The sequence below is a fragment of the Stagnihabitans sp. genome, from assembly GCF_964946895.1.
Map to the genome: position 1 here is coordinate 1 of NZ_CBBQHX010000012.1, position 56,137 is coordinate 56,137.

52 protein-coding genes and 1 tRNA gene are annotated in these 56,137 nt (G+C 61.6%); 36 read left to right on the forward strand and 17 right to left on the reverse strand.

Annotated features, from left to right (window positions below; translation table 11 throughout):
• Positions 1-67 precede the first annotated feature (67 nt).
• Positions 68-144 (forward strand) — tRNA-Met (locus AC1Y2B_RS09660).
• Between the two features lie 309 nt (positions 145-453).
• On the opposite strand, the gene AC1Y2B_RS09665 is transcribed toward AC1Y2B_RS09660, so the two are convergent.
• Positions 454-1,026, reverse strand: coding sequence for a hypothetical protein (locus AC1Y2B_RS09665; RefSeq protein ID WP_482252874.1), 573 nt, complete (start codon positions 1,024-1,026; stop codon positions 454-456).
• Between the two features lie 55 nt (positions 1,027-1,081).
• On the opposite strand from AC1Y2B_RS09665, the gene AC1Y2B_RS09670 reads away from it, so the two are divergent.
• The 3 genes from AC1Y2B_RS09670 to AC1Y2B_RS09680 all read left to right on the forward strand — a co-directional run bounded on the left by AC1Y2B_RS09670 (position 1,082) and on the right by AC1Y2B_RS09680 (position 3,351).
• Complete coding sequence (locus AC1Y2B_RS09670) at positions 1,082-1,621, forward strand: Crp/Fnr family transcriptional regulator (RefSeq protein ID WP_482252875.1); 540 nt, start codon at positions 1,082-1,084, stop codon at positions 1,619-1,621.
• A gap of 153 nt (positions 1,622-1,774) precedes the next feature.
• Entirely contained in the window at positions 1,775-2,035 is a 261-nt protein-coding gene (locus AC1Y2B_RS09675; RefSeq protein WP_482252876.1) for a metal-sensing transcriptional repressor, read from the forward strand.
• Positions 1,957-3,351 (forward strand): cation diffusion facilitator family transporter, encoded by a 1,395-nt coding sequence (locus tag AC1Y2B_RS09680; protein WP_482252877.1) that lies wholly within the window; start codon positions 1,957-1,959, stop codon positions 3,349-3,351. Before AC1Y2B_RS09675 ends, AC1Y2B_RS09680 begins: the two co-directional genes overlap by 79 nt.
• Before the next feature lie 401 nt (positions 3,352-3,752).
• Here AC1Y2B_RS09680 and AC1Y2B_RS09685 read toward each other — a convergent pair whose 3' ends face one another.
• Complete coding sequence (locus tag AC1Y2B_RS09685; protein ID WP_482252985.1) at positions 3,753-5,201, reverse strand: multicopper oxidase family protein; 1,449 nt, start codon at positions 5,199-5,201, stop codon at positions 3,753-3,755.
• Positions 5,202-5,244: 43 nt separating this feature from the next.
• Between AC1Y2B_RS09685 and AC1Y2B_RS09690 the strand changes: the two genes are divergently transcribed.
• The 5 genes from AC1Y2B_RS09690 to AC1Y2B_RS09710 all read left to right on the forward strand — a co-directional run bounded on the left by AC1Y2B_RS09690 (position 5,245) and on the right by AC1Y2B_RS09710 (position 12,197).
• Complete coding sequence (locus AC1Y2B_RS09690) at positions 5,245-7,008, forward strand: efflux RND transporter permease subunit (protein ID WP_482252878.1); 1,764 nt, start codon at positions 5,245-5,247, stop codon at positions 7,006-7,008.
• An 18-nt stretch (positions 7,009-7,026) separates the two neighbouring features.
• Positions 7,027-7,824: an SDR family NAD(P)-dependent oxidoreductase gene (locus tag AC1Y2B_RS09695; RefSeq protein WP_482252879.1), complete on the forward strand. Its 798-nt coding sequence runs from the start codon at positions 7,027-7,029 to the stop codon at positions 7,822-7,824.
• Between the two features lie 480 nt (positions 7,825-8,304).
• Positions 8,305-9,753 (forward strand): aldehyde dehydrogenase family protein, encoded by a 1,449-nt coding sequence (locus tag AC1Y2B_RS09700; protein WP_482252880.1) that lies wholly within the window; start codon positions 8,305-8,307, stop codon positions 9,751-9,753.
• A 563-nt stretch (positions 9,754-10,316) separates the two neighbouring features.
• Positions 10,317-11,318 carry a sugar ABC transporter substrate-binding protein gene (locus AC1Y2B_RS09705; protein ID WP_482252881.1) on the forward strand — a complete coding sequence of 334 codons (1,002 nt, stop codon included), beginning with the start codon at positions 10,317-10,319 and terminating at the stop codon, positions 11,316-11,318.
• A 102-nt stretch (positions 11,319-11,420) separates the two neighbouring features.
• Complete coding sequence (locus tag AC1Y2B_RS09710; protein WP_482252882.1) at positions 11,421-12,197, forward strand: glucose 1-dehydrogenase; 777 nt, start codon at positions 11,421-11,423, stop codon at positions 12,195-12,197.
• A gap of 3 nt (positions 12,198-12,200) precedes the next feature.
• On the opposite strand, the gene AC1Y2B_RS09715 is transcribed toward AC1Y2B_RS09710, so the two are convergent.
• The gene (locus AC1Y2B_RS09715; protein WP_482252883.1) at positions 12,201-13,583 is read right to left on the reverse strand and encodes an MmgE/PrpD family protein; all 1,383 of its coding nucleotides are present in this window, start codon (positions 13,581-13,583) and stop codon (positions 12,201-12,203) included.
• Between the two features lie 199 nt (positions 13,584-13,782).
• On the opposite strand from AC1Y2B_RS09715, the gene AC1Y2B_RS09720 reads away from it, so the two are divergent.
• The 3 genes from AC1Y2B_RS09720 (at position 13,783) to AC1Y2B_RS09730 (ending at position 17,148) form a co-directional block, all read left to right on the forward strand.
• Positions 13,783-14,697 carry an NAD(P)-dependent oxidoreductase gene (locus AC1Y2B_RS09720; RefSeq protein ID WP_482252884.1) on the forward strand — a complete coding sequence of 305 codons (915 nt, stop codon included), beginning with the start codon at positions 13,783-13,785 and terminating at the stop codon, positions 14,695-14,697.
• A gap of 11 nt (positions 14,698-14,708) precedes the next feature.
• Entirely contained in the window at positions 14,709-16,163 is a 1,455-nt protein-coding gene (locus tag AC1Y2B_RS09725) for an NAD-dependent succinate-semialdehyde dehydrogenase (RefSeq protein WP_482252885.1), read from the forward strand.
• A 61-nt stretch (positions 16,164-16,224) separates the two neighbouring features.
• Positions 16,225-17,148, forward strand: a complete 924-nt coding sequence (locus AC1Y2B_RS09730) for a LysR family transcriptional regulator (protein ID WP_482252886.1) — start codon at positions 16,225-16,227, stop codon at positions 17,146-17,148.
• A 36-nt stretch (positions 17,149-17,184) separates the two neighbouring features.
• Here AC1Y2B_RS09730 and AC1Y2B_RS09735 read toward each other — a convergent pair whose 3' ends face one another.
• Entirely contained in the window at positions 17,185-18,024 is an 840-nt protein-coding gene (locus tag AC1Y2B_RS09735; protein WP_482252887.1) for a cupin domain-containing protein, read from the reverse strand.
• A gap of 177 nt (positions 18,025-18,201) precedes the next feature.
• Here AC1Y2B_RS09735 and AC1Y2B_RS09740 point away from each other — a divergent pair, with 177 nt between their 5' ends.
• The 7 genes from AC1Y2B_RS09740 to AC1Y2B_RS09770 all read left to right on the forward strand — a co-directional run bounded on the left by AC1Y2B_RS09740 (position 18,202) and on the right by AC1Y2B_RS09770 (position 24,376).
• Positions 18,202-18,993, forward strand: coding sequence for an HpcH/HpaI aldolase family protein (locus AC1Y2B_RS09740; protein WP_482252888.1), 792 nt, complete (start codon positions 18,202-18,204; stop codon positions 18,991-18,993).
• A gap of 16 nt (positions 18,994-19,009) precedes the next feature.
• The gene (locus tag AC1Y2B_RS09745) at positions 19,010-19,813 is read left to right on the forward strand and encodes an SDR family NAD(P)-dependent oxidoreductase (protein ID WP_482252889.1); all 804 of its coding nucleotides are present in this window, start codon (positions 19,010-19,012) and stop codon (positions 19,811-19,813) included.
• Positions 19,814-19,895: 82 nt separating this feature from the next.
• Positions 19,896-20,774, forward strand: coding sequence for an L-threonate dehydrogenase (ltnD, locus tag AC1Y2B_RS09750; RefSeq protein WP_482252890.1), 879 nt, complete (start codon positions 19,896-19,898; stop codon positions 20,772-20,774).
• A 1-nt stretch (position 20,775) separates the two neighbouring features.
• On the forward strand, positions 20,776-22,029 hold the full coding sequence (otnK, locus tag AC1Y2B_RS09755; RefSeq protein ID WP_482252891.1) for a 3-oxo-tetronate kinase: 1,254 nt from the start codon (positions 20,776-20,778) through the stop codon (positions 22,027-22,029).
• Entirely contained in the window at positions 22,026-22,673 is a 648-nt protein-coding gene (gene otnC, locus AC1Y2B_RS09760; protein ID WP_482252892.1) for a 3-oxo-tetronate 4-phosphate decarboxylase, read from the forward strand. Before otnK ends, otnC begins: the two co-directional genes overlap by 4 nt.
• Positions 22,670-23,428, forward strand: a complete 759-nt coding sequence (locus AC1Y2B_RS09765; RefSeq protein ID WP_482252893.1) for a hydroxypyruvate isomerase family protein — start codon at positions 22,670-22,672, stop codon at positions 23,426-23,428. Before otnC ends, AC1Y2B_RS09765 begins: the two co-directional genes overlap by 4 nt.
• Positions 23,429-23,446: 18 nt before the next feature.
• The gene (locus AC1Y2B_RS09770) at positions 23,447-24,376 is read left to right on the forward strand and encodes an NAD(P)-dependent oxidoreductase (RefSeq protein ID WP_482252894.1); all 930 of its coding nucleotides are present in this window, start codon (positions 23,447-23,449) and stop codon (positions 24,374-24,376) included.
• 116 nt (positions 24,377-24,492) lie between these two features.
• Here AC1Y2B_RS09770 and AC1Y2B_RS09775 read toward each other — a convergent pair whose 3' ends face one another.
• Positions 24,493-25,659 (reverse strand): MFS transporter, encoded by a 1,167-nt coding sequence (locus AC1Y2B_RS09775; protein WP_482252895.1) that lies wholly within the window; start codon positions 25,657-25,659, stop codon positions 24,493-24,495.
• Positions 25,660-25,853: 194 nt separating this feature from the next.
• Between AC1Y2B_RS09775 and AC1Y2B_RS09780 the strand changes: the two genes are divergently transcribed.
• The 3 genes from AC1Y2B_RS09780 (at position 25,854) to AC1Y2B_RS09790 (ending at position 29,173) form a co-directional block, all read left to right on the forward strand.
• Positions 25,854-27,059: an MFS transporter gene (locus AC1Y2B_RS09780; RefSeq protein ID WP_482252896.1), complete on the forward strand. Its 1,206-nt coding sequence runs from the start codon at positions 25,854-25,856 to the stop codon at positions 27,057-27,059.
• Positions 27,056-27,460, forward strand: coding sequence for a (R)-mandelonitrile lyase (locus AC1Y2B_RS09785; RefSeq protein ID WP_482252897.1), 405 nt, complete (start codon positions 27,056-27,058; stop codon positions 27,458-27,460). Before AC1Y2B_RS09780 ends, AC1Y2B_RS09785 begins: the two co-directional genes overlap by 4 nt.
• Before the next feature lie 99 nt (positions 27,461-27,559).
• Positions 27,560-29,173, forward strand: coding sequence for a GMC family oxidoreductase (locus AC1Y2B_RS09790; RefSeq protein WP_482252898.1), 1,614 nt, complete (start codon positions 27,560-27,562; stop codon positions 29,171-29,173).
• Between the two features lie 3 nt (positions 29,174-29,176).
• Here the strand turns inward: AC1Y2B_RS09790 and AC1Y2B_RS09795 are convergent, their stop codons facing one another.
• Both AC1Y2B_RS09795 and AC1Y2B_RS09800 read right to left on the reverse strand, forming a co-directional pair.
• Complete coding sequence (locus AC1Y2B_RS09795) at positions 29,177-30,193, reverse strand: zinc-dependent alcohol dehydrogenase family protein (RefSeq protein WP_482252899.1); 1,017 nt, start codon at positions 30,191-30,193, stop codon at positions 29,177-29,179.
• A 21-nt stretch (positions 30,194-30,214) separates the two neighbouring features.
• A complete protein-coding gene (locus AC1Y2B_RS09800) occupies positions 30,215-30,565 on the reverse strand; it encodes a cyclophilin-like fold protein (RefSeq protein ID WP_482252900.1) in 351 nt (116 codons plus the stop codon).
• Positions 30,566-30,670: 105 nt separating this feature from the next.
• On the opposite strand from AC1Y2B_RS09800, the gene AC1Y2B_RS09805 reads away from it, so the two are divergent.
• The 7 genes from AC1Y2B_RS09805 to AC1Y2B_RS09835 all read left to right on the forward strand — a co-directional run bounded on the left by AC1Y2B_RS09805 (position 30,671) and on the right by AC1Y2B_RS09835 (position 36,837).
• A complete protein-coding gene (locus tag AC1Y2B_RS09805; RefSeq protein ID WP_482252901.1) occupies positions 30,671-31,561 on the forward strand; it encodes a LysR family transcriptional regulator in 891 nt (296 codons plus the stop codon).
• 213 nt (positions 31,562-31,774) lie between these two features.
• A complete protein-coding gene (locus tag AC1Y2B_RS09810; protein ID WP_482252902.1) occupies positions 31,775-32,518 on the forward strand; it encodes an SDR family oxidoreductase in 744 nt (247 codons plus the stop codon).
• A gap of 26 nt (positions 32,519-32,544) precedes the next feature.
• Positions 32,545-33,381 carry an SMP-30/gluconolactonase/LRE family protein gene (locus AC1Y2B_RS09815; RefSeq protein WP_482252903.1) on the forward strand — a complete coding sequence of 279 codons (837 nt, stop codon included), beginning with the start codon at positions 32,545-32,547 and terminating at the stop codon, positions 33,379-33,381.
• 103 nt (positions 33,382-33,484) lie between these two features.
• Positions 33,485-34,471 (forward strand): Ldh family oxidoreductase, encoded by a 987-nt coding sequence (locus AC1Y2B_RS09820; RefSeq protein ID WP_482252904.1) that lies wholly within the window; start codon positions 33,485-33,487, stop codon positions 34,469-34,471.
• A 1-nt stretch (position 34,472) separates the two neighbouring features.
• Positions 34,473-35,258, forward strand: coding sequence for an SDR family NAD(P)-dependent oxidoreductase (locus AC1Y2B_RS09825; RefSeq protein ID WP_482252905.1), 786 nt, complete (start codon positions 34,473-34,475; stop codon positions 35,256-35,258).
• 10 nt (positions 35,259-35,268) lie between these two features.
• Positions 35,269-35,571: a YciI family protein gene (locus AC1Y2B_RS09830; RefSeq protein WP_482252906.1), complete on the forward strand. Its 303-nt coding sequence runs from the start codon at positions 35,269-35,271 to the stop codon at positions 35,569-35,571.
• Positions 35,572-36,837, forward strand: coding sequence for an NAD(P)-binding domain-containing protein (locus AC1Y2B_RS09835; RefSeq protein WP_482252907.1), 1,266 nt, complete (start codon positions 35,572-35,574; stop codon positions 36,835-36,837).
• Here AC1Y2B_RS09835 and AC1Y2B_RS09840 read toward each other — a convergent pair.
• A complete protein-coding gene (locus AC1Y2B_RS09840; protein ID WP_482252908.1) occupies positions 36,834-37,640 on the reverse strand; it encodes an aspartate/glutamate racemase family protein in 807 nt (268 codons plus the stop codon). The genes AC1Y2B_RS09835 and AC1Y2B_RS09840 overlap by 4 nt on opposite strands.
• 163 nt (positions 37,641-37,803) lie before the next feature.
• On the opposite strand from AC1Y2B_RS09840, the gene AC1Y2B_RS09845 reads away from it, so the two are divergent.
• From AC1Y2B_RS09845 to AC1Y2B_RS09860, 4 genes are all read left to right on the forward strand, one after another.
• On the forward strand, positions 37,804-39,564 hold the full coding sequence (locus tag AC1Y2B_RS09845; RefSeq protein ID WP_482252909.1) for a flavin-containing monooxygenase: 1,761 nt from the start codon (positions 37,804-37,806) through the stop codon (positions 39,562-39,564).
• Between the two features lie 66 nt (positions 39,565-39,630).
• Positions 39,631-40,458 carry an SDR family NAD(P)-dependent oxidoreductase gene (locus tag AC1Y2B_RS09850; RefSeq protein ID WP_482252910.1) on the forward strand — a complete coding sequence of 276 codons (828 nt, stop codon included), beginning with the start codon at positions 39,631-39,633 and terminating at the stop codon, positions 40,456-40,458.
• 10 nt (positions 40,459-40,468) lie between these two features.
• Positions 40,469-41,341, forward strand: a complete 873-nt coding sequence (locus AC1Y2B_RS09855; RefSeq protein WP_482252911.1) for a beta-keto acid cleavage family enzyme — start codon at positions 40,469-40,471, stop codon at positions 41,339-41,341.
• Positions 41,341-41,886, forward strand: coding sequence for a carboxymuconolactone decarboxylase family protein (locus tag AC1Y2B_RS09860; RefSeq protein ID WP_482252912.1), 546 nt, complete (start codon positions 41,341-41,343; stop codon positions 41,884-41,886). Before AC1Y2B_RS09855 ends, AC1Y2B_RS09860 begins: the two co-directional genes overlap by 1 nt.
• Here AC1Y2B_RS09860 and AC1Y2B_RS09865 read toward each other — a convergent pair.
• Together AC1Y2B_RS09865 and AC1Y2B_RS09870 are read right to left on the reverse strand one after the other, a co-directional pair.
• A complete protein-coding gene (locus tag AC1Y2B_RS09865) occupies positions 41,880-42,779 on the reverse strand; it encodes a LysR family transcriptional regulator (protein ID WP_482252913.1) in 900 nt (299 codons plus the stop codon). The genes AC1Y2B_RS09860 and AC1Y2B_RS09865 overlap by 7 nt on opposite strands.
• Positions 42,780-42,866: 87 nt before the next feature.
• A complete protein-coding gene (locus tag AC1Y2B_RS09870; RefSeq protein WP_482252914.1) occupies positions 42,867-43,934 on the reverse strand; it encodes an amidohydrolase family protein in 1,068 nt (355 codons plus the stop codon).
• Between the two features lie 435 nt (positions 43,935-44,369).
• On the opposite strand from AC1Y2B_RS09870, the gene AC1Y2B_RS09875 reads away from it, so the two are divergent.
• From AC1Y2B_RS09875 to AC1Y2B_RS09885, 3 genes are all read left to right on the forward strand, one after another.
• Entirely contained in the window at positions 44,370-45,347 is a 978-nt protein-coding gene (locus tag AC1Y2B_RS09875; protein ID WP_482252915.1) for a sugar ABC transporter substrate-binding protein, read from the forward strand.
• A gap of 128 nt (positions 45,348-45,475) precedes the next feature.
• Positions 45,476-47,035 carry a sugar ABC transporter ATP-binding protein gene (locus tag AC1Y2B_RS09880; protein ID WP_482252916.1) on the forward strand — a complete coding sequence of 520 codons (1,560 nt, stop codon included), beginning with the start codon at positions 45,476-45,478 and terminating at the stop codon, positions 47,033-47,035.
• Positions 47,032-48,246: an ABC transporter permease gene (locus AC1Y2B_RS09885; protein WP_482252917.1), complete on the forward strand. Its 1,215-nt coding sequence runs from the start codon at positions 47,032-47,034 to the stop codon at positions 48,244-48,246. Before AC1Y2B_RS09880 ends, AC1Y2B_RS09885 begins: the two co-directional genes overlap by 4 nt.
• A 687-nt stretch (positions 48,247-48,933) precedes the next feature.
• On the opposite strand, the gene AC1Y2B_RS09890 is transcribed toward AC1Y2B_RS09885, so the two are convergent.
• From AC1Y2B_RS09890 to AC1Y2B_RS09920, 7 genes are all read right to left on the reverse strand, one after another.
• Positions 48,934-50,007 carry a methyltransferase gene (locus AC1Y2B_RS09890; protein ID WP_482252918.1) on the reverse strand — a complete coding sequence of 358 codons (1,074 nt, stop codon included), beginning with the start codon at positions 50,005-50,007 and terminating at the stop codon, positions 48,934-48,936.
• Positions 50,007-50,957 carry a hypothetical protein gene (locus AC1Y2B_RS09895; RefSeq protein ID WP_482252919.1) on the reverse strand — a complete coding sequence of 317 codons (951 nt, stop codon included), beginning with the start codon at positions 50,955-50,957 and terminating at the stop codon, positions 50,007-50,009. The genes AC1Y2B_RS09890 and AC1Y2B_RS09895 overlap by 1 nt, the downstream gene beginning before the upstream one ends.
• Entirely contained in the window at positions 50,941-52,800 is a 1,860-nt protein-coding gene (locus tag AC1Y2B_RS09900) for an ORC-CDC6 family AAA ATPase (RefSeq protein WP_482252920.1), read from the reverse strand. Before AC1Y2B_RS09900 ends, AC1Y2B_RS09895 begins: the two co-directional genes overlap by 17 nt.
• Positions 52,797-53,696, reverse strand: a complete 900-nt coding sequence (locus AC1Y2B_RS09905) for a phosphoribosyltransferase-like protein (RefSeq protein ID WP_482252921.1) — start codon at positions 53,694-53,696, stop codon at positions 52,797-52,799. The genes AC1Y2B_RS09900 and AC1Y2B_RS09905 overlap by 4 nt, the downstream gene beginning before the upstream one ends.
• Before the next feature lie 679 nt (positions 53,697-54,375).
• Complete coding sequence (locus tag AC1Y2B_RS09910) at positions 54,376-55,032, reverse strand: hypothetical protein (RefSeq protein WP_482252922.1); 657 nt, start codon at positions 55,030-55,032, stop codon at positions 54,376-54,378.
• Positions 55,029-55,682, reverse strand: a complete 654-nt coding sequence (locus AC1Y2B_RS09915) for a DNA methyltransferase (protein ID WP_482252923.1) — start codon at positions 55,680-55,682, stop codon at positions 55,029-55,031. The genes AC1Y2B_RS09910 and AC1Y2B_RS09915 overlap by 4 nt, the downstream gene beginning before the upstream one ends.
• Entirely contained in the window at positions 55,621-56,127 is a 507-nt protein-coding gene (locus tag AC1Y2B_RS09920) for a DNA cytosine methyltransferase (RefSeq protein ID WP_482252924.1), read from the reverse strand. Before AC1Y2B_RS09920 ends, AC1Y2B_RS09915 begins: the two co-directional genes overlap by 62 nt.
• Between the last annotated feature and the right edge of the window lie 10 nt (positions 56,128-56,137).

Consider the following 56,137-nt stretch of genomic DNA (forward strand, 5'->3'; position numbering starts at 1 on the left):
GTAGGTCACCGCCAAACCTAGAAAGTTGCGACATCTCTCATACGATCTCAAAACCACGCACAACCGGCGCGGGGTGGAGCAGCCCGGTAGCTCGTCAGGCTCATAACCTGAAGGCCGCAGGTTCAAATCCTGCCCCCGCAACCAAAAAAACCAACAAGATATCAATGGCTTGTAGCCTGAGTGAAATACTCAGGATTTGTCATCCGCAAAACACGTCAACGCCACGTCAACGTTTGACGAGTCCCCCCTTGAAAACCGGGGGATTCTTGCATTTTGAAGGGTTGCAAAGTCTAAGCGCAGACTGAGAATCTGCAGTCCGATTGCGGGTCAGTGACAACGATCTTGGGGCTGACGGGTCTTTGGATTTCCATCATGGCTGACGCTGGAGTACCCTTTTCGGTCACCCTCAGGGCCCTGCGGATGCTGTGGTTTGACCCGGAGCGGCGGTTATTATTAGTGCGGGTTCATGCCCTTGGCGATCATCAGATGATGTGCCCGATGATGCGCCCCCAAAGTCAGCACGCCGATGAAGCCAAGGCCGTTGATCTTCGCCGCATCGGCTTCGGTCCCTGAAACCGCCAGCACTGCGCCGTCCGCAGCCTCACTTGCCACCAGAGTCCAGCCGTTGGCACCATTCATCGTGGCTGCATGAGCCATGACCATCCGGCGGATCGATGTCTGAACGGCGTGGTCCGTCGACGTGACGGTGAAACGCGCCCCGGTTGGAGTGGGCGTTGCTGCCACCACGGCGCGCAAGGTCACGTTGTCCATGTCGATCAGATGCTGCCGCAGCGCCTCGATATTGACCTTCGACCAGTCGGTGGTGGGATCGGCGCTCAGAACCTCCACGATCTGGGCGATGGCGGCGAACGCGGACTGCCCGCCCTCGGTAACTCCTGCCGGGGTACCGGACAACATTGCCATCATGGCCGCATGGTCCATCTTGGAGGGGTCCATTGGAGACATCTGGTCGGCAAGTGCAACTGTAGGAAGAAGTAGCGCGAAGGCAAAGGGAAGCAGGCGCATGGTGAAATCCTAAATGGGGTCGCCCTGTTCTTGCCGAAGATCGGATCAAGAGTATATGATAGAGATCATGTCAGTTGATCACACACGCTTGTTTGCCCACCCGCAGGCCACCGAGCGTCGGTTGCAGGCCGGCGAGGTGTTGTTCATCACGGGTGACCCGGTCTCGCACATCGCGCTGATCACTGAAGGGCGGGTTCACTTGCTGCGCCGCACCATCAAGGGGACTGATGTGATTTTGCAGGCCACGGGTCCGGGTGACGTTCTTGCGGAAGCGTCTGTCTACTCGGCATGCTACCACTGCGGTGCCGAGGCGGCTGAGTACTCCACGGCTCGCCTGCTTCCGGTCGAATTGTTCCGCAAAGGCCTGCGCGAAGACCCGACTCTGGCGGAAGCCTGGTCCGCCCACCTTGCACGCGCGGTCCAGGCCGCGCGTCTGCGCGCCGAAATCCGCACGTTGCGCAAAGTGTCGGAGCGGGTGGATGCCTGGCTGGGCGAGGGCCGTATTTTGCCCGACAAAGGCCATCAACAAGATTTGGCTGCAGAACTTGGCATCACGCGTGAGGCGCTTTACCGCGAACTTGCAAAGCGTCGGTAGGGTCCGGAACGTCTGATCGCTGCGAGGAGCACAGGTAGCCTGAGCCAGTACACCGAGGTGGGTCGTTCTGCGCCGCAGGTGATTTCATCCTGCGCTCGCCTACGTGCATCCGGGGCACATTGCCATATCCTCCCCCGGAGGATATCAACGCGCATGATCCACGCCTCACACCCCAAGATAATCGCCCGACTCAAGCGCGCTCAGGGACATCTGACGAGCGTCCTCAGCATGCTGGAGGAAGGCCGTCCCTGTCCCGACATCGCCCAGCAACTGCATGCCGTCGAAAAAGCCATCGGAAATGCCAAACGGGAATTGATCCACGATCATATCGAACATTGCCTCGAAGACAGCAGCGAAGCCGATGCTGGGCACGAGGCGCTCAAAGAGCTGAAGCTCATATCAAAATTCCTGTGAGACGCGACATGTGGAACAAAGTGTTGGACTGGTTTGGATTTGGTGTTGCTGATCATGGGCATGCCCATTCGGCACATGGCGGCGACGATCATCATGGGCATACCCATGGCGTGATCGACGCCACCATTGCAACCACGGACCGTGGCATCTGGGCGATCAAGTGGTCGTTTCTGATCTTGATCGCCACCGGGGCCGTGCAGGTTGTTGTCGTCATCGCCTCGAGCAGCGTGGCCCTTCTGGCGGACACGATCCATAATTTTGCCGATGCCACAACCGCGATCCCGCTTTGGGTCGCTTTCGTTCTGGCGCGGCGCAAGCCCAGCAAGACCTTCACTTATGGTCTCGGTCGGGTGGAGGATCTTGCGGGTATTTTGATTGTGCTGATCATTCTGTTCAGTGCCGTGGTCGCCGGATACGAGGCGGTCTCTCGTCTTATCACGCCACAGGCTGTTTCAAACCTGGGATGGCTTGCTGCCGCCGGAACGATCAGTTTCATCGGCAACGAAGTCGTCGCGGTGCTCCGCATCCGTGTTGGGCGTGAGATCAACAGCGCCGCCCTGATCGCGGACGGCTATCATGCGCGCACCGATGGATTGACCAGCCTTGCCGTCGTCGCCGGTGCCCTAGGCGTCAGGCTCGGCTTTCCTTTGGCCGACCCGATTGTTGGTCTGGGCATTACCATCGCGATCTTCGGAATCGTCTGGCAGTCAGCCCGTTCGGTTTTGACCCGGATGCTGGACGGGGTGGAGCCCGGGCTGGTCGACGAAATCGAACATGCGGCAGCGCATGTTCCGGGCATCGGCAAGGTCGTCGAGGCCAAAGCACGCTGGCTGGGACATAAACTGCATGTTGAGGTCGTCCTTCAACTGGACGAGGGACTTCTACTGGCGGAAGCCAATGCGGTCTCGTCGCGTTTGGAAGCAGAACTCTTTGATCACATTCCGGCTTTGTCGGTCGCCAGCATCCGTTTTGCGCCCCCTCGTTCGGGGCATAGCCATGCGCCGGACCCATTCCGGGTCTCCGGGCGGATTGCGTCCGGTCTGTTGCAGATTGTCGACACCGAGCTTGGCGAACGCTTCGAGTTGCGCGTCTCCCGCCATGCCGAGGCGATGCAGGCAGAGGTCGCCATTCAGCGGGATGGTGGCAAGGTCGAGCGGCTTACCCTGCTGCCGGTGGACGGGAACCATCATCTCTTGCGCAGCACTGTGGCGCCTGATGAACCGCATGAGTTCGATGCAACCTTGCGGCTTGGGGCCCAAGGCGCGGAAGAAATGATGGCGTTCCGCATGGTCGAGCCGCACCATTCCCACGCTTGATGAGAGGGCTAGCCTTAGCCCTTGGCGTGTTCACCTTGGGCGCTGGAAAGTGACAACGGTCGCAGCATCGCATTGGGGTTCATCCCAAACATTCTGGGTGAATTGATCCGAACAGCAACCGCCGCGATCGGACCGGCTGATCAGAACCGGACAAGCGAGGAGTTCGCCGTGCTTTACCTTGTCGGCGCTTTCGCACCGGTGAGGAACTGGTGGCGCAGAGCTATCGCCAGAAAACCCGGATGCGATGTTCCGCAGTCTGGCAATGGAAGGGATCAGGACGGAATTTCCGTCCTGACATGCCGATTGCCCAGCGCCGTTGTGCCCGAAAGCGCAGCCGCAATCCAGACGCACGAATTTCCCGAAGCACGGCGGAAGGGCTTCCAGACTGATCTTCGATAGGCTCAGGCCGCTACGATGAACTCAGTCATCATTCCTGACGCGAGATGGGGCATGTGGTGGCAGTGGAGCATCCAGCTGGCCGCCTCGCCCGCATCAAGAGCGACGGTCACGCTTGCCATCGGTGGCACGAACACGGTGTCCCGCAACGCGCCTGCAAATCGCCCTTTGCCCGTGTCGACCACCTGGAACGAGTGGCCGTGCAAATGCATCGGATGGCCCATCATCGACATGTTCTGGAAAGTAATCTCCAGCCGCTCCCCGCTTTTCGCTGTAACCGGAACGTGGTTGGCCCAGGAGTGCCCATTGAGCGTCCAAACATAGGGCTTCATCGAGCCGGCAAGGACCAGCGTTTCTGAGCGAGCGTTCGATAAAGCGCGGAGGGAGTTGACCGCCCGAAGTGCAGATTCTTGCGCCAGATCAGGATCAAAAGCGGGCGCTGCCTGGTCTGAGAGGGGGATAAGGCGCAGCACGTCTGACCCCGCGGTAGCGAGGATCAGTCCAGTGCGTTCGCGTGCGCCTTCGCGCAGGGCCAGGATCGGAAAGGCGCCGGGGCCGGCCAGATCCACTTCGATATCCAATCGCTGGCCCATCGCCAGACCGAAGCGACGCCCTTTGAGGGGCTGCCCGTCATGACCATCCACGGCGACCAAGCGGGCCTCGGCGGCCCCGGTGTCGATCCAGTAGGCGGTTGCGGCGGAGCCGTTGATGATGCGTAGGCGAATACGCCCGTTGGCGTCGACCTTCACGACTTCAGGGTCATTCAGGGTGCGGTCATTCGTCAGATAGGCATCAAAATCATAGTCGTTCAGGTCCATCGCCATGCCGGTCATGCCGGACATACCCTTCATGCCCGACATGTCCATCGTGCCGCCCGTGTTGCCCATGTCCATTCCGGACATGCCGCCTGCGGCACCACCGGTGATTTCGGCCAGAACATCCTCGGGGGACGCGAACGAGAAATCGTGCAGCATCATCACGACTTCCTGCCGGTCCGCCTTGGCATCGGCCTCGCTGCGCACGATCAGAGGCGCTGCAAGCAGGGCCATTTCCTGCAGCGGTACATGGCTGTGCATCCAGTGCGTGCCCGTCTTGGCCGCAAAGTCATAGCTGCGGCTCTCGCCCGGTTTCAGCAGGGGAGCGGGCATGCCCGGCACGCCGTCCTGAGCGTTGGGTGGGATTTGGCCGTGCCAATGGATGATGGTCTCGACATCCAGGTCGTTGGTCAAATCGACGGTGAAGCGCTCCCCCGGATCGAGGATCAGCCCAGTACCACCCGAAGCGTTGACAAGGCCGTAGACCTTGGCCGCTTTGCCATCGATGTCGAGGGTGCGGCTGGCGGCGCTGAGTTTGAGGGCCGTGCCTTGTGCGAAGGCAAAGCACGGAAAGTTGGTTGCGGCAATAGTTGCGGCACCGGCTGCAAGAAAGCTGCGACGGTTGAGTGAGGGTGTCATGTTATGTGCTCCGTTCGGTTCCTCAGAACCGCTGATCTGGAATGTGCCAGGGTTCGCCAAATCCACCAGTGGCGAATATGCCGGGAATATCTTCTGGGTGGTCGGCATCGCGCTGATCGCATCGTGGGTCGTGGCGGTGATCGTAACGCCCTATCTGGGAATGAAACTGCTGCCCGCGCCAAAACCGGCGGCCCATCATGGCAACTATGATGGGCGGCTGTACCGGATGCTGCGGACTGCGGTGAATGCCTCGCTGCGGGCGCGGTGGGTGGTGATCGGGCTGGTGGTCGCAGCCTTGGTGGCCACCGGCGTCGGCATGGGCTTTGTTCAGCAGCAGTTCTTCCCAACCTCCTCGCGGGCGGAATTGTTCATTGAAACCCGGATGCCGGAGGGCTCGTCCATCGAGGCCACTACCAAAGCCGCGCTGGCGGCCGAGGCACTGGTGAAGGGCGACCCCGATGTGCGGTTTTCCAGTACCTATGTCGGTGCTGGCGCGCCCCGGTTTTTCTTTGCGTTGAACCCCGCCCTGCCCGACCCCGCCTTTGCGATCACCGTCATCATGGCGCAAGACGCCGCCGCCCGAGACCGGCTGCGCGCCAAGATCGAGGCGGCGGTGGCGGCAGGGGCGGTACCAGAAGCTCGCATCCGCGTAGATCAGATCGTCTTTGGCCCACCCGTTGGCTTCCCGGTGCAGTTCCGCGTGATTGGCCCGGATCCACAACAAGTCCGCCAGATCGCCACCAAAGTGCGCGCCGTCATTGTCGCCAACCCTAACACGGTAGAGCCGCAGTTTGACTGGAACGAGCAAGCCAAAACCGTGCAGGTCCGGCTGGATCAGGACCGCATCCGCGCGCTTGGCCTCAACACAGCGGATGTGTCCAACACGCTGCAAGCCTTGCTGTCGGGCGTGAATGTCACCCAATACCGTGATGGGACGGAGTTGATTGACGTCATCGTGCGCGCCCCAGCCGCTGAACGCGCCGATCCTTCGGCCCTTGGCGACCTGAGCGTGCCTTTGCCCGGCGGTGGCGCGGTGCCGCTTTCGCAACTGGCCGAGGTTGCCTACGGATTCGAAGACCCGATCCTGTGGCGCCGCAACCGTGAAACGGTTCTGACCGTGCGGGCCGACATTGTGCCGGACGTGCAGGCCCCCACGGTTTCGGCTCAGATTGAACCCCTTTTGAAGCCGATCATTGACGCCTTGCCACCAGGCTACCGGATCGAAACCGGGGGCGCTGTCGAGGAAAGCAACAAGGCCAATGGCGCGCTGTTCAAGGTGTTCCCACTGATGTTTTTGGTGATGCTGACCCTGTTGATGCTGCAACTGCGCAGTTTTTCCAAACTGTTCCTCGTGTTCCTGACCGCTCCCCTCGGGGCCATCGGAGCGGTTGCGGCCCTGCTGATTTTCAACGCGCCCTTCGGCTTTGTGGCGTTGCTGGGGGTGATCGCACTCGCCGGTATGATCATGCGGAACACGGTCATTCTGGTCGATCAGATCGACCATGACCTTGCCGCAGGGGCAGCCCCATGGGAGGCCATCGTGGAAAGCACGGTACGGCGGGCGCGTCCGGTCGTGCTGACCGCGACGGCCGCCATTCTCGCCATGATCCCGCTGTCGCGCTCGGTCTTCTGGGGACCGATGGCATTGTCGATCATGGGCGGGCTGATCGTCGCCACTGCGCTGACCCTGTTCTTCCTGCCCGCGCTTTATGCCGCATGGTTCCGTGTCAAGCGCGTCACGTCGACAGAGGTCGAACACACCGTACCTGAGCCCGAATTCCAACCCCTTCGCCTTGCTGGCGAATGATCCTTGAAAGACAAACCCATGGCAAATACCGATCTGAAACACCGCTTCGGCCCCACGGCCCTGATCACTGGGGCCAGCGACAGCATCGGCCGCGCTTTTGCCGGTGAGCTTGCAGCAAGGGGCTTTGACCTTGTTCTGGTGGCACGGCGCGAAATCGTTCTCCAAGGACTGGCGCGGGATCTGTCGGCAAAACATGGCGTCAAGGTGCAGGTGATTGCGAAGGACCTGTCTGACGCTCCTGCCACCGCTGATCTGCTGAGCCAGACGGCGGATATGCCCGTGGGCCTTCTGGTGGCAGCGGCGGGCTTCGGCTCCATCGGTCCGTTTCTGGACCGAGACCCCGCGACCGAGGCGAACATGGTGGACCTGAACTGCCGCGCCGTGGTGGAGTTGACGCATGGCTTTGGCCAGCGCATGGCGAAAGTCGGCGGCGGCGGGATCGTGCTCTTCGGCTCGCTGTTGGGCTTTCAGGGCGTGCCGGGTTCTGCCACATATGCCGCGACCAAAGGCTTCGTGCAAAGCTTTGCCGAAGCGCTTGCCGTCGAAATGCGCCCCTTCGGGATCAGCGTCTTGTCGGTTGCCCCCGGTCCAGTCGGCACGGGATTCGCCGCGCGAGCGGGTATGCAGATGGGCAAGACCGACACGCCGCAGGCAGTGGCGCGGGATGCGCTGGCAGCTCTGGCCGGGGGAGGGACTGTACGGCCCGGGTTTATGGGCAAGCTGTTGGGCTGGTCGCTGGCCCCGCTACCACGCTGGGGCAGGGTCAGGGTGCTCGGCCAGATCATGACCGGCATGCGCGCCCCGGCAAAAGACTAGCTCATTCGCGGCGATCAGCTGCGTCAGCGCGCGGGCGGTCCGCACACCCCATTGGCCATCGATGGCTCCAGCGGTGTGGCCAAGTTTGTCCAAGCCGCTTTGGATCAGGCGGATGGCTTCGGCAGTATCTGGGATCATCGGGTCGCTCCTTCTGCCCGGTGGTGGGCAACAAAAAAACCCGCCGTGCGGGCGGGTCGGCGTAGTTGGGTATGGTTGGGTTTCGGGGAGCTCTGGGACGCTGTGCCAGTTCCCTGAGCAGCGTGTTGGTCTCGCGGGCCTGTTGCTTCAACTCCCGCTGCATCGATTGCTTGGCGCAATACAGTTTTGCATGCCGTGGCGGGTTGGCATCCTCGACCGGGGCCGGCGCTATAGCCTATTGCTATAGCGGCGCGGCGGGTCAAGCCGCCGTGGGACCGTCTGCGTTTGACTATGGGGCAGCGTCCGAACATTCATGACGCGTGGCTTTCGGAGGATCAGGGCGTGCAGCATTTCGGCCAGTTCTACATTGATGGCGCTTGGGTCCAGCCGCTGGCGGGCGGGCAGCGCACGCTGATCGATCCAACCAGCGAAGAGGCCTATGCCACGATCGTCTCTGGTGGCGGTGTGCCAGAGGTCAACCTTGCGGTTGCGGCGGCCAAGCGGGCTTTTGCAACTTATTCCACGACTTTCGTGGGCGAGCGTGTCGCTTTGCTGGACCGCATCATCGCTGCCTATGAGGCGCGGGCCGAAGCCTTTTCGCTTCTGATCGCGCAAGAGGTCGGCATCCCGGTCAGCTTTCGCGCTCAGGTTTCCGGCCCGGTCGGCCATATGAAGGTGGCGCGGGATTTGCTGAAAACCTATGCGTTTGAGACTCAACTGGCCGATACGATCATCCGGCGCGAGCCGATTGGAGTCTGCGCGCTAATCTCACCTTGGAACTGGCCGATCCAGACCTCTGTCATTAAGGCGATCTATGGGCTGGCGGCGGGTTGCACCGTGGTGCTGAAACCTTCGGATGCGTCACCCCTCAGCGGTATCCTGCTGGCCGAGGTGATGGAGGCGGCGCGTGTGCCGCCTGGCGTGTTCAACCTTGTGGTGGGCCGGGGCAGCGTGGTGGGCGAGGCGCTGTCGCGTCACCCGGACGTGGACATGGTATCTTTTACCGGATCGACGACGGCGGGCATCAAGGTGGGCGAGGCTGCGGCGCAGACCGTCAAACGGGTCTGTCTGGAACTGGGCGGCAAGTCGGCGAATGTGGTGCTGGAGGATGCCGATCTGGAGAAGGCCGCCCGCTGGAACATTCAGCGCTGCTTTACCAACTCCGGCCAGTCGTGCCACGCGCCAAGCCGAATGCTGGTCCAGGAAGATCAGATGGAAACCGTGCTGCCCTATCTGGTGGACGAGGTGAGCCGCTTTGTCCTTGGCGATCCGCGTGACCCCAAGACAACGATGGGGCCTGTGGTCAGTGCGGCTCAGTTCGACAGCATTCAGCGCCATATCCAGTCAGGCATCGCTGAAGGGGCCCGGCTGGTGGTGGGTGGCCTTGGCCGGCCTGACGGCACGAACCGGGGGTTCTTTGTCAAGCCGACGGTCTTTGCCGGGGTGACCCCCGACATGACCATCGCGCGCGAAGAGATTTTTGGCCCGGTTCTGGCCGTGATCCCCTACAAGACCGAGGAGGAGGCGTTGCAGATCGCCAATGACTCAATCTTTGGCCTTGGCGGCTATGTCTTCAGCCAGAACCGCAACCGGGGCTATGATTTTGCCAGCCGACTGCGGGCCGGGCGGATTTCCTTCAATGGAGCCAATACGAACTCTTTCACACCGATGGGCGGCTATAAACAGTCGGGGATCGGGCGATCGATGGGGGTCTTTGGGCTGGAGGAATACCTGGAGATAAAATCTGTTTATGGCTTTGAGGATGAGGCCCACCAGCTGCCGCCCGCCTGATGTTGGCGAAGATCCAATCTGCATCTAGTGGGCCGGCTTGGCGTCACGCCCCCCTGATCGCGTTGCGGCTACCCTTACGGCTAGGCTGTCGTCGACAGGTTATAATGTAATCCTATAGCAGAGGAATTGCTTCGCGGGTGGCTGATCCAATTTAAAAATAAATCAATACAATTGGTTGACCCTGTGGAGTCTTGAAATCCTACGATCTGCCCTCTTTGACCACCGTCACGGTTTCGGAATGGTACACGGCAAATATCCTTGCCTATAATTTATCCTTATAAGCCGCTCTCGCTGTCCCCGGCAAAGCCCTATGTCGTGGAAAGCCGCCATGTTACCCAAATTGTCGGGAGGAATGGCCGCAACAGTCTGGCACCTGTCACGGCAAAACCAATCTGAACATCGAAAGCGTCGAGGCGAAACCTGGCGTTCCAGCACATGGACCCGGTTGAGGCTCAGGAGGGAAAGACGGACCCACGCGGGCACCGTTTTCAACAAGCATGCCCGGCACATCCCGCATCTGGGAGGCCGGTTGAACGACAAAAGTTTCACGACAGGAGGACGGAATGCAAACTAAAGTCACGGAAAGCCACACCCACCGCGCGGCAAGAACATTGGCCTGTTCGGCCGCGCTGATGGCCGCAAGTTGGCTGCAAACAGGCGTCGCACAAGCGGAAGATCTGGTTTTCGGCTATGTTCCGGCTAGCCTTGAATATCCCTACAACGTCTCGACCGCCGAGGGATTCAAAGCGGCGGCGGCTGCGGCCGGCGTCAAGGTTGTGGTGCTTGACCCGCGCGGCAGCGTCGAAAAGCAAGGCAACTCGATCGATGATCTTCTAACCCAGAAGGTCAACGCCATCGGCTTCCTGCCGCTGGATTCGGTTGTGGCCGAAAGTTTCGTCGACAAGATCAACGCGGCCAATATTCCGGTCGTGGCGATCGCCTCGCAGGTGGGCGACCCGGCCAAACGCGCCGTTAACGATCCCTATCCGGGCTTGTCGGCCTTTGTGGCGACCGACAACTACAAGGCGGGCTATGCCTCGGGCGAGATGGCAGCCAAGATTCTGCCGAAGGACCATGCCGCCAAAATCGCCATTGTGCAGGGTGATCCGGCCTATGCCGTGGTCAAGCTGGACACCGAAGGCTTCAAGGCGGCATTGGACAAAGCGGGTGCCAAGTATAAGATCGTGGCCGAACAGCCTACGAACTGGACCCCGGATCAGGGTGAGCAGGTCTGCCAGAACTTCCTGACCGCGCATAACGACCTTGACCTGATCTTTAGCCAGGCTGACGACATGGCCATCGGCTGCGCACGTGCGATCAACGCGGCAGGCTCCAAGGTGCCGCTGATCGCCACGGGTGGCGGCTCCAAGCTGGGCCATGATGCGATTCTGGCCGGTGAGATGTATGGCTCGGTCTGTACCCGCCCGAAGCTTTTGGGCGCTTTGATGTTCAAGGCGATGCTCGAGGCCGTCAAGGATCCGAAAACGCCGAAGGCCCGTTATGTGACGTACGACATGCCGCAGATCACGAAAGACACCATCGACTCCTGCCCCGAACAGTGGTGATCGTTCTGACCTATAATTGAACGGAATTCCCGGGGCCGCGACTGGCCCCGGGCATTTGACTGATCCGGCCGGAACTGCCCGGCATACCTCAAGGACACCCCCATGAGCCAAGCCCCCACCTTCGACTTCACCGGAAAAGTGGCCTTCGTCACCGGCGCAGGCAGTGGCATCGGGCGCGCCACGGCACTGGCCTTTGCGCAGGCGGGTGCTGCTGTCGCGATGGTGGATATTGCCGAGGCCGCTCTGGCCGAGACCGCCGCACAGGTGGCAGCACTTGGGGCCAAGGGGTTGGCGGTGCGCTGCGATGTGACGAAATCGGCCGACATCAAGGCCGCGCTGGATCAGACCATCGCCGCCTTTGGCCGCCTGGATGCGGCCTTCAACAACGCAGGCATCGAACAGCCCGGCGCCTCGATCGTCGATCTGACAGAGGAAATGCTGGACCGGGTGCTGGCTGTGAACCTGAAAAGCGTGTTCTTGTGCATGAAGCATCAGATCCCGCTGATGCTGCAAAATGGCGGTGGGGCCATCGTCAACACCTCGTCGGGGGCGGGGGTGATCGCCATCCGCAACCAGTCGGGCTATTGCGCGTCAAAATTCGGGGTGACGGTTGCCTCCAAGGTGGCGGCGCTGGAGTTTGCGGATCAGGGCATCAGGGTCAATGCGCTGTGCCCCGGCATCATCGACACGCCGATGATCGCCCGCTACACCGGCGGCACCGAAGAGGGTCGCGCCCGCATCATCAAACAGGAGCCCGTTGGCCGTATGGGCCGCCCCGAGGAAATCGCGGCGACTGTGTTGTTCCTGTGTTCAGAGTCCGGCGGCTTTATCACCGGCCACGCCTTGGTGGCCGATGGCGCGCAGACCGCCGGGATCTAGGCGCTAGGCCAGACAGCGGATCAGATCGGTCGCATCCTCCAGATCGGCCAGACCCCGCGCCATATCCTCGGCGCGGGCCAGCCGGTCCGGGGGCATGGGAGTGACGCTGACGGCGGCGCATTCGCGGAACTTGGCACAGATGTCGTCCCAAGACAGTGGCGCATCGGCATTGCCGGGCACCTTCTGGCCTTCAACCAGCCAGCGCCGCCCGTCCTTGGCCAGAACCTCGACCCGGCCCGGCGGCAGATCAAGTTTCCAGTCAAGACCGGTGTCCGGGACGAGGGTGATCTTGCGGGCGGCCGCAAGTATCTCGGAGTCTGTCAGCCCCGCGGCGGTAAAGTCGGTGACGGCCATCCCGCGCCGCACCACCGCCACGGCGATCAGAAAGGGCAGGCTGAACTTGGCATCCGCCAAGGTGGCCGGGGCGCGGCGCTCCGCCAGCGGCTGGCACATCAGGTCGTGATAATCCCCGACATGTAGCTTGATTTCGGCGATATCCGCGACGGTCAGGTCATTCTCTGAAACGATGTCGATTGCCGCTTTCATATGGCTGTGGGCCGTGCCCACGCAGGGCCAGCGTTTGTACAGCGTGCCGCTGCCCAAAAGGTCAGTGCCAAGACTCGCGACCATCGCCGCCCGATCATACAATCCGCCAAAGTGGCTTGCAAAGACGCCGTAAGCGCCCTCGAACAGCCGGTCGATGCCGGTCACACCCTTTTCAGCCATCATCACGGCCAAAGCGGCGCCCTTGGCCGAAAACCCCGCATAAAGCCCGCGCAGATCGCTGCCGCGCCCGGCCACCATCTCCATGATGCCGCTGGACTGCATGCTGGCGATGCCCATGGCATGGCCGATCCGGGGCGCGGACAAGCCCGCCACCCGACCCGCCGCAGCCGTGGCCGCGTAGACGGCCAGCACGGTCGACAGGTTCCAATCCTTGCGCCAGACGACATTGCAGCGCACGCGGGCGAAGATGTCCTGGCCTATTGCAACCGCCGTGATCATCTCTCGCCCCGAGACGCCGCCACGCCGTTCGGCCAGGGCGAAAACCGCCGGGATGATGGAGCTGGCGCAGTGCTGGCCCCAAGGGGTCTGGTCGTCATAGTCCAGACAATGCGCCAAAGCGCCGTTGGCCAGCGCCGCCATCAGCGCCGGGGCTTTGCCGCCAAAGCCCAGAACGGTGCTTTGCTCTACGCCGCCACTTTCGCGCACAATGTCGATGACGCTGCGCGCCGCAGGCTCCATCCCGCTGGCGGCAAGGATGACGCCCATGGTGTCGAGGATCGACTTCTGCGCTGCCTCTCGCGCCGCGTCGGGCAGGTCGTCATACCGCAGATGCGCCGCGTGATTGGCAAAGTCGTGGACAAGGTCGCGTGGGGTGGACATGGGCGGGCCTTTCTTGCACTCGGCCTCAGTCTAGCCTGCCTTGCCGAGAAAGGTCAGGATTTGCGCGCCGCTGCACCGGTTCTCGGCGGTACTGAGTTATAACTTTTTATTTTACCCGCAAGCCGCGCAAAGCTGTCGCTTCATTGTGGCGGGACGGGCCTTTGGCTAGGGTTTGTCCATTCTTTTTGGACAGGTCCCCATGCATCCGATCCTCGCGTTTCCGGCACTTGCGGGCATGGTCTTTCCGGGGTTGGAGGCTGCTGAGGCCGTGCGCTTTCTGTCAGGGCCAGAGGCTTTGGCTGCCGTCCCCAAGGCCGAGCGCCAGGCCGTCCGCGTGCTGATGACCAGCGCCTCGCGCGGGTGCACCGCCGCACTTCTGGACCTGTTGCCAAACCTTGGCCTGGTGATCAGCCAAGGCGTGGGGTTGGACAAGATTGACGTGGCGGCACTGACCGCCCGTGGCATCCGTCTGCGCCCGGTGGGCGAGACGCAAACCGAGGATGTGGCCGATCTGGCGATGGTTCTGACGCAAATGCTGTGCCGCCGTCTGGTGCTGGCCGATGCCTTCGCCCGCAGCGGAACTTGGGCCAAGGGGCGCTTTGATCTGGGCGACAGCATCCACGGCATGACGATGGGCATCGCTGGCCTGAGTGGGCGGATCGGGCAGGCGATTGCCGCGCGGGCGCGGGTGTCGGGCATGCAGATTGCCGGGCTGAACCGGGCGTCCAATCAAGGACTTGGTGTGTTGCATGACACTTGGGCCGACCTTGCCGCAGCGAGCGATGTGCTGGTGCTGGCCGTCCCCGGCAGCGATGATCTGCACCATGTCATTGACGCAGCGGTGCTGGCCGCTCTTGGGCCAAAGGGCCGCTTGGTCAATGTCGGGCGTGGCAGCTTGGTCGACACCGAAGCGCTGATGACCGCGCTGGAACACCAGACCATCGCGGGGGCTGCTCTGGACGTGCTGGAAACCGAACCGCAGGTGCCCGCCCGTCTGGCCGCCCTGCCCAATGTCATTCTGACCCCCCATATCGGCGCGCAGACTTGGGGCCAACGCGCCCGCGCCGCCAAGATCATCGAGGCCGAGGCGCTGGCCTACCTCGCCACCCTATGAAGGATGCCGCCATGACCGAACTTGCCCAAGCGCCCTATCCCCGTATCGGTCTGTTGATCGACGGGGTCTGGATCTACGACCGCCCGGTCCTGTGCACCGTCGAGAACCCCTCGACCGAGGCCATTCTTGGCACCGTGCCCCGCGCCTCGGCGGCGGATTTGCAGGCGGCGCTGGACTCCTCCGCCCTGGGGTTTGAGGTCTGGCGCAAGACCTCGCCTTCGGCGCGTTCGGCCCTGATGCGGCGGGCGGCGGCGCTGGTGCGGGCGCGTGTCGAAGAGATCGCGCCGATCTTCGTGCAGGAATCCGGGCGGACCCTGACCGAGGTGCGTGGTGAGATCGAACGCTCTGCCACCTTCCTCGACTGGGACTCCGAAGAGTTGAAGCGCAACTACGGCCGCATTGTCCCCTCCGAAGGCCAGTTCACCCAATACGTCGTGCGTGAACCCATCGGTCCGGTGGCGGCCTTTACGCCCTGGAACGTGCCGATGAGCGCGCCGTCGCGCAAGATCAGCGCCAGTTTGGCCACGGGCTGTTCGATCATCCTGAAACCCTCGTCCGAGACGCCCGCCACCGCCTGCCTGTTCGCGCAATGCTTTCTGGATGCGGGCCTGCCGCCGGGCGTGCTGAACGTGGTTTTTGGCGAGTCTGATGAGGTGTCGCGCGCCTTGGTCCTGTCGCCGATCACCCGGCTGGTGACACTGACCGGGTCAACCGGCGTGGGCAAGCACCTGTCGCGGCTGGCGGTCGAGACGATGAAGCCGGTGTTGATGGAACTTGGCGGTCATGCCCCCGTGCTGATCGACGAGGGCGTGAACCCGGCCGAGGTGGCCAAGCTGGCGGCCAACTGGAAATACCGCATGGCCGGACAGTTCTGCTCGGCGGCCTCGCGGTTCCTGATCCACAAATCGGTCTATTCCGATTTCGTCGCGGCCCTGTCGCGGGAGGCGGATAACTGGAAGGTCGGCGATGGATTTACCCCCGGTGTGCAGATGGGCGCGCTGGCCAATCGCCGCCGTCTGGCCGCGATGGAGGAGTTTGTGCGCGACGCCACCGAACGCGGCGCACGCGTCACGGCGGGCGGCGCACGGCTGGGCAACCGGGGCTGGTTCTTTCAGCCAACGGTTCTGGCCGATGTGCCCTTGGACGCACTGATCATGACGGATGAGACCTTTGGCCCCATTGCACCCTGCATTGCTGTCGATTCGATGGATCAGGCGCTGGAGATCGGCAACAGCCTGCCCATGGGGTTGGGCGGGTTTGTATTTACCAACGACATGGCCACCGCCGATCACCTGACGCGGGAATTGCAGGCGGGGTCCATCGCGCTGAATTGCTTTACCAGCCCTGGCGCCGAGGCCCCCTTTGGCGGCTACCGCGACAGCGGCATCGGGCGTGAGGGCGGCCCGGAAATGCATGGCAGCTACACCATCGCCAAAACCATTGCGGAACGCCGGGTGCGGGTCTGACGCGGCGGGTTGTGTGCAGCACCCGGCCCTGCGACACTGAACCCCGCACAAAAGGCCAGACATGTTTGAGATTGACCCAAAGAAGCTGCTCTACTTCGCTTGTGTCATTGAACATGGCAGCCTGAACCGTGCGGCCAAGGTGCTGAACGTCTCGCAGCCGGCCCTGTCCACCTCGATGGACCGGCTGGAGGCTGCTATGGGGATGCAGCTTCTAGACCGGGGCCCGACCGGGATCGTGCCGACGCAGTATGGCGAGATCTTGTATTGCCACGCCCGCCTGATCCGCGAAGAGGTGGAACTGGCGAAGCGCGACCTGCTGAACGCCCGCAACGGCCAAGTGGAATCGATCCGCGTCGGCAGCCTGCCCAGCATGGCGGGCAGCATCATTCCCATGGCGCTGAGCCGGTGGCGGTCGCTGCATCCGGCGGGTCATTTGCAAGTGGTCGAGAACGCGCAGTTCGACCTGCTGACTGGCCTTCTGCGCCGGGATTTCGACTTTGTCATCGGCTTTACCGAGGTCTTCGATATGCTGGACGGTCTGCGCCAGAAGGTGCTGTTCCGCGACATTTTGTGCGTGATCGCCCGGCCCGGTCACCCCTTGCACGGGCGGGATGACCTGACCTGGACCGATCTGATGGGCTATCCGTGGATTTCGCCAACCTCGCGCCGCACCCATACCGTGCTGGAACATGTGATGAGTACGATGAATGTCGGCCCACCGCAGCAGATTACCGTCTGCGGTTCGGTGTCGCTGCTGAAATCGCTGGTGGCGGAGTCGGATAATCTGGCGCTGTTGCCCGCTCATGCCGCCGGGGCCGAACTGGCTGAGGCGCGGCTGGTGGCTCTGCCGTTTTCGGACCCCGTCCTGCATCGCAACATCGCGGTGTTCTTCCGCGAAGGCTATGAGATGGACGCACCCAGGCGTGATCTGGTAGCCTGCGTCAAGGAGTGCGGGCTGGAGCTGTCCCGCTCGCAATTGGTTTGACTTCCCCGGCAGAGCAATGCCCCGCCGGGGATATCGTCAGAACTTCGGCAAGGTGACCGAGAAGAACACCGACTCCGCACTGGCCTCGATGTCGACCGCCGCGTCTGAGGGTAGCAGTTCTATTGCGGTCTTGTCGCCGTAGGTCCTGCCTGCCACCGTGATCTTTCCGGTGGACATGAACAGCACCTCAATCTGGTCGCGGGTGCCGGTGTTCATCGTGGCCCCGGCGTCCAGCCGCAACATTCGGATCTGGGCATTGCGCTCGGTAAAGGTGCCCAGCAGCTTGGCCGAAACGCCCGGGGTGGCGGTGGCGATCCAGTCGCAGGCCGCAGGCTCCATCACCACCACGTCGTCATAGCGGGCCGGAGCGAAGGTCAGCTTGGTGCCCATCGCCTCTTCAAAGCAGGCGGCAGATCCGTCCATGTTGTGCTTTTGGCCCTTGTCGTCGATCCAGGTGAAGATGCCGTCCTTGAAGGTGCCTTTCTTGTTCAGCCGGTCATTCGCGGCTTCGCGCATCGGGGTGGACAGGAACCCAGATCCGCTGGCACCACCGAACTGGATCACCATCATCTCCAGCCCTTCGGGCCGGTCCTGCGGGCCATAGTGCACACTTTCGGGGAAATAGGCGACCGAGCCTTCGCCCATCACCTTGTGCGGCGAAACCGGATATTTTCCCTTCAGCACATAGCGGATCTGATCAAAGTTGTGTCGGTGGCGCGGCGTGCCCCAGCCACCCGAACCGGTCAGACCGACGTTGAGAAGGTAGTTGTTGGGCGAACCATCCTCGCCCATCAGAAGGAACTTCTGGACCAGCTTGCCCTCGCGCATGGAGCCTACTTGTCCGGTTTCCGATGTTTCTGCTTCCGAGATACGCATGGTCCAGATCCTCTCATCATCGTCTCTGGAGTCAATTAATGCCTCAAAGGGTGGCCTGAATATCCCTGAAATTCAGGGCCTATAATATCTTGTTATTGCGAGAAGGACGGTTCTGGAGGTGCAGCTTGATAAAACGGCTGAGGAAATTCAAAGGTAAGGCAGCAGACCGGATATGGAATGATGATGACCGCCGAGATCACCCAAGCCAACCTGATGAAGGCCAAGATGCAGGCAGGCGGACTGGCGGTGGGCATGATCCTTCGGATGGTCAGCAACGTGCAGATCGCGGCTGTGGCCAAGAGTGCGGGGTTTGACTGCCTTTACATCGACCTTGAGCATTGCAGCTTTTCGCTGGAATCCGTCAGCCAGATTTGCATGATGGCAACCTCGCTGGGGGTCACCCCCATGGTGCGGGTGCCCGGCCATGACCCATCAATGATCAGCCGCACGCTGGAGGCCGGGGCGCAGGGCATCATCATCCCGCATCTGGACACCAAGGCCGAGGCCGAAGCGGTTGTGCAGGCCGCTAAGTTCCCGCCGTTGGGCATCCGTTCGCTTTTGGGGTTGAACCCGCACACCCTGTTCCGCGTCGGGCCTGCGGCGGAAACCATGCGCCAGATGAATGAGGCCGCACTGGTTGTGGCGATGATTGAATCCGTTACCGCTGTTGAGAATGCGGATGACATTGCCTCTGTCGCCGGGCTGGACATGCTGCTGGTCGGCACGAACGACCTGTGCAACTCGCTGGGCATACCGGGGCAACTGGATCACCCTTCCGTGCGCGAGGCTTATGCGAAGGTCGCCGCCGCCTGTGCCCGGCATGGCAAGCATATGGGGGTAGGGGGTCTCAATTCCCGCCCCGATGTCGCCAAAGAAATGATCGCGCTGGGCGGGCACTATGTCTCGGCTGGCAGTGATGCGGGGTTCCTTATGGCCGCCGCAAGTGCCACCGCCGCCATCTACCGCTGACCCTTGGAGAACACCCGTGAACACCAACACTGACCTGTCCCAACCTGCCCGTGACTTCAGCGTGCAGAACCGCGTCGTGATCGTCACCGGGGCGGGGCAAGGCATCGGGCGCGAACTGGCCCGGCAATTCGCCGCTGCGGGCGCCGTGGCAGTCGTGGCCGACCTGAGCCTGCACAACGCCACAGGCGTCGCCGCTGAAATCACCGCGTCGGGCGGTCAGGCTTTGGCCTTGCAGGTGGATGTGTCAAAGAAAGCCTCGGTCGAGACGATGGTCGCGGCCACGTTGAAAGCCTTTGGCCGGGTCGAGGTTCTGATCAACAACGCCTCGCTCTTTTCAGCCCTGGTCAAACGCCCCTTCGACCAGATCCCCGAGGCTGAGTGGCAAAGGGTGATGGACGTGAACATCAATGGCGTGTTCTTTTGCACCTGTGCAGTCATGCAGGCGATGCGGCAACAGAAGTTTGGCCGGGTGATCAACATCTCCTCCGCCTCGGTCCACCGGGGGACGAAGAATTACCTGCACTACGTCACCTCAAAATCCGCTCTCATCGGCATGACCAATTCGATTGCGCGTGAGGTCGGGGCCGAAGGCATCACGGTCAACTGCATCCGTCCGGGGACCGTCGCGACCGAGGTGGCTGAGCGGGTCGCCAGCCTGACCCCCGAAATCCGCCAGCGCAACATCGACCTGCAATGCATCCCTCGGACCATCGTGCCGTCGGATCTGGTCGGGCTGGCGATGTTCCTGTCGTCGCCTGCGGCGGCCTTCATCACCGGGCAGACCATGGCCTGCGATGGCGGCTATACCCATAGTTTCTGAACAGGTGTCGGGAACCGGCACTTTTGCCGCGTGAACTGGCATATCCTCCTATTCAACCCTGACCACAGCGGAGCTAAAGCGGATGAAGATCGGAATTGTGGGACTTGGGTCGATGGGCTTTGGCATGGCAGCCTCGTTGCTGCGGGCGGGGCATGAGGTCTGGGGCGCGGATGTGAACCCCGAAGCGGTCCGGCAATTGCAGGAAAAGGGGGGCAAGGACTTGTCCCCCTCGGCGCTGGAGGCGCTGGTGGTCGTGGTGCTGAATGCCGCGCAGGTTGAATCGGTACTGTTCGGGGCGGAGGGCCTTGCGTCGAAGCTGCCCAAGGGTGCGGTAGTGATCTGCTGCGTGACGGTGGCACCGGACTTTGCGCGGGTGATGGCTGCACGCTGCGAGGCTTTGGGGCTTTTGTATCTGGACGCGCCGATCTCCGGAGGGTCGGTCAAGGCGGCGGCGGGCAAGCTGTCAATCATGGCCTCGGGCACGCCGGCGGCGTTTGCGGCGGCCCGGCCGGTGCTGACGGCCACGGCGGAGAAGGTGTTTGAACTGGGCGACAGCGCGGGCATGGGGTCCGCTATGAAGGCGGTCAACCAGATGTTGGCGGGCGTCCATATCGCTGCCATGGCCGAGGCGGTGACCTTTGGCATGACGCAGGGGATTGCGCCGGAAACCTTCCTCAAGGTTATCCCCGATTGCGCGGGCACCAGTTGGATGCTGGAGAACCGGGCGCCGCATGTTGTGGCGGGCGACTACACGGCACATTCGGCGGTGGACATCTGGCCCAAAGACCTTGGCATCGTTCTGGACGCCGCCCGCGCCGCCAAATTCGCCGCCCCCCTGACGGCGGCAGCCTTGCAGCAGTTCGTCGCGGCCTCGGGCATGGGGCTGGGGCGGCAGGACGATGCGGCGGTGGCCAAGGTCTACGCGCGTAATGCCTCGCTGACCCTGCCGGGCGAGGGATGAGATGACGTTCTTCGGTGCCATTGCGGATGATTTCACCGGGGCGACCGATCTAGCCGGGCTTCTTGCGCGCTCCGGCGTGTCGGTGTCATTGCGGTTGGGCATTCCATCCGGGCCGCCCACGGACACAGCCGCCATCGAGATCATCGCCCTGAAATGCCGCACCGCGCCGGTGGTGGAGGCCGTGGCCGAGGCGCGCAAGGCGCTGGCATGGCTGCGCAAGGCCGGGGCGCAGCGGTTTTTCTGGAAGTACTGCTCCACCTTCGATTCCACGCCGCAAGGCAATATCGGCCCGGTGGCCGAGGCTTTGATGGCGGACCTTGGCACCGATCAAACGATCTACTGCCCCGCCTTTCCGGAAAATGGCCGCAGCATCTTCATGGGCAACCTGTTTGTGGGAGAGCAGCCCCTTTCGGAAAGCCCGATGAAGGACCACCCGCTGACGCCGATGCGCGACAGCAACCTGATGCGACTGCTGGCCCCTCAGGTCACAAAGGCAGTCGGGCTGGCCAACCGTCACTCCGTGGCCAAAGGGGCCCTGCAGCAAAGGCTTGCCGAATTGCAATCGGCAGGGGTGGCGCATGTCGTGGTGGATGCCGTCAGCAATGACGACCTTGGCCTGATTGCCGCGGCCTGTCAGGACATGACCCTGTTGACCGGCGGCAGTGCCATGGCAATGCCGCTGCCCGGCCTTTGGCTCGCACGTGGGCTCATCTCAAAGGCCGCAGTCGGGGATGCGCCACAGGCAGAGGAAGGCGGGTCCATCGTCCTGTCAGGCTCCTGCTCGGCCATGACCAACCGGCAGGTGGCAGATTATCTGGCGGCGGGCCATCCGTCGTTCCGTCTGGACCCCGTGGAACTGGCGCGGAGCGGGGCGCAGCCCGCGTTGGACTGGTTGGCCGGACACGCGACCTCGGCACCGCTGGTTTACGCGACGGCAGAGCCGGGGGATGTCAAGCGGGCGCAGACCCAACTTGGCACCGAGGCCGCAGGCCAGTTGGTTGAGGCGGCATTGGCGGATTGCGCCGTTGCGGCGCGCGATCTTGGCACCCGGCGCTTCGTCGTGGCGGGCGGAGAAACTTCGGGTGCTGTCGCCAAGGCGCTTGGCATCGGCAGCCTGCGCATCGGTCCCGAAATTGCCCCCGGCGTTCCTTGGTGCTTTGCGCACAGCGGCGGACATTCTGTCGCCATCGCGTTGAAATCGGGTAATTTCGGGAAGCAGCGTTTCTTCACCCAAGCCCTTGAGGCGCTGCCGTGACCTCTAACGCCGCCCTTCGCGAACAGATCTGTACCCTTGCGAAGTCGATGTTCGACCGGGGGCTGACCAGCGGTTCGACCGGCAATATCTCGGCCCGGACCGAAGATGGCGAGTTGCTGGTCACACCCACCGGCACCAGCTTTGGCCGTCTGGACCCCGCACGGCTCAGCCATTTTGACGCCAAGGGCACGCTGATCAGCGGCGACAAGCCTACCAAGGAAATGCCCCTTCATGCGGCCTTCTACGACACGCGCAATTGCGGTGCCGTGGTGCATTTGCACTGTTGCCACGCGGTGGCGCTGTCCACTTTGCCGGGGGTCGATGAGGACAATTTCCTGCCGCCGATCACCCCTTATGCCGTCATGCAACTCGGCCGGGTCAAACTGCTGCCCTACTTCAGGCCCGGCGATCCGGCCATTGGGCAGGCGGTGAAGGGGTTGGCGGGCAAGCGCAGCGCAGTGATGCTGGCCAACCATGGCCCCGTGGTGGCGGGCCGCGACTTGGAGGCCGCCTGCAACGCCATCGAGGAACTGGAGGCGACGGCCCGCCTTGCGCTCATGACGCGCGGCCAAAGCCCCAGGCTCTTGACCGAAGCGCAGGTCCGCGATGTGGTCACGACCTTTGATGTGGAGTGGGATGGATGAAATTCTCGGCCAACCTTGGGTTCCTTTGGGCTGACCGCCCTCTGCCCGATGCGATCCGTGCCGCCAAGGCCGCAGGCTATGACGCGGTCGAGTGTCACTGGCCCTATGCCACGCCCGCCGCCGATACTCTTGCTGCCTTGCAGGAGACCGGTCTGAGCATGCTGGGCCTGAACGCCAGTCGGGGCAATACTGCCATTGGCGAGGTCGGCCTGTGCGCGATGCCGGGGCGCGAGGCGGATGCGCGTGCCGCGATCGACGAGGCGCTGACCTATGCCCATGCCACCGGCACCCGTGCGGTGCATGTTCTGGCAGGCATCACCAGCGGACCTCGCGCCCGCGCAGCCTTTGTCAGCAACCTGACCTATGCGTGTGCCCAAGCGGCCCCGAACGGGATCACCATCCTGATCGAGCCTTTGAACCCCCACAACAACCCCGGCTACTTTCTGAACTCCACCGGTCTGGCTGCCGACATCATCCGCGAGGTGGGCCAGCCCAACCTCAAGCTGATGTTCGACTGCTACCATGTCCAGATCATCGAAGGCGACGTGACCCGCCGGCTGGAGGCTTCGCTGCCCCTGATCGGCCACATCCAGATAGCCTCGGTTCCGGATCGGGCTTGCCCGGATCATGGGGAGCTGGACTACGGCTTTGTGCTGGCGCGGATTGCGGAACTTGGATGGACCAAGCCGATTGGCGTCGAATACCTGACCGGCGGCGCAGTCCCTGACATGCGCTGGCTTGACCGCTACCGATAACCTGCAAGGAACTGAATGATGACCCAAAAACCCGTCATAGGCTTTATCGGACTTGGCTTCATGGGCCACGGTATGGCGAAAAACCTGCGGCTGAACGGCTACGACCTTTGGGTCAAGGGCCGCGCCAACCGGACCCCGGTGGAAAGCCTGCTGGCCCTTGGCGCGCAAGAGGCTGGCAGCCCGAAGGAGATGGCGGAAAAGTGTGACATCATCCACATCTGCCTGTCGAACTCGCCACAGATCGAAGCCACGATGCGCGGCCCCGATGGAATTTTGGCGGGCGCGCGCCCCGGTTTGATCGTGATCGACACCTCCACTGCCAATCCAGGCTCGACCGAGGTGCTGGCGGCGGAACTGGCGGCCAAGGGGGGGCATTTTGTCGATGCTCCTCTGGGCGGCACCCCGGTTCAGGCCGAAGATGGGCAACTCAGCGCCATGGTCGGCTGTGACGAGGCGATCATGGACCAGATCACCCCGGTGATCAGCGCTTGGGCCGCCCGCATCACCCGCATCGGCCCGGTCGGCAGCGGCCACAAGATGAAGCTACTGATGAACTTCATCAGCCTGTCCTATGGCGCCCTGTTCTCGGAGGTTGTGGTGCTGGGCGCCAAGGTCGGCATCTCGGCCCAGACCATCCGCGAGGTGATCTCTCCCAGCCGAATGGGTTGCGGGTTCTTCGAGACGTTCATGGGCTACGTCGTGGACCGCAACCGCGACAGCCACAAATTCTCGATCGCCAATGCCGCCAAAGACCTGCGCTATGTCAACGACATGGCGTCGGATGCGCAGATGATGAACGTGATGGCCGCAGCGGCGCAGCATTACTACAGCCATGCGGTCGCAACGGGGCACGAACAGGATTATGTGCCGATGCTCTCTGATCTGGTCGGAACCCTGAACGGTGTGGACATGGCAGAGGCGGTCGCCGAGGGAGCGAAAGCCGTCTGAGGCAAGCATTGGGCGCAGCCCCCCGCCGAGGCGACTGCGCCCGTCACGAACTATGCATATACCCCGTGACCGATAGTCGCCCCATTCCGCGCCCCTGTCAAAACCGGGGTATAACATCAGGTGATCACCCTTTTTGGCCGCAGGCCCACCAGCCCTGCCGCAAGGGCAGAAGCCACGATGGCCGCCAGAAAAACCGCCCAAAGCCCGACTCGGTCGGCGATCTGGCCCAGAAGCAGACCCGAAACCCCCATCGAAAGGTCAAAGAAGGCCGAGTAATAGCCCAAGGCCCGTCCCACCCGCTCTGGCGCCACGGCACGCACCGCTTCGCGGCCTAGGGCGGGGTAGATGAAAGCATAGCCGGCACCCGCCAGAAAGCTCGCCATCAGGGCCACGGTTTCAAAGCCGCCCTGCATCAGTCCCGCCAGTCCCAGCATCTGCACCGACAGAAAGACCAACGCCGTCTTGCGCCCGCCCAGCCGGTCGGGAAGGCTGGAAAAGGCCAGCCGCATCAGCACCAAAGCCACGGCAAAGGCGCTGAATGGCGCCCATGTCGGCTGCCAGCCCCGGTCCAGGAACAACAGGACCGAAAAGAACGCCATGGCACTATAGCTGAACCCGGCCAGCCCCGCCGCCATCCCTGGCCGTGCCACCGCCGCCAGAACCGACGACCCCTTGCCGATCGTCTTGGGCACCGGCACCGGGCCAGGTCGAGGCAAGATCAGGACCGCCGTCAAGACCGGGATTACCAGCGTGATCCAGGCGATCCCGCCAAAACCCATGACCGCATAAAGCGTCCCTCCCAATGGTCCGCCCACAGCCAGCGCCACATAAAGCGCTGTCCCCGTCCAACCGATCACCGCGCCCGCGCGATCCTGTCCGGCCAGCGCCAGCCCCCAGGATTGACCGGAAGTGATGATGAAACTCTCTGCCCCGCCCAACAGAGCCCGTGCCAACACAAGGCTGGCCAAAGCGCTGACTGGTGTGGCCGCAAGCAGCACCGAGCCGAGGTAAAATCCCCCGGCGGCAAAGCTTAAGGCCAAACCTGTCAGCATGGCGGCCTTGGGCCCCCTGTGGTCCGCCATCCGGCCCGACCAGATGCGCGCGATGACCGCGCTGATGAACTGCGCCCCGGCTACGGCCCCCACCACATCCGCGCCAAAACCAAGCTCGGCGTGGATATACAACGGCAGCGTGGCCAGCGAGGCCCCGGTGATCAGAAAGATCATGGCCACCGCCAGAAGGGCTGGCAGAACGGCGGCAAGCAAGGAACGGTCGTCGCTCACGGAGGCCTCGAGTCGGGAAAGGGATGCCAAAGGATCGCGCTTTGTTGAAGAATGTCCAGAGAACTTTTCGCTGGGGCAATGTGATCTTGCTTCCATTTATCGACGCCGTCGATAAGGCCAATGGGCCTTGCGCCATAGTGTCTGCGGCCACGATGCCCTATGTTAGACGTATCCCCACCAAATCCCGAGGTCCCGTGACCGGCTTGTCCAGCCCAAACGAAGCAGTCACGCGCCCGGCTTGGGGTGGCGTGCTGGCGATGACGCTGTGCGTCATGGTGTTGATCGCATCCGAATTCATGCCAGTCAGCCTGCTGAGCCCCATTGCCCGTGACCTTGGCCTGACGGAGGGGCAGACTGGGCAGGCCATCTCGATCTCCGGTCTGTTCGCGGTGATCTTCAGCCTGACATGGCACCGGGTGCTGCGTTCGACGGATCGGCGCCGGGTGATGACTCTTATGGCCGGATTGTTGGCCCTATCTGGAACGTTGGTCGCCTGCGCGCCTGATTTCCTGACGCTGATGGCGGGGCGGGCCGTGCTGGGGGTAGCGATCGGCGGGTATTGGTCGCTTGCCACGGCGGTGACCTTACGCATCTTGCCCGGGCCCCAGGTGGCTGCGGGCATGGCGATGACCAGCGCCGGGGTCGCCCTCGCCTCGACCATTTCGGCCCCTTTGGGAAGCACATTGGGCGAGGTGATCGGCTGGCGCTGGACCTTCTTTTCCGTGGTGCCGCTGGCGCTGATTGCCATGGTCTGGCAGGCGAAGGCCCTGCCGTCTTTGCCCGCGCTGGGGCGAAAACGAGACAGCCTGGGCCTGCTGGTTGATAAAGGCGTGCTTTGGGGCCAGGCGGCGCTGCTGACCTTCTTTGCCGGGCAATTCATGCTGTTCACCTATCTGCGGCCATTTTTGGAGCAGATCACGCAGGTTTCCGTCCCGGTTCTTTCCGCGCTGCTGCTGATCTTGGGGCTGGCCGGTGTGCTGGGCAATGTGCTGGTCCGCATGGCCCCGCGCATCGGGCCGGACCGGCTGTTGGTTGGCGTTCCCTTGGCCATGGCGCTGATCGCCGGGGCGCTGGTGGTCTGGGGCGCGGACCGGCCGGTTGTAGCGGTGCTGCTGGCCCTGTGGGGCTTTGCCGCGGCCCCGGCCCCGGCGCTGTGGGGGATGCGGCTGACCCGCGCCCGCCCCAACGATGCCGAGGCGCTGGGTGGCCTGTTCGTGGCTACAATACAACTGGCCATCATGCTGGGTGCGGTGTTGGGCGGGTTGGTGATGGACCGCGCAGGCCCGCTTGCCACCGCTGGCGTGTCTACTGCCTTCCTTGCCGTCGCCACAGCCATCGCGGCCCGCGCCTGTAGCGTGCTGGCCCATTCTTCATCCCTTCAACACAGGAGTTCGCCATGAAAATTCAGACCCCCGGCAGCCTGCCCTCCATCGAAGGCCCCAGCGACTGGTTCACGGGGCGGGTGCGCATTGACCCGCTTTTTCCCTTCGATTTGCCATCCAGAATGGGCGGCAATGCCGTGACGTTTGATCCCGGTGCGCGAACGGCTTGGCACACGCACCCCGTGGGTCAAGTCCTGATCATCACCGCAGGGTGCGGCTGGGTTCAGCGTGAGGGTGAGCCCGCCCGTATGGTGCGCCCCGGCGACGTGGTGCGCTTTGCGCCGGAAGAACGGCACTGGCACGGCGCTACCGCCACAACCGGCATGACCCACATCGCCATTCAGGAGTACCTCGACGGAGTGCCGGTGACATGGTTGGAGCAGGTTTCATCCACCGACTACACCGGTCCCATGGCATGACCTTTGCACGGGACGGCAAGGGCCTTTGCGCCGCTCCGCCTGCTTTGCGCTTGAAAGGGCAGGGCTGCGAGCGTCCATTTGCGACAAATGGAGGCGCGCATGGACGTTTATGATTACATCATCGTGGGCGCGGGCTCTGCCGGGTGCCCGGTGGCGCGGGCTTTGTCGGAGGATCCTCAGGTCAATGTCCTGCTGATCGAGGCGGGGCCGCATGCAGACCGGTTCTGGGTGAACACGCCTGCCGGGATGGCCAAGTTGTACTTCAACGAAAAGCTGAACTGGAATTACCACACAGAGGCGATGTCCCAGTTGAAAGGCCGCCAGATGTATTGGCCACGCGGCAAGACCTTGGGTGGGTCGTCCGCGATCAACGGCATGATCTTCATCCGAGGCCATGCCAAGGATTTCGACAGCTGGCGTGATCTTGGCAACCCCGGCTGGAGCTATGAGGACGTGCTGCCCCATTTTCGCGCGATGGAGCATTTTGAGCGGCGTCAGGATGCCTTTCGCGGGCAAGGCGGGCCGTTGAACATCAGCGATCCGGTGGTCGTCGAACGCTCCAGCCTTGATTTCATCGAGGCAGCGGCACGGCTTGGCCATGAAAAGACCGAGGATATGAACGGCCGCGTGCATGACGGCGTGGGCCTCATGCAGCACACCATCAAGGGTGGGCGTAGGCATTCGGCCTTTGCGGCATTCATCAAGCCTATCCTGCACCGCAAGAATCTCAGCGTGTTAACCGATGCTCCGGTCCAGCGTGTGTTGTTTGAAGGTCGCATGGCCACCGGGGTCGAGGTGCTGCATCAGGGCCGCAAGCGGCAGATCACGGCGCTGCGCGAGGTGATCTTGTCGGGAGGGGCGATCAACACGCCTCAGCTTTTGATGCTGTCGGGCGTAGGTCCGGGGGCAGAGGTGACGCGGCACGGGCTGCCGTTGGTGCTGGACAGTCCCGGAGTGGGCCAGAACCTGCAAGACCACTTTTACATCCACACCGGGTGGCGAGCGACGGCGGACAGTTCGTACAACACCAGCCTTGCGGGCCTGTGGAAGTATTGGGAGGGGTTCAAATACCTGATGACCCGGCGCGGTTACCTTGCGCTCGGGTCGTCTCAGGTTGCGGCATTCGTGAAAAGCGCGCCCGATGAACCCTATGCCGACCTGCAGATCAGCTTCCGGCCCATGACCTTCCAGTATTTCCCCGATGGCACGGTTGCGGTGGAAAAGCGGCCCGGCATGGGGGTTTCGGTCTATCAATTGCGCCCGCAGACTGCGGGGACGGTGACATTGCGTTCGGCCAACCCGGCCGACAAGGCGGTGTGCGCGCCGCATTTCCTGACCGATCCCTATGACATCGGGGCGATGATCAGCGGCATCATGCAGATCAGGCAGATCATGGGGACCGAGCCCGTCAAATCCCGGGTTGTGGCCGAAGAGGTGCCAGGGCCGGGGGTGCGGACCGATGACGACATCTTCCGCTACATGGAGGAAACCGGCAATTCGGCGCACCATCAGGCTGGCACCTGCAAGATGGGGCAGGATGCCATGGCGGTCGTGGACGCGCGCCTGCGGGTGCGCGGGATAGAGCGGTTGCGGGTCGTTGATGCGTCGGTCATGCCGCACCTGACCTCGGGCAACACCAACGCGCCGACGATCATGATCGGCGTCAAGGGAGGGGAGATGATCCGGCAGGACTCAGTTCCCCGCCGGATCTGAGGGTCAGACCTTCAGGATAACCTTGATCGCCTCACGAGCATCCATCGCGGCATAACCTTCCGCCACACGCTCGATCGGCAGTTCAAGGTCGAACACGCGGCCCGGTTTGATCTTGCCCATCAACACGCGGTTCATCAGGTCGGGCAGGAAACGGCGCACCGGGGCCGGGCCGCCCAGCATGCGCTTTTGCGCAAAGAACATATTTGCCCCGTCAAAGGCCACACCATGCGGCACGCCAACATAGCCGATGCTGCCGCCCGGACGGGTGCAGGCGATGGCTTGATCGAACGATTCTTGGTGGCCCACGCATTCCAGCACAGAATCCGCGCCAACGCCCTTGGTCATCTCCATGACGCGGGCGATGCCCTCGGCCCCGCGTTCCGCCACGATGTCGGTGGCGCCGTAGTCCAGCGCCAAGGCCTGCCGCGTGGCATGGCGGCTCATGGCGATAATACGTGCGGCCCCCATTTCCTTGGCGGCCAGAATGCCCATCAGGCCGACCGCGCCATCGCCCACGACAACCACCGTGCCACCCGGCCGCACATTGGCGGCATCGGCGGCGTACCAGCCGGTGCCCAGAACGTCAGAGGTTGCCAGAAGGTCGGCGATCTGGTCATCAGCCGGCATCTCCAGCGTCGGCACCAAAGTACCGTCTGCCAAGGGCACGCGGGCATAGGGGGCCTGCGCGCCCGACATGAACTCTCGTTGCACGCAGGAGGATTGGAAGCCATACTGACAATGCGGGCAGCTGTTGTCGGACAGGCAGAACGAGCCTACGACGAATTGGCCCGGCTTGATGGTGCGGACCTCTGACCCCACCTCGACCACCACGCCGCAGTATTCATGGCCCATGTGCATTGGCTGATCCATCGGCTGCAACCCGCGATAGGGCCACAGGTCAGACCCGCAGATGCAGGTGGCCGACAGTTTGATGATGGCATCGGTGGGCTTCAGGATCTTGGGGTCATCCACGGTTTCGTAGCGAATATCCTTGGGTCCGTGCAGAACGGTTGCATACATCGCAGTCTCCAATCTTGGGGTTCAGGACAGCAGGGAAAGCCGCAGCAGGAATTTGCCGCGTGTCATCAGGGGTTTGGGGCCAGAATCAAGCCTGCCCAGGCGGATCAGGCCGGGGGAATAGCGGTATCGGTCATAGTAGAAAACCAGATTGCCCCAAGGCACGTAGTAACACAGATCACCTACCGCCTCAGATGCGAAGGGGCCAGCGCCCCGGTCGGTCATCTTGCGCGGCAGGTAGGCAATTTTCTCGTTGGTCGAATAGTCCTCGATCGTCAGTTCCAGGGGCAGCAGGGACAAAAGATCGCGGGCCGAAGGGTTACCCTCCAGCGTCGCGGTGAAAACATGGGCACCGAAAGCGCATTCGATCTGCATGGACGCTCGCATCAAGGTCTGCGTGAAGGCTAACACCAAGGGCATTGGATGATTAGTGCTGCCAATCCGCTTGATCTTATCGACAGGGCGCATAAAAGGGGCGGCATGGCAGACTATGATCTGAACGATTTCCAGTGGTTTCTGGTTCTTGCGCGCGAGAAAAGCTTTACCCGGGCGGCGGCGAAGCTGGGTGTTGCGCAATCGACCCTCAGCCATACGATCAAGCGGCTTGAGGGGCGGTTGGGTCTGCGCCTGTTCGCCCGCACCACCCGCAGCGTTGGTCTGACAGATGCGGGGCAACGGTTGGTCGAGGCTGTGGGGCCAAGGCTGGAAGCGATTGAAACTGACCTTGCCGTGCTGATGGCGGCGCAGGACGCGCCCTTTGGCTCGGTGCGGATCACTCTGTCGGACCACGCGATGGAGTGGTGCATCTGGCCGCGCATTGGCCCGGTCTTGCAGCGCTATCCCGGCATCCGGCTGGAACTAAACTGCGAAAGCAGCCTGCGCAACATTGTCGAGGACGGGTTTGATGCGGGCATTCGTCTGGGTGAAAGTCTGGAAAAGGACATGATCGCCGTCCGCGTCAGCCCCGATTGGCGGTTGGTGGCCGTGGCCTCGCCCGGCTATTTGGCGGATCGCCCGCTGCCGCAGAACCCGCGCGACCTGATGGCCCATACCTGCATCAACCTGCGCCACTCCATCGCCGGGGGGTACTATGCCTGGGAATTCGCCAAGGCCGGGCAAGAGATGCGCGTGCGGGTCGAGGGGCAACTGACCTTCAACTCCTCTCGGGCCGCCGTACAGGCGGCGATCGAGGGGCATGGCATTGCCTACGCACCCGAAGATCTGGTGACAGCCCCCCTGCAAGACGGGCTACTGGTTGCCGTGCTGGAAGACTGGAGCCCGCATTTCCCCGGTTATTTTCTGTACTATCCCAGCCGCAGCCAAAACGCGCCCGCCTTTACCGCGATTGTAAACGCCCTGCGGGTCCGTTGACCTTTGCGGTATAGGTGAAGGTCTTTTCCAAGCCCACCCATATCGGTGCCTACACCCTGCGCTTAGACTGCGCCCGGAACCCGCGCCCGTAATCTGGCTCGGCGGAGGACTGGATGCGCAGAACCCAGGGGCTTCACGCCAAGGCCCGGATGGGCCTTGGCCCGGTTCCTGCCGTTTGCGCCCCCGGATGAACACGAAGGAAAGGATACCACAATGCCCCTACTGACCGGCAAGATCGTACTTATCACCGGAGCGCTTGGCACCCTCGGCCGCGCCATGGTTGCGCGTTATGCCGAAGAAGGCGCCCATGTCGTAGCCCTTGACCGGCCCGACGCACCCAACCCGCAAGAGGCGCTGGACGCCATCGTCAAAGGCGTGCGCTTTTTCGGCTGCGATCTGAATGATCTGGTTGGCACGGAAAAGGCGGCTGCGGCCCTGGCGGAAGAGGTTGGCGGCTTTGATATTCTGGTCAACAACGCGGCTTACGTGGTGAACAAGGGCCACGAGGAATTTTCCATCGAGGAATACGAAGACGAGGTGCGGATCAACTCCTCGGCGCCCTTCGTGCTGATGCGGGTCTGTTCCAAGCACATGAAAGCCAAGAAATACGGCAAGATCATCAACATGACCTCGCTGACGCTGACCGGGCATTGGGATGGGTTTGTGCCCTATGTCGCCTCCAAAGGGGCGATGTACGGGCTGGTCAAGTCAATGGCGCGGGAATTGGGCATCTACGGCATCTGCGTCAACGGCATCAACCCAGGCGCCATCGTGTCCGAGGCCGAATGGCGGCACTTTGGCGCCAACCGTGAGAAGTACCACCAGTGGATATTGGAAAACCAAAGCCTGAAGCGCCGGATCGAGCCGGTGGATATCGCCAACACCGCTATCTTCCTTTCGTCCTCGCAGGCTGATCTGATCAGCGGGCAGGATATCCACGTGGACGGCGGCTGGTAACAGTCCGGGCGAAGGGGGAGGACGGCATGCGCGACCACAAGGCCGAAAAAATGGCCGAGGATTTCATCTTTCTGGAAGGCGCCAAGTGGCGCGACGGTAGGCTTTGGGTGTCAGATGTCTTTGACCACAAAGTTTACCGCCTTGGCCTGAACGGCGAGCGTGAGAAGATCGCGGATGTGCCCCACCGCCCCTCGGGCCTTGGTTTTCTGCCGGATGGGACGCCGATTGTGGCTTCCTCCAAGGACTTTCGGCTATATCGGATCGCGGCGGACGGGATCGAGGAATACGCCGACCTCACGCGCCATGTCGGCGGCCACGTCAACGACTTTACCGTTGACCAAGCGGGGCGCATCTACGTCGGAAATTTCGGCTACGACTACGATGGGGGGGAGGCCGTGCGGTCCACCCACATCCACCGCGTCGATCCGGATGGGTCGATTTCCATCGCGGCCTCGGATGTCGAATTTCCCAATGCCATGGTCATCATCAACAACGGCCGCACGCTGGTCGTGGCAGAGACATGGCGCGGCAAGCTGACGGCGTTTGACCTTGCGGACGGCGTCCTTTCGAACCGCCGCACCTTTGCCGATCTTGGGCCGCGCCAGCCCGATGGCCTGTGCGCCGATGCCGAAGGCGCCATCTGGACCGGCTGTTTTAACACGGGCGAGTTTCTGCGGGTGTTGGATGGCGGCCAGATCACCGACCGCGTGGCCTTTGACGGCTGCGGTGTGGCCTGCGTCATTGGCGGGCCGGACCGGCACACTTTGTTCTGCACCGTCTATTGCGGCCCCGTCGAGGATTTGGTCGCCGGACAGCGCAAGGCGGCAGTCTTTACCGTCACGGTCGATGTCGGTGCGCCGTAGCGCCATTATTGCACGCGGCGCAAAAATCGTCGCCGCCCGCTGGCGGTGGCGATGGCGCCGCATTCTGCGCTAAGCCTGAAGCCGAACAAGGGGAGGAACCCGAATGCAACTGACTTTCGCCGAGGCCAAGGCGCTTGCCGTCGATGTCCTGTCCCACCAAGGCATGCCCGCGGATCACGCAGTCATCGTGGCCGACCATCTGATTGACGCGGCAGGCGCGGGCCACGCCTTTGCAGGCCTGCCTCGTGTGATGGCTTTGGTGGAGCATCTGAAGGACCATCCCGCAGGTGCGCCCATCACGGTGACCGAGCGTGGCACGGGTGCGGCGGTGATCGACGGGGGCGGGAACAACGGCTATGTCACCTCGCTGATCGGCATCGACAAGGCGATTGATCTGGCGCGCAAGTCCGGGGTCGGCGTGGTGGGCATCCGCGACACATGGTTCAGCGGGCGGCTGGCCTATTATGTCGAACGGGCGGCGCGGGCGGGCTTTATCGCCTTTCACACCGCCAGCACGCAGGCGCGGGTCGCCCCGGCAGGCGGCATCGACCGGATCTTTGGCACCAACCCCGTGGCCTTTGCCTTTCCCTGCGAGCCGGAGCCACTGGTGATCGACTTTGGCACCGGTATGACGACCTGGGGCAATGTTTTGTTGCGCCGCAAGCTGGGACAGGAATTGGACCCCGGTTCCGCCGTGGATGCCGAAGGCAACCCGACCAACGATCCTTCGGCCGCGCTGGAGGGCGCTTTCCTGCCTTGGGGCGGCCACCGCGGCTATGGCCTGGCGCTGGTGGTGCAGGTTCTGGCCATTCTCGCCGGTGGCAAGATGGTGGCCGAAGAGGTCACCGACAGCGGGTTTTTCTTTCTGGTGATCGACCCGGGCCTGCTAGGTTCGGCAGATGATTTCACACAGAACGTGACCGACCTTGTCGCCCATATCGAGGCCTCGCGCCCCGCGCCGGGCAACGAGAAAGTGCGGGTGCACGGTCGGAGCAGCCTTGCCAAGCGCGCCACGGCGAAGGCGGCTGGCACGATCGAAGTCGATCAGGCGGTCTTTGACACGCTGGTCGGGATGCGGAAGGGGAACTAGGATGCGGTTGAAGGACAGGGTTGCGATCATCACGGGCGGGGCCTCGGGCATCGGCCTCGCAGCGGCGGAACGGTTCGGGCAAGAGGGCGCGATCCTTGTGCTGGCCGACATCAATCAGGGTAACATCGACCGCGCCTCGGTCGCGCTTTCGGCCAAGGGGTACCGGGTGCATGGCCAGATCTGCAACGTGACCGATCAGGCGCAAACGCGCGAGATGGCGCGGGCCGTGGTGGAAAAGCTGGGGCGCATCGACATTCTCGTCAACAATGCCGGGATCAGCCGCTATCGCCCCTTTGCCGAGGCCACTTCCGAGGATTGGGATCTGGTGCTGGGCGTTGACCTGAAGGGCGTGTTCTTCTGCTCCCAAGCTGTGGCCGACACGATGCGGGCGCAGAAATATGGGCGGATCGTCAATATCTCCTCGGCCTTGGGCACTGGGGCCGCACCGCATGGCACGGCGGGCAGTCCGGGGGGGTCTGCGGCCTATGCGTCGGCCAAGGCGGGGGTCATCATGCTGACCAAGACCCTTGCGCGGGAACTGGGCCCGGATGGTGTGACGGTGAACTGCGTGGCACCGGGGACGTTCCTGACGCCCATCTCCGCCTCCAGCCGGACGCCAGAGCAGGTGCACGAACACCTTGAATACCGCAAGAAAACCGTTGTCCTGAACCGGATCGGAACGCTGGAAGAGCTGGCCAACACGATCCTGTTCTTTGCCTCGGACGAATCCAGCTATGTCACCGGCCACACGTTGCATGTCGACGGCGGCCGGTCAGACCGCATGTAAAGGAAATCCCATGCTTTATTCCGTCTATTGCCAGGACAAAGACAACACCGCCGCCCTGCGCGAGGAACATCTGGTGGCCCACCGCGCCCATCTGGACGCCTGGCGCGACAAGATCTTCTTCTCGGGTCCCCTGCAATCGGATGACGCGTCGGTCGCCTATGGCAGCCTGTTCATTCTGAACGTCGAGGACCGCGCCGAGGCAGAGCGGTTCATCCAGACCGAAACCTTCTACAACAACGGCATCTTTGCCAGCGTCACCATCCGCCGGATGCGCAAGGGCCGGTATAATCCCGCGCTGATCGAGGGGCTGTAAGTGATTGTAGGCTATGTGGGCCTTGGTGCCATGGGCGGCGCCTTGGCGGGGCATCTGACCCAAGGCTATGACCTGCGGGTGCTGGACCGCAGCCCTGCCGCCGTGGCAGCGCTGCAAGCCAAGGGGGCCAAGGCCGCCACCAGCGGCGCGCAGCTGGCGCGAGAGGCCGATGTGATCTTTCTGTGCCTGCCGCGCACCTCGGACGTGCGCGAGGCGATCTTTGGGCCGGGCGGCCTAACCGAGGGGCTTTCCCCCGGCAAGCTGATCATCGACCAGACTAGCGGTGTTCCCGAACAGACCGTCGCCATCGCGGCTGACCTCGCGGCGCGGGGTGTGCTGATGCTGGACGGGCCGTTGAGCGGCGGGGTTCCGGCAGCGCAGGCTGGGACCGTGACCATCATCGCCTCTGGCACCGATGCGGCCTGGGCCAAGGGCGAGGCTTTGTTGCGGGCCATAACGGCCAAGGTCTACCGTTGCAGCGACAGGGTCGGGGACGGGCAGGCGCTGAAGCTGGTGAACAATGCCATTGGCATGGGGTTTCGGGTGCAGGCGCTGGAGCTGGTGGCCTTGGGGCGCAAGGCGGGGTTGGGGCTGGCCGTCATGGTGGACCGGCTGAACGCCGGGCCGGGCGCGAACTTCACCACTCGGGGGATGCTGGCTGGGCTGGTCGAGGGGCGGTCAACCACGAATTTTGCGCTGTCTTTGATGGCCAAGGACTTAAGCGAGGCGATGGCGCTGGGACTGGCCACCGGATCTGCACTGCCATTTACCGGTGCCACGCGCAGCACGGTTCAGTTGGGTCTGGCCCTTTGGGGCAAAGACGCCAGGCTGGATGAGATCATTGCCCTGACAGGCCAGTTGGCGCAGGTCGAGATGCGCGGCGAGGGCCGCGCGGATGCGGACCTTCTGGCGCTGATCGAGACGGCTGTGCTGGTGGGAAACGTGATCGCAGTCAGCGAATGCGTGGCGATGGGGCGCAGGTTCGGGCTGAAGCCCGCCGAAATGGCGCGGATATTGAATGTGGGCTCGGCCTGGTGTTCGGTGTCGGATATTATCCTGCCTGCCTTGGCGGAAGGCAGGGTGCCAGATGTGCCAATGTCCTTGGGCGAGGCTTCAACGGTGCTCGCGGCGCTGGCAGCCAAATCGGCCAGCCTTGGCACGCCCTTTTTCCTGCCGGGGATTGCCTTGTCATTGGTTCAAGAGGCGGTCCGCCAGCATGGGGCAGAGGCCAGCCTTGGGCGGCTGACCTTCGGGTATGAGGACTAATCCGCGTCCGGATAGATGTGCGCGCCATACGAGGCGCGGGCATCGGCAAGGATCTTGCCACGCGGCGGGGCATAGCTCAGGCGTTTGGAGGTGAAGTGGCCGGTCAGTGCCTTCATCTGCACCGCCATTTCGCCGGTTTTCACCAGTGCGGTGATGCCGTTCAACACCGGGGCGCCATCAATTTCAGTGACCCCACCTTGCAACAGCGCGGCCATCAGGCTGCCACCGGCGGGGATCAGCACCTCGGCCCCCTTGTCGAGCGCACGGCGGGCGACCTCGGTGAACTGCGCCACGATGGCGTCGCGCACGGTGGTATCCTGCAACGCCAGATCAAAGACTCCGGGCCGCTCGACGGTCAGCATCTCGACCGAGACCATCCGGCCCGCAAGGCCTTGCAGCGTGATCCCTTCGACGATGCGGCGGTTGAACTTGGGGTTCACCTGGATCAACGAAAAGCTTGGCCCCATCAGGCACGCCATCGAGACCGAGCTTTCCGACAGACCCAGAACCGGAATGGTCAGCAACTCGCGCAATTCATGCAGGCCGGGCTGGAAGAAATTGCCGATCAGAAAGGCGTCATAGCCCTCAGACTGGGCGCGCAGGCCATTGTCGATCACCTCAACGGTGTCGAGGAATTCCAGATAGCGGTACTGGTCTGCGACCGCCCGGTGCGGGTCAAGGCCTGCGATGTCGATCGTGGTGCCGGGGGCGGCGGCGGCCTGAATGACCTGCGTCAGAAGCTGGCCATAACGCCCCGACTTTGATCCGCGCGACATGCCGAGAGTTTGGTAGAAAAGACGCATGGTGGTCTCCTTCCTGATGATCCTTCATCAAGATGCCCGCGCTGTCCGTCAAGGCCGGCATTGTTGCACTATCTGACAAGATGCTTCCCCCGCCGGCAGGTTTCTGAGGGCGCCGATCCTGCCTACAGTCGTGCCGTGCGACACGTCGGGGAGGAGAAGTTCGATGAACGAGATCAGTATCGGGGTGGGCTCCGACGCGCAGGCTGTGATGGGGTGGCTCGCGTCCTTTGAGGCGGCGTTAGCCTTGGGCACCGACGAAGCCTTGCGCCGCGTGCTTTGGACGACCGAATTGCACTGGCGCGACTTGATGGCCTTTACTTGGACCATCACCCCGCATGACACACTGGATGAGGCCGTGGCCGATCTTGTGAAAATGCAGCCCACGATCAAGGCGCGCAACTTCCGGCTGGCTGAAGATCGCACCCCTGCACGGCGGGTGATGCGGCACGGGGTGGCGACGATTGAGGCGTTCTTCTCGTTTGAAACCGAAACCGCCCGCTGCAGCGGCATTGTGCGGCTGGTGGCTGCGGAACCGGACAAGGCTTGGGTTCTGGCGACGCAGCTGGATGAACTCAAGGGCCATGAAGAGCCAGTGGGGATGCGCCGGCCGGCTGGCTCGGCCTACAGCCGCAACTTTGGCGGCGACAACTGGACCGACAACCGGGCCAAGGCTCAGGCTTATGAGGATCACGACCCCACGGTTCTTATCGTGGGCGCAGGTCAGGCGGGGTTGGCGATTGCCGCCCGATTGGGGCTGCTGGCGGTGGACACGCTGATGGTCGACCAGCGCGCCCGCGTGGGCGACATCTGGCGCGAACGGTATCACTCCCTTGCGCTGCACAATCAGGTCAAGCTTAACCACATGCCCTATTTGCCCTGGCCGCCAAACTGGCCCAAGTATCTGCCCAAGGACATGATCGCAGGCTGGCTGGAGACCTATGCCTGGGCGATGGAATGCAACGTCTGGAACAGCACCGAATTTCTGGGCGCTGACTACGATGACGATGCGGGCCTGTGGACCGTGCGCCTGCGTCGCGCCGATGGCAGCCTGCGCGTGATGAAGCCCCGGCATCTGATCATGGCGAATGGCGTCGCTGGCCGCCCGATGAAGGCGAAACTGCCGGGGCTCGACAGCTTCAAGGGCACGGTCATGCACACGCATGACTACAAGGAAGGCCAGAAATGGGCCGGCAAGAAGGTGCTGATCGTGGGTGCCGGAACCTCGGGTCATGACGTGGCGCAGGACCTGCATGGCCGTGGCGCGCAGGTCAAGATCATCCAGCGTGGGCCTGCCACCGTGGCCAGCGTCAAGGCGGCGGGGTTGGTGCATTCGGTCTACTACGAGGAAGATCTGCCTTTGGAGGATTGCGACCTGATCGCCGTTGCCTCCACCTATCCCCTGCTGGTGCGGTCTTATCAGGCCGCGGTCGTGAAGATGAAACAGGTCGACAAGGACCTGCTGGACGGTCTGACCGCCCGTGGTTTCAAGCTGGACTGGGGCGACGACAACACCGGCCACCAGATGAAATTCCGCCGTCGTCATGGCGGCTATTACCTGAATTGCGGCTGTTCGGACCTGATCGTAAGCGGCGAGATCGGACTGATCCAGCATGAAGATACCGACACTTATGTCGAAAACGGCCTGCGGATGAAGGATGGCTCGGTCGAGGAGGCCGATCTGGTCGTGCTTGCCACCGGCTATCAAAGCCAGGAATCCGTGGTGCGCGAGATATTGGGCGACAAGGTGGCCGACCGGGTGGGGCAAATCTGGGGTATAGCGGCCAATGGCGAGATCGCCTCGATGTTCGTGGCGACTCCGCAGCCGGGCCTGTGGTTCACCGGGGGCGGCTTTGCGCATTGCCGGATCTACTCGCATTTCATCGCCATGGGCATCAAGGTGCGCGAACTTGGTTTGGTGGCGTAATAAACTTGTCAGCGGCCCGATGGGATGTCCCGTCGGGCCGGTGCTTTTGCATTTGGGACGGATGGAATGCTGGATTTCACGGGCAAAGTTGCTTTGGTGACTGGGGCGGGATCGGTGGGCGAGGGCTGGGGCAACGGCAAGGCGACCGCCGTGCTTCTGGCGCGGCAAGGCGCGTCGGTCTGCGGTGTCGACATGAGCGCCGAGGCACTGGCCGCAACCACTGCAATCATGGCGGCCGAGGGGTTTTCGGACCGCTGGCTGGCCCTTACTTGCAACATGACGGCCAGCGATCAGGTGAAATCGGTGGTCGTGGCCTGCCTCGCCCGTTTTGGCCAGATTGACGTACTGGTCAACAATGTGGGTGGCAGCGCGCCGGGGGATCCGGTCTCGATGCCGGAAGATGTCTGGCAGGCGCAGCTTGACCTGAACCTGACAAGCGCTTTTCTGGGCTGCAAACATGTTCTACCGGTGATGGAGGCGCAGTTTGATGCGGCTGGCCATGGCGGGGCGATTGTGAACATCGGCTCGGTCGGTTCACATACGTTCCAGCTGGGCGGGCGGGTCAGCGCGGGCTATGCCGCCTCCAAGGCCGGGCTGGAGGCGTTTGGCCGGTCAACCGCGATTGCCTATGTGCGCAAAGGGATCAGGGTGAACACGGTGGTGCCAGGGTCGATGCACACACCCTTGGTCGAACATCGACTGGTGCGCCAACTGGGCGCCGCCGATGCCGAGGCGCTGATTGCCAAGCGCCATGCTGCCGTGCCGATGGGGTTTATGGGCGACGCCTGGGATGTGGCCCATGCCGTGGCCTATCTTGCCAGCGACGAAGCCCGCTATATCACCGCAACTCAACTGGTCGTCGATGGCGGCATGACTGCCGCCCGTTCCGCCTGAAGGAAACACCATGTCCCGCCCCGTCATCATCTCTTGCGCTGTCACCGGCTCCGGTGACACCATCGGCCAAAGCCGTTTTGTGCCGGTCACGCCCAAACAGATTGCCGACGACGCGCTGGCCGCCCATGCGGCGGGGGCGGCGGTGGTGCACCTGCATGTCAGGAATCCCGAAACCGGTGGGCCAAGCCGTGACCTGGCACTTTACCGCGACGTTGTTGAACGCATTCGGTTGGCCAGAACAGAGGTCATCATCAACCTGACGACCGGCATCGGGGCGCGGTTTTCTCCGGACTCGGCGGACCCCAACCACAACGCCTCGCCCGGCATGGCGAACCCGGCCGAGCGGATGAACCATGTGCTGGAACTGCGCCCCGAGATATGCAGCCTTGACGTGGCGACTATGAACTTTGGCAAGCACGCTTTCGTCAACACGCCCGACCATATCGCGCAAATCGCAGAAGCCGTCCGCGCCGCAGGCGTGAAACCGGAACTGGAGGTTTTCGACCTTGGCCATATCGCCTTGGCCAAAAGCCTGTATGCCAAGGGCCTGTTCGCGGATCCGCCGTACTTTCAGCTGTGCCTTGGCGTGCCGTGGGGCGCGCCTGCGACCACCGAAGCGATGCTCGCCATGCGCGCCATGCTGCCGCCAAACGCGAACTGGAGCTGCTTTGGCGTAGGCTCGCAACACTTCCCGACCGTGGCGATGGCTGTTGTCAACGGCGGCCACGTGCGCGTCGGGTTGGAGGATAACCTTTACATGGCCAAAGGTTTGCTGGCCGAGGGCAATGCCCCCCTGGTCGCCCGCGCCGCGCGGATCGTGCGCGAAATCGGGGCCGACATCGCGACCCCGGCGCAGGCTCGCACAATCCTTGGTATGTCCTGATGCCTCGCCTATCGCTTCCCGAGTCCCCGACGCCCGAACAAGCCGAGGTCATTGCCGAGGCCGTGCAGGGCAAACGCGGCAAGGTGCCGGGGCCGATGATTGGCTGGCTGCCCAACCCGGAACTGGCGCGCAGGGCGCAGCGGTTGGGGGAGCTTCTGCGCTATGAGACCTCGTTGGAACCGGTTCTGAGTGAACTCGCGATCTTGATCTGTGGCCGCCACTGGACCTCGCACTACGAATGGACTGCCCACAAAAGGATCGCGTTGGAGGCGGGGCTGGATCCACAGACCATCGCGGACATTGCCGCGCGCAAGGCTTCCCCCTACCTGCGCAACGCGCGGGAGGCGGCAATTCATGCTGTGGCCTCAACCCTGCTTGCTAAGACGAAGCTTGACGCCGCGCTTTATGCGCGCGGTGTGGCCGTGCTGACCGAGCGGGGCATGGTCGATCTGGTGGGAATACTGGGCTATTACTCGCTTGTGGCGCTGACGCTGAACGCCTTTGAACTGGGCTTGCCCGAGGGCCACGCGCCGGAACTTCAGTAGCTTTTGAACAGCTTTACCAGAAAATCAATGAAGGCGCGGTTCTTGGGCGAGGTCTGCTTTGACCCGGGATAGACGGCATAAAGCGCTATGTCAGCGTCGGTTGAACTGACCTGATAATCGGGGAACACGTTCAAGAGGGTGCCAGATTCAATCGCCATACGCACGACCGCCTCTTGCAGCATCACAAACCCCAGATCGTTCAGCGCCGAGGTCATAAGCACCGCCGAGCTTTCCGATTCCAGATTGCCCGAAACCGCGACCGATGTTGTCGTGCCATCCTTGGTGAACCGCCAAGAACTGTCGTAGCTTTTGGCGCGGTATATGATGCAGTTGTGTTGGGCCAGATCGTGCGGATGCTGCGGCAAGCCGCGCTTGGCGGCATAGGTCGGGCTGCAACAGACCAGCCGTTTGCCGGGCGACAAGCGCCGGGCGATCAGGCTGGAATCCTCAAGACTGCCCAGCCAGACCGCCACATCGACGCCATGCGCCACCAGATCCTCACGCACATCGGTCAGGGTCACATCCAGCTTGATATTGGGATGCTGCTCCAGAAACGAGGGCAGGGCTGGGACGATGACCTGATTGCCGACCGAATGGCGCAGATGCACCCGCAGCAGGCCTTTGATATCCTTCTGAAAGGAGGCGATCTCGCGCTTGACGGCATCATAGTTGCGCAAGACCTCGCGGATGCGTTCGCAGTAGTGCTGGCCAGGTTCGGTCAGCGACAGGGTCCGCGTGGTGCGGTGCAAAAGCTGCACCCCCAACCGCGCCTCCAGGCTGTTGACCTGACGGGCCACGGTGGCCACCGAAACGCCAAGCTCGGCTGCGGCAGAGGAAAAACTACCCGAATCCAGCACTTGCAAGAAAGCACGGTTGGTCAACATTTCGTCCATGCGCACCCCTCCCAAAGTTTTGCATTTGGGGGGATTAACAGCATATTCCGCAAAAGTGAAACGGATTATTGCTGGTGTATCCCGCCATTAGTGACCCGGGGCGCAAAGGTCGGCAGGCAACGGCAGGGCATAGTGCCGCGCGGCGGTACGCCAAAGAACATCCTGCCGGTCTTGTGCCGAAGCCTCTTGCAAAATGCGTTTCATCGCGTTCAGTCCGATCCCCATGGCGTAGCTGCCCTTGTCGACGGGAAAGTTGCTGCCCCACATGCAGCGCGCGGGGCCGAACAGCTCCAGTGCGGTCATCATCCACGGGCGCCAGACTTCGGACAATTGCGCCGAGGTGGGCGGCTCTGGCCCATCTTCAAGGCCGAAGGCAGACAGGCGCATGCCAAGACCGGAGAGTTTGACCTTTACATTCGGGCAGGCCGCAAGAGACGCAAGACCCTGCCGCCAGTCTGCGAAGATGTCCTGACCCGCATAGGCCCCGGCGCGGATCACCCCGCCCAGATGATCCACGACGATGGGGAGGTCCGGAACGGCGCGCGCCATTCGGACAAGCTGCTGCAATTGCGGGTAAAAGGCCCAGATTTCAAACGAAAGGCCCATGTCTTTCAGCACGGTCAGACCGTTTCGAAACGCTGCATTGTCCGCCAGAGCCTCTGACGTTGGGTAAGCCGCGTTCAGCAGGGTTGCATCGCGGTCCCAGGCCAGCGGCTGCCGGATGCCGCAGAACCGCCCGCCGTCCCGCGCAAGGCCGCCCGCTGCCGCGATGTGCCGCTCCAGAACCGGGCGAACACGCTCTCCCAGACCAAGATTGACATGGCCGACGATCCCCGCCGCGACCCGTTGCGGCCCATAGAGGCCACTGGCACTCATCGCGGCCTGACCGTTCAGGAATTCGGTTTCACCCAGAGAGGCCAGTTCCGCCGGACCTTCGGTGCGCAGCATCGCGCGGGCCTGTACCGCGACCGAGGCCCGAATGGCATGGCCGCAATCCAGATCGGCCAGATAATCCTCCAGCAGATAGCGCAGGCCGGGGCGGTGATAGAGGTGGTGGTGGCTGTCGATCACAGGCTGATCCGGGTCCATCGCAGACTCGCTTTGCCGGGCCAGCCAGTCGGGGCGCAGATCAAAGGCGGTTGGTGGTCGGGACATGGTGGGGGCCTGCGTGAAACGGGCGACTGTGGGTGGCCTGATCCTGTCCGCAATGCCCCAAGACTGCAACGCCGTGCCGCAGGAAACTGCCTTGCACCGAACGGCGGGGCCGGACTTTGCGGGAATAGAGAAAGTGGTTTGCAGAATATACGGCTACTGCAAGTGCAAGGTTTTGTTAGCGTCCCCGAACCCGCTTCCAAGTTCTCAAGGTGGCCTATGACAGGGCTTGAGGCGCAGGGGTCGGTCGGGCCGCAGTCAGTTCGACAGGCTCGTCAGTTTCGGATCATCGCCAGAACCGCCGCGAAGCAGCTTATAATATGCGGTTATAACGATGGTCTGCGGATGGCGTAAAGTAGCAGCGCCATCGCGGGACTTTGCTACAAGAGGGAGGGCGACCAATCTTGGCGGAGCGGTCGCAAACGGAGGGAGACTCTTATGAAATTCGCAAAGAACGTCGCGGCCAAGTTGGCTGCAGGCGCGTTGGTGTCCACGGCCATTTTTGCCGGTCAGGCGATGGCCCAGGGCAAGACCTACGGAATGATCGTCAACAACATGGCCTTCCCCTATGACGTAGTTATCGCTGATGGCTTCAAGGCCGCCGTTGAGGCCGCGGGCGACAAGGCGGTCATCCTTGACTCCAAGATGGGCATGGACACCGAGGCCAACCAGATCGACGATCTGTTGTCGCAGAAGGTCGCGGGCATTGCCTTCATGGCCAATGACTCGGTGGCCGTGATGGCGCTGGTCGACAAGGTGGCAGAGGCTGGCGTGCCGATCGTGGCTAGCGCTGTTCCGGTTGGCGACCCTGCCAAGAACGCCGTCGACTATGCATACCCAAAGCTTAATGCGCTGGTTTCGACCCAGGACGTCAATGCAGGCCATGTCGCAGGTGTCTATGCGGCAAGCATTTTGCCGAAGGACCGCGAAGTGAAGATCGCCGTCGTTGAAGGCGCGCCAGGCTTTGCGGTGGTCAAGCAGCGTGAAGACGGGTTTGAAGCCGCGCTGAAAGAGGGCGGAATCAAATACAAGATCGTCTCCTCGCAACCCTCTGACTGGACGCCAGATTCGGGCGAGACCATCTGCGCCAACGCTTTGACAGCCAACCCCAACCTGGACATGATCTTCAGCCATGCCGACGACATGGCGCTTGGCTGCGCCAAGGCGATTTCTGCGGCAGGCTCCAAAGCCAAACTTATTGCCACTGGCGGCGGCTCCAAGCTGGGCGCTGAAGCCATCAAGGCGGGTGAGATCGTCGCCTCGGTCTGCACCCAACCAGGTCTGATCGGCAAACTGTCGGCTGAAACCCTGGCCGAAGCGGCCAAGGATCCCAAAGCCGCCAAGAAGGGCCAATATGTCACCTATGACATGGTTGCCCTGACGAAAGACAACGTCGACAGCTGCCCGCAGTGGTAAGCTGCGCATAACAACGCGGATGTGAAGAAACGGCGCTCTTCGGAGCGCCGTTGCACTCAGAGGCCCTGACGTCGGTTGGTTGGCGTCTGAAGTGTTGCGGGGAAACCAGTCATGATGTGGAACAGCTGATGCAGGCTATTGAGCCAATCATGCACTTGCAGGGCGTCGAGAAGACCTTTGCAAATGGAACAAGGGCGCTGCGCGGTGTCAACCTTGAGATTGCGCCGGGGCGCGTTCATGGCCTGTTGGGCGCCAATGGGGCGGGCAAATCCACCTTGATCAAGATCCTGTCGGGCGCCTACGCTGCCACTAGGGGCGATATCGTTTGGCGCGGCAAATCGGTGCGGTGGGACAGCCCCAAGGCCGCCAACCGGATGGGCGTGGCCACCGTGCACCAACATATCCCGCTGGTGCCCACGCTTTCCATTCTGGAGAATATATTTCTGGACGACGACGGGTTGTGGCGTAGGTCAACTAATCTGCGCAAGCGGTTCGACGGATTGTGCCAGCGCATGGGTTATTGGCTGAACCCTGATCTTGCAGTCAGCGATCTTTCCATCGGCCAGCGGCAGATGGTGGCGATCTTTCAGGCCTTTGGCACAGGTGCCGACTTGATCGTTCTGGACGAGCCTACGGCCTCGCTGGCGCTGGATGAGCGTGAACTGGTCTATGCGGCTGTCAAGCAGCTGTCCAAGGTGGAAAGCAAAGCGGTCCTCTTCGTATCGCACTTCCTTGATGAGGTGATGGCGCTGACCGATCAGGTCACCGTGCTGCGGGACGGCGTGGTTGTGATGACTGCGGATACGGCCGAGCTGAACGAGGGTCTGATTGCCGAGGCCATCGTGGGCAAGCAGGTCGCGGCCCTTGAGCACGCGCCACGCCATCATACCAAGCAAAGCGCAGGCGGTGTCGAACCCAGGCTGACGGTGAGGAACCTCGCCTCGCCGGGCAGCCTGCACCCCTTGTCGCTAGAGGTGGCGCCGGGTGAGGTGGTGGGACTTGCTGGTTTGTTGGGATCGGGGCGGAGCGAGGTACTTCACGCCATCTACCGGGCCGACAAGCGCGCGACCGGAGAGGTGCTCTTGGACGGCAAGACCTTCGGGCGTTCGACTGGGGCCGCCGTCGCCGCGGGCATTGGTCTTGTACCTGAAGACCGCAACCGGCAAGGTATCATCCCGGACTTCGAGATCTGGGCGAACATCACCCTGCCGGCGCTGGACGGCATCACCACCTTCGGCGGCATCCTGTCGCAAAAGCTTGAGCGCGCGCGCGGCTGGTCGGCCATCAGGACATTGTCGATCAAGGCCGCCTCGCCTGATATTCTTGTCACCGACCTCAGCGGCGGCAATGCGCAAAAGGTGACAATCGCGCGTTGGTTCTTCAGCGATGTCAAACTGTTCCTGTTGGATGAGCCGACAGCGGGCATCGACATTGGGGCCAAGGCCGATATCCTGCGGCTGGTGCGGCAACTGGCGGACGAGGGAAGGTCTGTCATCATCGTCTCCTCGGAATTTGAGGAACTATTGGCGGTATGTGATCGGATTCTGGTGATGCGCGACGGTCGCTGCATAGCCGAACGGTCCGCTGACGAAACAACGGAACATGAGTTGTTGTTACTGGCAGGCGGCCATGGTGGCGATGCCACCCCCGCAAAGGCACACGAATTGAACGGCGGGAGAAGCAAATGAGCGCGGTCAAAAATCAGGGCATCGACCTTTCGCGGTTGCCCCAGACGCCTGCGGAAACCTTTCAACCCAACTGGCGCAAAGCCCTTGGTCTCCAAGAGATGGGCGTCTACTACGCGCTGGCCTTGCTGATTGCCACGCTGGCCGGGGTGACGGCCTATATCGGTCAGGACAATTATCTGAGCATCCAGAACTTATCGAACGTCATCTACCAGACCTCGCTGATCGGCATGATGGCGGTTGCAATGACGGTGGTCCTGATCAGCGGAAATTTCGACCTGTCGGTTGCCTCGGTTGCGGCCTTCTCGGCGGTGGTTCTGGTCGCAAATGCGGCTTCCCTGGGGTTCTGGCCGGCGGCGGCGCTCGCGATGGCGGCGGCGATGCTGCTGGGCCTGTTGAACGGTGCCATCGTCGTGTTTGTCGGCATCAATGCCTTTATCGTCACCCTTGGCACGATGACGGCCGTGCGCGGGCTGATCCTGCTTTACACCGACGGCCGATCGGTTTCGGTGACTGTCCCTGAGGTGACAGATGTAATGAAAGCCTTTGAAGGCGGGCGTCACGAGGGGTTCTGGTTCGTCCTGATCCTTGGCGCAGCTATGCTGGCTTATGGCGCCTATATCGGCTTTCGGGGCATGAGTGCTGGCCAAAAGTTGCGTCCGGCTGTGGTGGGGTATGTGGCAGGCGGGCTGGCGCTTTTGTTCCTTGCCTGGGCCTCGGGTGGCGAGTTGTCGATCCGCAACCCTGTGCTTTACATGGCGATTTTTACGGCAACCGTGTGGTTCACTCTGCGCTTTACCAAGATCGGACGGCGGGTCTATGCGGTTGGCGGCAACGCGGAGGCGGCCCGTCTGTCCGGCATCAACGTGACCAAGTACCGCCTGATGGCCTTCGTATTCTGCTCGATGACCGCAGGGTTTGCGGGGATACTCTTTGCCAGCCGCCTGCGGTCAATGAACCCCTCAGGCCTGCAAGGGGCAGAACTGACCGTTATCGCTGCGGCAATCCTGGGAGGAACATCGCTGTTCGGCGGTGCAGGCAGCGTCATCAAAACCCTGGCAGGCGCCCTGCTTTTGTACAGCCTGACCAATGGGTTCAACATTCTCAACCTCGGTGCGAACTGGCAAGGTTTGATTGAGGGCTGTGTTGTTGTGGCCGCCGCCGCGATCTACACCATCGGCGACAAGCGCAGCAAATCCAAGACCGGCGGTTGAGTTTCCTTTCGCGGGCCGCAATCCAGTGCTGCCCAGCAGGTGGCTTCCGCTGACTGGATTTCGGCGGTGTGGCTTCCGGAAACTGGATTCCCTGGATTCCGCAAAAGAATCCAGCATACCAAGATCGTGATTTTGTAAAGCACTGATATTGCTGTATTAAGAATCACGACTTCCGCGTGCTGGATTCCAAGTGGATTCCCCGGTGAAGAAGCCAGTCGCTAGCGAAATACCGCGCTGCGCCCCCCCGCATAGGAACGGGGCCGGGAGGAACCATGTCAGGGGGTGTGCAATCGGCAATTGGCTAAAGATCACCTCGCTGCGGATACCACGACCACGCTGGAGCTTGCAGGAGCCGGACTATGAGACGTAAAGCAGAAATCTCCTTTCTCAACGCAACGGGACCTTCCGGACACTTTCGCCGGCGGCAACTGACGCCGGATCTCGGACCAGGGGGGCGATCCGCCTCACGACCCAAATACAAGATATCTGCCGTTCAATTCCGGCCGCGCCAATCGTCCACCTCGAGATTCTTGAAAGCTTGTATCGTCAGCGCATTGTCGACTTCCTCCCTCATGTGCTCATACTCCGACTTGCCACAATTCGGGGAGGCTGGGGCAATCGTCTTGATCATGATCCGCCATTTTCTTTTAGAAGGTGAAGCCTTCGGCAAAATCGCGGTTCAGTAAACTAAACGAATGCAGAACTTCTCTCTTCTAAAAAGCAGGAAAGCCTACTAAGGGTAATGTATGGAGCACAGGTTCCAACATAGCTGCCCGCGAACTCAACGAAACCCCGCAACAAAATTGAATGAAGCCGTTCCGCGGCTTCGAAATCATGGCATTCAATTGCGAACAGGCAATCGGAAAGAGTTACTTCAGAGCCCTTTCGAACAAGCGCGATATTTCCCGGCTGAAAGCGTCCGACCCTGGGCACAAGAACGCTGTCTTTAAGCCGGACTCCTGAGGTTAGAGCCGCGTGCATAGGCAATTGGTAAGTTTCAGCTATCATTCCTTCACGGATTGAAGTTGTGTGGACAACGGAGAACGGAGCCGAGCAGGGCACGCGGTCTTTCCGTTTTACGGAAACCTGACCTCTACGAATCGAAAAATGGCGGCTTGACGCCGTTTTTGAACGCTCCGTCATTGGTTGTGCCAAATACTCAAGCGGAACGTTAATTCTGGATAGCCTTGCTGCATAGATTGTGGCATCAACCTTCGGAAAAATTCCAACAGTTGGGGCCGACAAGATTTCAAAAACGCATGATCTGCCGAGCGCTTCTCTCGCTTCAGCGTCAATCTCACTGAGTAGGGTCGAAGCGGGCAACAGGCAAAGCAACTCACCGTCATCTTGGACGCACTGGAGTGCGCTTAACAGAAAAGCTATCGATTGGCTGCACCTTATGCCACTGAACACGCCGACAGGGGAAAAACGGGTGTTCCCTCTATTTGTGAAAGGAGGGTTCATAAGAACAAGATCAAAATGCCTCGCTGAAAGCACTTCGACTGGGCTGGAATTCGTTGGAGCTAAAAAATTGTAGTTTTCGGATCGCGCCATAGGAAAGCGGGCGCGGGATGCCGCTAAAGCTACAGGATCAATGTCGGAGAAAAAGACATTTATGCTCGGCCACCTCCTAGACGCAGCGTCTATTAGGCTGCCGTCGCCGACACAGAAGTCAGCAACGGACTTTGGGGCGACGAGCCGTGAGCAGGCCACAAGCGAATCAGCCACGGTCGCTGGAGTATAGTGATCGCTCATTAACATCACTGACCCATCTGCCGAAACATTGAAACGTCGTACACGTGACAGCGGCCACTGCCTTGAGTGCGACCGAATTTGCGGATAGGATGGTCGTGGAGCAATTCAACCTCGGCATCAGCAAGCGCAAACAATACAGCGCCGAGAGCGTGAGGTTTTGTTCCGATCAGAGCCAACTTCATTAAGTGACTAGGCCAATCAAACCGGATTAGTTCCAGCCTACGAAACAAGGAAAAAGGGCACGACGCGTCGGCGAAATCCAAACGCTGATATGATCTCGTCGACTTGAGAACATCAGCATTTCCCTCGAGAGTATGAAAGGGGTAATCTAACTCAAAGCCCGGTACGCCAACAATTGGCCAAATATCTCCGTCGTCAGGCTCCTCAATCTCGATCAATCTGCGAAAGCGAGCGCCTTCGAATCCAAGAAGTGGCACCAAGACAGCCGATGATGCCCCTCTCGATCTTAGGCGTGCAAACGTTGGCACAGGCTGAAAATCGCGAAAGCGTTCGCTAAGCTGATAAAACTCGCCAGGGCGGGGGTTTGGGTTTGCCTGATAGGTGCCGGGCTCGCTGTAGAGAACTTTCACGTCGCGACTGAGCTCCAAAAGAAACCTGAGGAGAGGTATCCAGACGTGATGACTTAGGCCCGTTATGTCCAAGTAGGTTGGGGTTTGTGGGAGACTCGAAAGCAGATCCATAATCTGTCGCCCTTCCCTAAGAGAAAAAGTTCGTTCCGCAGCGGCATCAAGAGTTATCTGACCGAACTCGGCGGCCTCTCGCACTTGGATAAGCCTCGCACCTTGGAAGTGATCTCTCCAAAGTTGGGGAAGCTGACTACGCTCTTCTCCCTCACCGAACAAAAGAACGCTGTCTTGTGCCAGTGGTACCAATTCGCGTGATGCAAAAACTGAACGCGGCGGCGAGCGAAGCTCGGTGTCAGTTGAAATACTCATCGAACATGCTCATCTGTTGGGGAAGAGTCTCGTCAGCAAGACTTGAGCGTCGTCCAAGCAGCTTTTTCACTGTGACCTGCGGCGTCTTTGTAAGAGCGAGAAGATCGCTTTCAGAAATTGTCATCTTACGTTTGCGGCGATGACTGAAGCCGAAATAAGGTGAAAAAATTGGGTGCGGCATGTAATCCCATGAGCGAATGTCGTTCTCGGTAGTCAACTTTGTACCAGGCGTTCGGATGAGCGCTAGGTGCATCACGGCTTCCTTGATAAGTGCGGTTGCGTCATTGTGAACGCCATCGTCGTTTGACGATCCGCTAGGGGGAAGCTCAAATTGATTGCACTCTGGCTTTCCGCCGATTGGATTTGATGCAAGTATCTGAAAGACACGACCTAAGCCAAGGATTAGCCGAGCCAGCGCCCCTCCTTGCGTGGACACGCCCTCTAATTCGCGTAGGTAGCTCAAGCCCACGTGTCTTGCTGCCAGTGTTTGCAGGCGTGGCTCAATAGATTCATCAGCCGTCATTCCGGCCGCGACTTGCTCACGGATACAGGCGTTAACTAGTTGCATATAGAACCGAATGTTCTGAAAGGTAATCTTTGCTAAAACTTGGTGACCGCAATAGTATTTCTTGATCTCGGCACCTTTGCCAGCGATCGAAAATAGCAGAGAGTACGCATAGTTCTCATACTTTTCCTTTGCTGCTTTCTGGCCTTCACGAAATGCGATAATGTCCTCAATAGCGCGATCTATGTTCCCCTCGGAAAGTTCGTAAAACACGTAAAGTTCGTGCGGATGTTGCTCGTTCAGGAAAGAAAATCGTTGACTCTGACGCAATGCCTCGCGGAATTGAAATACCCGATCTTCAACCCCCAGCAGCATTGCCTCGTCACGAACCGAAAGATTGGGCAAAAGGCTCTCAACCGAAATCGGAGCATCTATTCCTTCTGAATTTGCGGCGTGAAGTCTTGCCTTGCATACTTCGCGTGCGAAGTCGGCAAAGTCATCTTCCAACGCGACTTCAATTTGAATTCTTTCATAATCAGCCGGACTAATGAGGAGCTCGGCGTCGTTTATTGTACTGCGCTCGCGCCAGCCAAGATCGCGGACGCCTATCTTGAAAAAGTAGTCGCCACCTGAATGCTTGATGAGCGTATTTGTGAGTTTCTGTTGGTAATCTAAGAGGTTTTCGTATTCATCCAAGATCAGGTAGAAGTAGGAATCCCTGTGTCCAGCGAGCTTCTTTAATTCCTGCATTAGGGCGTTAATTGGCGTATGCAAGGGCGATATGTTAGGTCGCTTGCTCGAGAAGTTATTGATGTAAATCTCTAGATCGAGTCTAGCGTCCTCTATCGCCGAGAGCAGGTCTTGGGCGGCAGAAACTGGCGTGAGGGCTAGAGACCGGCAGATTCTGCGGTAGTTTAAGTCTTTGTCAGGTTTCTCCCCGCTAAACTTGTTTTGAAGCCAAATGATATACTTTGTCGCTTCTTCGCATAGGGCGAGATTCATGAAGTGAGCAAACAGACGTCCCCATTCCTCTTTTGGTAATTCAGGTCCGACAAAAGATGCTACTGTGTTGGTGTTGATGCGAAGGTAGAGACCAACATAGCGCGGGGCCCGAAAGTCTGTTTTTTTGAGTGCGTCTTGCCCTTCGTAGGTCATGCATTTCAGCGCGGTCGTTTTTCCTGAGCCGCGTCCGCCGATTAACACACATGATTTTGGTGCCGCAAGATAGTAAAAATATTTCGGCTCGTTAAAGAGCCTGTAGATGTCCTCCCTCAGAGATTCGGCCCTGAAACTGCCGAAGAGGTGCTCGAGCTTATCCGTTCCTGACACGGTTCTCACTCCGGCCTCCGCATTAGGGGTTTCCAGCCGTTTTGGGCGGAGTAGAAAATGGGAAGGCTGGCATCCGGAATTCCATGCTCGAAAGCCACGGATAAAGCCAGTTTGTGAAAGCCTCTCCAATCCTCTTGGCTTCCGTTCTCCTGAGTGAAGCCCGCCCTCGTTGATATTGACTTCAGACTTGCTATCATTGCCTGGGCTTCAGGTTCGGTTAGCCCAGACCAAGTTCGTGATCGAACATCTGCCGCTGAGTGGCGAAAATCTAAGATATGGGCGGGATGTATGGCTATTTTTGGTAGCGCCGGTCGTATTGTTGTTTCAATCGCGTAGCTTGTGGAAATGCATGGGCAGTATGCAATAGTGAAGCCCGCATCTGCGGAAAGGTTCCCGAACGATAATTGCGCTCCGTTAATCGAATGTTGCCTTGTCATAGTGTCTTTGAATTGATTTCCACTTCCTACAAAGTCGTCGACAAAAACAAAGTGCTTAATCTGGCTCGAAGCTTGGAGCGCTTCGAACGGTGACATTATTGCCGCTTCTGGCACTCGCAGAGCGTCGCGCAGACGGCGGGCAAAATGATATCCACTATCAGTAGCGTGTGGCATTTCACCTTCACAGTACACAAATCGAATTGAGGTGAGGTCCGCCGAGCTAGGCGGTTTAGCCTGATTTGGCCTATCCCATAGCGCCGAAAGGTGATTTTGAATGGCTTGACGCACTAGCGCGTCGGTGGCCGTCTTATTGAAATAGGTGAAATTCATAAGAATTCGTTTGGCGAGCTCGGTCTCTTGAGGATGGAAGTTTGTGAGCCAGCGTTCAACGTTCAAATCTTGTTGCCTTGGCCAGACCGTAAGGTCCCTAAAGAGGTCGCGGCGATCGTTGACTCGTGTAAATGACATTCAGCCCCCCCATTTCTGGGCAAGGTAGGCTGCTTGGTTCGGTAGCGTCAACCGGTTAAGCCTGTTTGCCGTGGTTACGGTGGGTTGCGCCTTGTCGCCACCAAAGGGAATCACGTGGTCAAAGCCTGATCACGTACCCTGCGGCGAATTTAGCCCTCTTAGAAAGGGGCTGTGATCGCCCGCAGCTGACGGGTGCGGCCATGTATTCGCGGCCTCGCTCGCGGCGTGCCCGCACGCCCTGATGTGCGTTCGCGTTAGGCTCGGGTTGTCCAGGTAGCGCAATGTGTGGCCATGGCGGATCTGCAGGATCTCGCTGTGCGGGAGGGTTTCGGATCTTTTTGGGCGTTCACGTTCGGTTGTCGCTCTCGAAGTATAGTTCGGCTGCGACGGGATGACCTCGGGCGGGGCAGCCGAGGCGTCTGAGGATGTCGCCGGGAAGCGAGCGGGCGGCGGTGTTCGGTCGGAAACAGCCTAAATCCGTCCAGTCTGACAAAAGTAGTCGTTTATTCGCGTCGCTCGCGTGCCACTGGTGCTCTAGGTTGATCTGCTCGCTATAGCTTGCGGCAGCTGCGTCGAAAGTGGCGCAGTTCCGATGACTCTAGCTTGAGGTGACAGGGACCGCGTGCACGTGCAATTATGCTTCCAGTGCATCCGTCCGCTCTCCTCCAGTCGCCGACCTTCAGCCAGCCCACGGCTTCTCCTTCGGCATCGCGGCCGTCACTTCAACTTCCCGCAGCATGCTACCAGCCGCCAGCCCATCCCGGAGCCAATCCACTGCCTGCCACCAATCGTCATAGCCGCGCCTAGTCGAGGCAATTTGTTCCGGATGCGGCCGCCAAGTGACCGGGCACGCCAGCACCTCGACGGTGCGCCACTTCCCGCGGGACAGCACGCGTTCCGTGCCCACAACGATGGTGGTCGCCCGCTCGCCATGCTGGTTGGTCCTGGTTTCCACCGGCACACAGCGCGGAACCGCGTCGGGCATCCAGTCCGGGGTCAGCCCAGCGCGGGCCAGTTCGGCCACGCGGATCGCCATGCGTATGCCGCCAAGACTGTCGGGAAGCCCGGCGACGGCAGCGGCGATCACCTCGGCGTCCTGATGGGTGTAGCTGCCCATCTTGTGCTGGCCGCCGTCCACCCTGCAGCCCAGCGCGGCGCGCTGCAGCAGGACGTATTCCATGCCAAAACCAAAGCTTTCATCTGTGACGTCCTTGGGCAAGGGCAGCTCCAGCTGTGCATGTTCCACCCGGAAGGCCCATTCGAGTGCCGCCTGCACGCCCAGCGCGCGTTTGACCTTCGTGCCGCCTGCACGCCCGATCCGTCCCTGCATGCTCATGGCAGCATTCCTTCAAAAAGGTTCATCTGCGCTGGGCCCTCCGGCCCCTCCGCCGGCGTCCAGATCCAGTGGCCTGAGGCCATGGGCAGAAGCGAGAGAGCGCCACGCATGCGCTGCTGCCAGTGGGTGAACTCCATTGCCGAGCAGGCGCAGAGCGCGTGACCGATGGGCCAGCCCATCAACCAGCCGACGAACAGAGGGTTCAGCCGCCGCCGCGCCCGGGCTTTCAAGACCCTGCGCGACACGACACGCCCATGCAACGCAATCATCGAAGCCCAGAGCGGGCGCGAGATCGGGGCGTGATGCGAGGGTTGCAGCCCAATCGGCGTGATCGCCTGGTCCTGGCGGGTGAAGCCCTGCTCCGCCAGGTAGTGCAGGATATCCATCCGGCTCTTGCCATCGGTGCGGGTCACACTGGCCGGACTGCTGCCCTTCCAGTTCTGCGCCGCCGGTGTCGGCCATTGTGCCGCCTGTGCTGGCAGAAGTGGCATCCCGCCCGAGCCATAGTTCTGGCCCGGCGCACCCTTCGCCCCGTCCGTAGCCTTCGGCGTCGACCAGTTTCTGATGCCCAGCGCCAGCGCTTCCGCCTTACGGGTGAAGTCGCTGTTCCCGGCCGGGTTGTAGTTGTCGGTGCCGGCATGCAGGCTCATCGGTGTGGGCCAGGATGAAGATGCGCAGCCGCTGGTGCGGCGCGCCGACTTCTGCCGCGCTGAACAGACCCGCCGCAGCCGTGTAGCCCAGTCCCCAAAGCTCTCGCAGGACGGTTTCAAGGCCGAGGGTGACATGCCCGGCGACATTTTCGAGGAACACCCATTCGGGGGAACATTCCCGGATGACACGGGCGACCTCGGGCCAAAGGTGGCGGGGATCGTCGGCGCCGCCGCGCTTGCCTGCCGCGCTGAAGGGCTGGCAGGGATACCCGGCGAGGACGATGTCGAAGGCGCCGCGCATGGGGCGGGCATCGAAGCTGCGCAGATCATCCCAGATCGGCGCTGGGGCGAAATACCCGGCGCTCTGGGCGGCGATGAGGACAGTTCGGGGCCAGTCCTCCCACTCGACGAAGGCGCGGGTGTGATAGCCGGGTTCGGCAAGCATGAGGCCCAGA

Excerpts from the sequence above, each read along its gene's own strand:
- AC1Y2B_RS09665 (WP_482252874.1), bottom strand. The coding sequence starts at position 1,026 with ATGCGCCTGCTTCCCTTTGCCTTCGCGCTACTTCTTCCTACAGTTGCA.
- AC1Y2B_RS09670 (WP_482252875.1), top strand. The coding sequence starts at position 1,082 with ATGATAGAGATCATGTCAGTTGATCACACACGCTTGTTTGCCCACCCG.
- AC1Y2B_RS09675 (WP_482252876.1), top strand. The coding sequence starts at position 1,775 with ATGATCCACGCCTCACACCCCAAGATAATCGCCCGACTCAAGCGCGCT.
- AC1Y2B_RS09685 (WP_482252985.1), bottom strand. The coding sequence starts at position 5,201 with ATGACACCCTCACTCAACCGTCGCAGCTTTCTTGCAGCCGGTGCCGCA.
- AC1Y2B_RS09695 (WP_482252879.1), top strand. The coding sequence starts at position 7,027 with ATGGCAAATACCGATCTGAAACACCGCTTCGGCCCCACGGCCCTGATC.
- AC1Y2B_RS09705 (WP_482252881.1), top strand. The coding sequence starts at position 10,317 with ATGCAAACTAAAGTCACGGAAAGCCACACCCACCGCGCGGCAAGAACA.
- AC1Y2B_RS09710 (WP_482252882.1), top strand. The coding sequence starts at position 11,421 with ATGAGCCAAGCCCCCACCTTCGACTTCACCGGAAAAGTGGCCTTCGTC.
- AC1Y2B_RS09715 (WP_482252883.1), bottom strand. The coding sequence starts at position 13,583 with ATGTCCACCCCACGCGACCTTGTCCACGACTTTGCCAATCACGCGGCG.
- AC1Y2B_RS09720 (WP_482252884.1), top strand. The coding sequence starts at position 13,783 with ATGCATCCGATCCTCGCGTTTCCGGCACTTGCGGGCATGGTCTTTCCG.
- AC1Y2B_RS09725 (WP_482252885.1), top strand. The coding sequence starts at position 14,709 with ATGACCGAACTTGCCCAAGCGCCCTATCCCCGTATCGGTCTGTTGATC.
- AC1Y2B_RS09730 (WP_482252886.1), top strand. The coding sequence starts at position 16,225 with ATGTTTGAGATTGACCCAAAGAAGCTGCTCTACTTCGCTTGTGTCATT.
- AC1Y2B_RS09735 (WP_482252887.1), bottom strand. The coding sequence starts at position 18,024 with ATGCGTATCTCGGAAGCAGAAACATCGGAAACCGGACAAGTAGGCTCC.
- AC1Y2B_RS09740 (WP_482252888.1), top strand. The coding sequence starts at position 18,202 with ATGATGATGACCGCCGAGATCACCCAAGCCAACCTGATGAAGGCCAAG.
- ltnD (WP_482252890.1), top strand. The coding sequence starts at position 19,896 with ATGAAGATCGGAATTGTGGGACTTGGGTCGATGGGCTTTGGCATGGCA.
- otnK (WP_482252891.1), top strand. The coding sequence starts at position 20,776 with ATGACGTTCTTCGGTGCCATTGCGGATGATTTCACCGGGGCGACCGAT.
- AC1Y2B_RS09765 (WP_482252893.1), top strand. The coding sequence starts at position 22,670 with ATGAAATTCTCGGCCAACCTTGGGTTCCTTTGGGCTGACCGCCCTCTG.
- AC1Y2B_RS09770 (WP_482252894.1), top strand. The coding sequence starts at position 23,447 with ATGACCCAAAAACCCGTCATAGGCTTTATCGGACTTGGCTTCATGGGC.
- AC1Y2B_RS09785 (WP_482252897.1), top strand. The coding sequence starts at position 27,056 with ATGAAAATTCAGACCCCCGGCAGCCTGCCCTCCATCGAAGGCCCCAGC.
- AC1Y2B_RS09790 (WP_482252898.1), top strand. The coding sequence starts at position 27,560 with ATGGACGTTTATGATTACATCATCGTGGGCGCGGGCTCTGCCGGGTGC.
- AC1Y2B_RS09795 (WP_482252899.1), bottom strand. The coding sequence starts at position 30,193 with ATGTATGCAACCGTTCTGCACGGACCCAAGGATATTCGCTACGAAACC.
- AC1Y2B_RS09800 (WP_482252900.1), bottom strand. The coding sequence starts at position 30,565 with ATGCAGATCGAATGCGCTTTCGGTGCCCATGTTTTCACCGCGACGCTG.
- AC1Y2B_RS09805 (WP_482252901.1), top strand. The coding sequence starts at position 30,671 with ATGGCAGACTATGATCTGAACGATTTCCAGTGGTTTCTGGTTCTTGCG.
- AC1Y2B_RS09810 (WP_482252902.1), top strand. The coding sequence starts at position 31,775 with ATGCCCCTACTGACCGGCAAGATCGTACTTATCACCGGAGCGCTTGGC.
- AC1Y2B_RS09815 (WP_482252903.1), top strand. The coding sequence starts at position 32,545 with ATGCGCGACCACAAGGCCGAAAAAATGGCCGAGGATTTCATCTTTCTG.
- AC1Y2B_RS09820 (WP_482252904.1), top strand. The coding sequence starts at position 33,485 with ATGCAACTGACTTTCGCCGAGGCCAAGGCGCTTGCCGTCGATGTCCTG.
- AC1Y2B_RS09825 (WP_482252905.1), top strand. The coding sequence starts at position 34,473 with ATGCGGTTGAAGGACAGGGTTGCGATCATCACGGGCGGGGCCTCGGGC.
- AC1Y2B_RS09830 (WP_482252906.1), top strand. The coding sequence starts at position 35,269 with ATGCTTTATTCCGTCTATTGCCAGGACAAAGACAACACCGCCGCCCTG.
- AC1Y2B_RS09840 (WP_482252908.1), bottom strand. The coding sequence starts at position 37,640 with ATGCGTCTTTTCTACCAAACTCTCGGCATGTCGCGCGGATCAAAGTCG.
- AC1Y2B_RS09845 (WP_482252909.1), top strand. The coding sequence starts at position 37,804 with ATGAACGAGATCAGTATCGGGGTGGGCTCCGACGCGCAGGCTGTGATG.
- AC1Y2B_RS09850 (WP_482252910.1), top strand. The coding sequence starts at position 39,631 with ATGCTGGATTTCACGGGCAAAGTTGCTTTGGTGACTGGGGCGGGATCG.
- AC1Y2B_RS09855 (WP_482252911.1), top strand. The coding sequence starts at position 40,469 with ATGTCCCGCCCCGTCATCATCTCTTGCGCTGTCACCGGCTCCGGTGAC.
- AC1Y2B_RS09860 (WP_482252912.1), top strand. The coding sequence starts at position 41,341 with ATGCCTCGCCTATCGCTTCCCGAGTCCCCGACGCCCGAACAAGCCGAG.
- AC1Y2B_RS09865 (WP_482252913.1), bottom strand. The coding sequence starts at position 42,779 with ATGGACGAAATGTTGACCAACCGTGCTTTCTTGCAAGTGCTGGATTCG.
- AC1Y2B_RS09870 (WP_482252914.1), bottom strand. The coding sequence starts at position 43,934 with ATGTCCCGACCACCAACCGCCTTTGATCTGCGCCCCGACTGGCTGGCC.
- AC1Y2B_RS09875 (WP_482252915.1), top strand. The coding sequence starts at position 44,370 with ATGAAATTCGCAAAGAACGTCGCGGCCAAGTTGGCTGCAGGCGCGTTG.
- AC1Y2B_RS09880 (WP_482252916.1), top strand. The coding sequence starts at position 45,476 with ATGCAGGCTATTGAGCCAATCATGCACTTGCAGGGCGTCGAGAAGACC.
- AC1Y2B_RS09885 (WP_482252917.1), top strand. The coding sequence starts at position 47,032 with ATGAGCGCGGTCAAAAATCAGGGCATCGACCTTTCGCGGTTGCCCCAG.
- AC1Y2B_RS09890 (WP_482252918.1), bottom strand. The coding sequence starts at position 50,007 with ATGTTAATGAGCGATCACTATACTCCAGCGACCGTGGCTGATTCGCTT.
- AC1Y2B_RS09895 (WP_482252919.1), bottom strand. The coding sequence starts at position 50,957 with ATGAGTATTTCAACTGACACCGAGCTTCGCTCGCCGCCGCGTTCAGTT.
- AC1Y2B_RS09905 (WP_482252921.1), bottom strand. The coding sequence starts at position 53,696 with ATGTCATTTACACGAGTCAACGATCGCCGCGACCTCTTTAGGGACCTT.
- AC1Y2B_RS09910 (WP_482252922.1), bottom strand. The coding sequence starts at position 55,032 with ATGAGCATGCAGGGACGGATCGGGCGTGCAGGCGGCACGAAGGTCAAA.
- AC1Y2B_RS09915 (WP_482252923.1), bottom strand. The coding sequence starts at position 55,682 with ATGAGCCTGCATGCCGGCACCGACAACTACAACCCGGCCGGGAACAGC.
- AC1Y2B_RS09920 (WP_482252924.1), bottom strand. The coding sequence starts at position 56,127 with ATGCTTGCCGAACCCGGCTATCACACCCGCGCCTTCGTCGAGTGGGAG.